Source organism: Massilia sp. 01N417, from assembly GCF_056399645.1.
Genome location: NZ_JBFTRS010000031.1, coordinates 1 through 57,094 on the forward strand (window position 1 = coordinate 1; position 57,094 = coordinate 57,094).

46 protein-coding genes and 1 tRNA gene (1 of these 47 cut by a window edge) are annotated in these 57,094 nt (G+C 65.3%); 19 read left to right on the forward strand and 28 right to left on the reverse strand.

From position 1 onward, the window contains the following. Nucleotides 1-167 (reverse strand): transposase (locus tag AC1DOQ_RS24745; RefSeq protein WP_477370511.1); only part of this gene is annotated, 167 nt, incomplete at its 3' end. Between the two features lie 151 nt (nt 168-318). Between AC1DOQ_RS24745 and AC1DOQ_RS24750 the strand changes: the two genes are divergently transcribed. Next, nucleotides 319-813, forward strand: coding sequence for a DUF3016 domain-containing protein (locus AC1DOQ_RS24750; RefSeq protein ID WP_477370332.1), 495 nt, complete (start codon nt 319-321; stop codon nt 811-813). Between the two features lie 40 nt (nt 814-853). Here the strand turns inward: AC1DOQ_RS24750 and AC1DOQ_RS24755 are convergent, their stop codons facing one another. The 9 genes from AC1DOQ_RS24755 to AC1DOQ_RS24795 form a co-directional block, all read right to left on the reverse strand. Further along, nucleotides 854-1,807, reverse strand: a complete 954-nt coding sequence (locus tag AC1DOQ_RS24755) for an IS1595 family transposase (RefSeq protein WP_477370335.1) — start codon at nt 1,805-1,807, stop codon at nt 854-856. Nucleotides 1,808-2,335: 528 nt separating this feature from the next. Further along, nucleotides 2,336-2,518, reverse strand: coding sequence for a hypothetical protein (locus tag AC1DOQ_RS24760; RefSeq protein ID WP_477370337.1), 183 nt, complete (start codon nt 2,516-2,518; stop codon nt 2,336-2,338). Nucleotides 2,519-2,959: 441 nt separating this feature from the next. Continuing rightward, nucleotides 2,960-5,428, reverse strand: a complete 2,469-nt coding sequence (locus AC1DOQ_RS24765) for a glycoside hydrolase family 31 protein (RefSeq protein ID WP_477370340.1) — start codon at nt 5,426-5,428, stop codon at nt 2,960-2,962. Nucleotides 5,429-5,570: 142 nt separating this feature from the next. Further along, nucleotides 5,571-5,978, reverse strand: a complete 408-nt coding sequence (locus tag AC1DOQ_RS24770) for a hypothetical protein (protein WP_477370343.1) — start codon at nt 5,976-5,978, stop codon at nt 5,571-5,573. 552 nt (nt 5,979-6,530) lie between these two features. Next, nucleotides 6,531-7,763, reverse strand: a complete 1,233-nt coding sequence (locus tag AC1DOQ_RS24775) for an argininosuccinate synthase (RefSeq protein WP_477370346.1) — start codon at nt 7,761-7,763, stop codon at nt 6,531-6,533. Nucleotides 7,764-7,879: 116 nt separating this feature from the next. Continuing rightward, a complete protein-coding gene (gene argF, locus AC1DOQ_RS24780) occupies nt 7,880-8,806 on the reverse strand; it encodes an ornithine carbamoyltransferase (protein WP_477370349.1) in 927 nt (308 codons plus the stop codon). Nucleotides 8,807-8,847: 41 nt separating this feature from the next. Beyond that, nucleotides 8,848-9,753, reverse strand: a complete 906-nt coding sequence (rsgA, locus tag AC1DOQ_RS24785; protein WP_477370352.1) for a ribosome small subunit-dependent GTPase A — start codon at nt 9,751-9,753, stop codon at nt 8,848-8,850. Nucleotides 9,754-9,761: 8 nt separating this feature from the next. After that, nucleotides 9,762-10,112, reverse strand: a complete 351-nt coding sequence (locus AC1DOQ_RS24790; protein WP_477370355.1) for a 4a-hydroxytetrahydrobiopterin dehydratase — start codon at nt 10,110-10,112, stop codon at nt 9,762-9,764. Beyond that, nucleotides 10,109-11,401, reverse strand: coding sequence for a M48 family metallopeptidase (locus AC1DOQ_RS24795; protein WP_477370358.1), 1,293 nt, complete (start codon nt 11,399-11,401; stop codon nt 10,109-10,111). The genes AC1DOQ_RS24790 and AC1DOQ_RS24795 overlap by 4 nt, the downstream gene beginning before the upstream one ends. A 93-nt stretch (nt 11,402-11,494) precedes the next feature. On the opposite strand from AC1DOQ_RS24795, the gene orn reads away from it, so the two are divergent. Beyond that, nucleotides 11,495-12,079, forward strand: coding sequence for an oligoribonuclease (gene orn / locus AC1DOQ_RS24800; protein WP_477370362.1), 585 nt, complete (start codon nt 11,495-11,497; stop codon nt 12,077-12,079). A 77-nt stretch (nt 12,080-12,156) separates the two neighbouring features. Continuing rightward, the gene (locus tag AC1DOQ_RS24805) at nt 12,157-14,625 is read left to right on the forward strand and encodes an ATP-binding protein (protein ID WP_477370365.1); all 2,469 of its coding nucleotides are present in this window, start codon (nt 12,157-12,159) and stop codon (nt 14,623-14,625) included. Between the two features lie 14 nt (nt 14,626-14,639). On the opposite strand, the gene AC1DOQ_RS24810 is transcribed toward AC1DOQ_RS24805, so the two are convergent. The 3 genes from AC1DOQ_RS24810 to AC1DOQ_RS24820 form a co-directional block, all read right to left on the reverse strand. Further along, a complete protein-coding gene (locus AC1DOQ_RS24810; RefSeq protein ID WP_477370368.1) occupies nt 14,640-15,593 on the reverse strand; it encodes an MBL fold metallo-hydrolase in 954 nt (317 codons plus the stop codon). Nucleotides 15,594-15,663: 70 nt separating this feature from the next. Further along, nucleotides 15,664-17,436: a chloride channel protein gene (locus AC1DOQ_RS24815; RefSeq protein ID WP_477370371.1), complete on the reverse strand. Its 1,773-nt coding sequence runs from the start codon at nt 17,434-17,436 to the stop codon at nt 15,664-15,666. An 8-nt stretch (nt 17,437-17,444) separates the two neighbouring features. Then, on the reverse strand, nt 17,445-17,789 hold the full coding sequence (locus tag AC1DOQ_RS24820; RefSeq protein WP_442121742.1) for a MarR family winged helix-turn-helix transcriptional regulator: 345 nt from the start codon (nt 17,787-17,789) through the stop codon (nt 17,445-17,447). A gap of 143 nt (nt 17,790-17,932) precedes the next feature. Here AC1DOQ_RS24820 and AC1DOQ_RS24825 point away from each other — a divergent pair, with 143 nt between their 5' ends. The 4 genes from AC1DOQ_RS24825 to AC1DOQ_RS24840 all read left to right on the forward strand — a co-directional run bounded on the left by AC1DOQ_RS24825 (nt 17,933) and on the right by AC1DOQ_RS24840 (nt 20,827). Then, complete coding sequence (locus AC1DOQ_RS24825) at nt 17,933-19,099, forward strand: HPP family protein (protein WP_477370374.1); 1,167 nt, start codon at nt 17,933-17,935, stop codon at nt 19,097-19,099. An 86-nt stretch (nt 19,100-19,185) separates the two neighbouring features. Then, nucleotides 19,186-19,878, forward strand: a complete 693-nt coding sequence (locus tag AC1DOQ_RS24830) for an RNA polymerase sigma factor (RefSeq protein WP_477370377.1) — start codon at nt 19,186-19,188, stop codon at nt 19,876-19,878. Between the two features lie 74 nt (nt 19,879-19,952). Then, complete coding sequence (locus AC1DOQ_RS24835) at nt 19,953-20,480, forward strand: DUF4142 domain-containing protein (RefSeq protein WP_477370380.1); 528 nt, start codon at nt 19,953-19,955, stop codon at nt 20,478-20,480. Continuing rightward, entirely contained in the window at nt 20,477-20,827 is a 351-nt protein-coding gene (locus AC1DOQ_RS24840) for a cupredoxin domain-containing protein (RefSeq protein ID WP_477370383.1), read from the forward strand. The genes AC1DOQ_RS24835 and AC1DOQ_RS24840 overlap by 4 nt, the downstream gene beginning before the upstream one ends. On the opposite strand, the gene AC1DOQ_RS24845 is transcribed toward AC1DOQ_RS24840, so the two are convergent. Then, on the reverse strand, nt 20,796-21,485 hold the full coding sequence (locus tag AC1DOQ_RS24845) for a UPF0149 family protein (protein ID WP_477370386.1): 690 nt from the start codon (nt 21,483-21,485) through the stop codon (nt 20,796-20,798). The two genes, AC1DOQ_RS24840 and AC1DOQ_RS24845, sit on opposite strands and share 32 nt — an antisense overlap. Nucleotides 21,486-21,884: 399 nt before the next feature. Between AC1DOQ_RS24845 and AC1DOQ_RS24850 the strand changes: the two genes are divergently transcribed. From AC1DOQ_RS24850 to AC1DOQ_RS24860, 3 genes are all read left to right on the forward strand, one after another. Then, nucleotides 21,885-22,877 carry a serine/threonine protein kinase gene (locus tag AC1DOQ_RS24850; protein WP_477370389.1) on the forward strand — a complete coding sequence of 331 codons (993 nt, stop codon included), beginning with the start codon at nt 21,885-21,887 and terminating at the stop codon, nt 22,875-22,877. Between the two features lie 106 nt (nt 22,878-22,983). Continuing rightward, nucleotides 22,984-25,302 carry a hypothetical protein gene (locus AC1DOQ_RS24855; protein ID WP_477370392.1) on the forward strand — a complete coding sequence of 773 codons (2,319 nt, stop codon included), beginning with the start codon at nt 22,984-22,986 and terminating at the stop codon, nt 25,300-25,302. 6 nt (nt 25,303-25,308) lie between these two features. Next, entirely contained in the window at nt 25,309-25,743 is a 435-nt protein-coding gene (locus AC1DOQ_RS24860; protein WP_477370395.1) for an AraC family transcriptional regulator, read from the forward strand. Here AC1DOQ_RS24860 and AC1DOQ_RS24865 read toward each other — a convergent pair. The 4 genes from AC1DOQ_RS24865 to AC1DOQ_RS24880 all read right to left on the reverse strand — a co-directional run bounded on the left by AC1DOQ_RS24865 (nt 25,727) and on the right by AC1DOQ_RS24880 (nt 28,902). Beyond that, nucleotides 25,727-26,677, reverse strand: a complete 951-nt coding sequence (locus AC1DOQ_RS24865; protein WP_477370399.1) for a CE1 family esterase — start codon at nt 26,675-26,677, stop codon at nt 25,727-25,729. The two genes, AC1DOQ_RS24860 and AC1DOQ_RS24865, sit on opposite strands and share 17 nt — an antisense overlap. A 68-nt stretch (nt 26,678-26,745) precedes the next feature. Beyond that, nucleotides 26,746-27,153: a hypothetical protein gene (locus tag AC1DOQ_RS24870; protein WP_477370402.1), complete on the reverse strand. Its 408-nt coding sequence runs from the start codon at nt 27,151-27,153 to the stop codon at nt 26,746-26,748. 106 nt (nt 27,154-27,259) lie between these two features. Beyond that, nucleotides 27,260-27,835: a TerD family protein gene (locus AC1DOQ_RS24875; protein ID WP_442121636.1), complete on the reverse strand. Its 576-nt coding sequence runs from the start codon at nt 27,833-27,835 to the stop codon at nt 27,260-27,262. Between the two features lie 29 nt (nt 27,836-27,864). After that, a complete protein-coding gene (locus AC1DOQ_RS24880) occupies nt 27,865-28,902 on the reverse strand; it encodes a DUF475 domain-containing protein (protein ID WP_477370404.1) in 1,038 nt (345 codons plus the stop codon). Between the two features lie 135 nt (nt 28,903-29,037). Here AC1DOQ_RS24880 and AC1DOQ_RS24885 point away from each other — a divergent pair, with 135 nt between their 5' ends. From AC1DOQ_RS24885 to AC1DOQ_RS24895, 3 genes are all read left to right on the forward strand, one after another. Then, nucleotides 29,038-29,463 (forward strand): divergent PAP2 family protein, encoded by a 426-nt coding sequence (locus AC1DOQ_RS24885; RefSeq protein ID WP_477370406.1) that lies wholly within the window; start codon nt 29,038-29,040, stop codon nt 29,461-29,463. Nucleotides 29,464-29,802: 339 nt separating this feature from the next. Continuing rightward, nucleotides 29,803-30,978 (forward strand): efflux RND transporter periplasmic adaptor subunit, encoded by a 1,176-nt coding sequence (locus AC1DOQ_RS24890; protein ID WP_477370409.1) that lies wholly within the window; start codon nt 29,803-29,805, stop codon nt 30,976-30,978. Nucleotides 30,979-30,990: 12 nt separating this feature from the next. After that, nucleotides 30,991-34,191, forward strand: a complete 3,201-nt coding sequence (locus AC1DOQ_RS24895) for an efflux RND transporter permease subunit (RefSeq protein ID WP_477370412.1) — start codon at nt 30,991-30,993, stop codon at nt 34,189-34,191. A gap of 165 nt (nt 34,192-34,356) precedes the next feature. Here the strand turns inward: AC1DOQ_RS24895 and AC1DOQ_RS24900 are convergent, their stop codons facing one another. The 4 genes from AC1DOQ_RS24900 to AC1DOQ_RS24915 form a co-directional block, all read right to left on the reverse strand. Continuing rightward, on the reverse strand, nt 34,357-34,761 hold the full coding sequence (locus AC1DOQ_RS24900) for a hypothetical protein (protein WP_477370415.1): 405 nt from the start codon (nt 34,759-34,761) through the stop codon (nt 34,357-34,359). A gap of 239 nt (nt 34,762-35,000) precedes the next feature. Further along, the gene (locus AC1DOQ_RS24905; protein ID WP_477370418.1) at nt 35,001-35,972 is read right to left on the reverse strand and encodes an NAD(P)H-hydrate dehydratase; all 972 of its coding nucleotides are present in this window, start codon (nt 35,970-35,972) and stop codon (nt 35,001-35,003) included. Nucleotides 35,973-35,985: 13 nt separating this feature from the next. Beyond that, on the reverse strand, nt 35,986-36,750 hold the full coding sequence (locus tag AC1DOQ_RS24910; RefSeq protein ID WP_477370421.1) for a histidine phosphatase family protein: 765 nt from the start codon (nt 36,748-36,750) through the stop codon (nt 35,986-35,988). Nucleotides 36,751-36,956: 206 nt separating this feature from the next. Continuing rightward, nucleotides 36,957-38,357: an L-cystine transporter gene (locus AC1DOQ_RS24915; protein ID WP_477370424.1), complete on the reverse strand. Its 1,401-nt coding sequence runs from the start codon at nt 38,355-38,357 to the stop codon at nt 36,957-36,959. A 180-nt stretch (nt 38,358-38,537) separates the two neighbouring features. On the opposite strand from AC1DOQ_RS24915, the gene AC1DOQ_RS24920 reads away from it, so the two are divergent. Next, nucleotides 38,538-44,282 (forward strand): alpha-2-macroglobulin family protein, encoded by a 5,745-nt coding sequence (locus AC1DOQ_RS24920; protein WP_477370427.1) that lies wholly within the window; start codon nt 38,538-38,540, stop codon nt 44,280-44,282. Continuing rightward, complete coding sequence (pbpC, locus tag AC1DOQ_RS24925; RefSeq protein WP_477370514.1) at nt 44,282-46,480, forward strand: penicillin-binding protein 1C; 2,199 nt, start codon at nt 44,282-44,284, stop codon at nt 46,478-46,480. Before AC1DOQ_RS24920 ends, pbpC begins: the two co-directional genes overlap by 1 nt. Here pbpC and AC1DOQ_RS24930 read toward each other — a convergent pair. Then, a complete protein-coding gene (locus AC1DOQ_RS24930) occupies nt 46,375-47,400 on the reverse strand; it encodes a 5'-nucleotidase (protein ID WP_477370430.1) in 1,026 nt (341 codons plus the stop codon). The two genes, pbpC and AC1DOQ_RS24930, sit on opposite strands and share 106 nt — an antisense overlap. Before the next feature lie 208 nt (nt 47,401-47,608). On the opposite strand from AC1DOQ_RS24930, the gene AC1DOQ_RS24935 reads away from it, so the two are divergent. From AC1DOQ_RS24935 to AC1DOQ_RS24950, 4 genes are all read left to right on the forward strand, one after another. Next, nucleotides 47,609-48,175 carry a lysozyme family protein gene (locus tag AC1DOQ_RS24935; protein ID WP_477370432.1) on the forward strand — a complete coding sequence of 189 codons (567 nt, stop codon included), beginning with the start codon at nt 47,609-47,611 and terminating at the stop codon, nt 48,173-48,175. Nucleotides 48,176-48,306: 131 nt separating this feature from the next. Continuing rightward, entirely contained in the window at nt 48,307-51,246 is a 2,940-nt protein-coding gene (locus tag AC1DOQ_RS24940) for a type VI secretion system Vgr family protein (protein ID WP_477370435.1), read from the forward strand. Nucleotides 51,247-51,261: 15 nt separating this feature from the next. Further along, nucleotides 51,262-52,977 (forward strand): esterase/lipase family protein, encoded by a 1,716-nt coding sequence (locus tag AC1DOQ_RS24945; RefSeq protein ID WP_477370438.1) that lies wholly within the window; start codon nt 51,262-51,264, stop codon nt 52,975-52,977. Further along, nucleotides 52,974-53,969, forward strand: coding sequence for a T6SS immunity protein Tli4 family protein (locus AC1DOQ_RS24950; protein ID WP_477370441.1), 996 nt, complete (start codon nt 52,974-52,976; stop codon nt 53,967-53,969). The genes AC1DOQ_RS24945 and AC1DOQ_RS24950 overlap by 4 nt, the downstream gene beginning before the upstream one ends. Nucleotides 53,970-54,052: 83 nt before the next feature. On the opposite strand, the gene AC1DOQ_RS24955 is transcribed toward AC1DOQ_RS24950, so the two are convergent. The 5 genes from AC1DOQ_RS24955 to tolA form a co-directional block, all read right to left on the reverse strand. Further along, nucleotides 54,053-54,128: transfer RNA gene (locus AC1DOQ_RS24955), tRNA-Lys, on the reverse strand. Between the two features lie 57 nt (nt 54,129-54,185). Continuing rightward, the gene (ybgF, locus tag AC1DOQ_RS24960; RefSeq protein WP_477370444.1) at nt 54,186-54,947 is read right to left on the reverse strand and encodes a tol-pal system protein YbgF; all 762 of its coding nucleotides are present in this window, start codon (nt 54,945-54,947) and stop codon (nt 54,186-54,188) included. Between the two features lie 86 nt (nt 54,948-55,033). Beyond that, a complete protein-coding gene (gene pal / locus AC1DOQ_RS24965) occupies nt 55,034-55,561 on the reverse strand; it encodes a peptidoglycan-associated lipoprotein Pal (RefSeq protein WP_477370447.1) in 528 nt (175 codons plus the stop codon). 25 nt (nt 55,562-55,586) lie between these two features. Continuing rightward, nucleotides 55,587-56,858, reverse strand: a complete 1,272-nt coding sequence (tolB, locus tag AC1DOQ_RS24970; protein WP_477370450.1) for a Tol-Pal system beta propeller repeat protein TolB — start codon at nt 56,856-56,858, stop codon at nt 55,587-55,589. Between the two features lie 32 nt (nt 56,859-56,890). Next, nucleotides 56,891-57,094 carry the end of a cell envelope integrity protein TolA gene (tolA, locus tag AC1DOQ_RS24975; RefSeq protein ID WP_477370453.1) on the reverse strand. 795 nt of this gene lie beyond the right edge of the window, so the window shows 204 of its 999 coding nt (coding positions 796-999); the start codon falls outside the window, past its right edge; the stop codon is at nt 56,891-56,893.

The window sequence follows — 57,094 nt, forward strand, 5'->3', positions numbered from 1 at the left end:
AACTGGCGTCGCCAGCGAAACACCATGTTCGTGTTCAGCCCGTGCTGCATCGCCAGCTGGGCTACCGACACCGACTCGTCGCACGCTTGCTGCGCCAGCTGTCGCTTGAACTCCAGCGGATAGTTCGTGCTGCGCCGACGCTTCTTTTGTTCTGCTTCACCCGCCAAGATAGTCCCCGCTAAAAAATAGTGGGGACTATGTTGAGTGGCGCGCTGGCAGGTGTCTACACGGTGCAGGGATGACGCTTACCTATTTGATATGATTTAGACAAAAGTTGCATGTATATTGGCTTGACCAATCACCAAACGAGGAGCGGCAATGAATTCCTGCATTCGTAAGTTGGTCCTGACTGCGGTCTGTATCGGCAGCTCGGGGGCGGCGCTGGCGGGTGGCGTCACCGTCCGTTACGTCCACCCCGAGCAATTTAGCGACATGCCGGTCCCAGTATCCGACCGCGAGCGCGCACTTGGTGAAATCAGCGCTCATTTCTCTAAGCTCGGCCAGGCGCTGCCCCCTTCCCAGGAACTGGCTGTCGAGGTGCTCGACATCGACCTGGCCGGCCATACGGTTCCGAATGGGCATGGAGAAGAGGTGCGCGTGCTCAACAAGCACGACTTGGCCCACATGCACTTACGCTATACGCTCAGCGAGCAGGGCAAGGTGATCCGCAGCGGCGACATGAACATCAGCGACTTTAAAGCGCCCGAGGAGCTGCTCTCGAAACGTCCCGCCAACAACCTTCCGCGCGAAAAGCTCATGATTGACCTCTGGTGGCACGCCAACATACAAGGAAATGAACTGACCCAGCGCTGACGGCTATCCGTTGCTGTCATTTTTTTTGGCGCTGTTCGCGCTAGGTGTTGAATCTGCCCAGCGCCGCTCTCAAAAAGGCATCCGCACTGGCGATCCGGCGCCCATCCAGTGCCCAGCGCCAGCCGAAGTAGTGGCCGAGGTAACGGCTGGCGACGCCGCGGAAAGGCAGCAGCCAGGCGCGCATCCGGCTGTGATACGCGTTGACGTTCTGGATGTGCAGCGCACCGCGCCTTCGTTCGCCGGCGCTCGCGTTGATGGCCTCATGTGAGATCCCGAGCTCCCGCGCGAATGCCGGATAGGCCGCATGGCTATCGGTCACCAGCAGCACGTCACGTTCAAGGCGCGGCCCCAGGTGTTGCAATAGCTGACGCTTGCTGACGCTTCCCTTCCCGGTCACGGCGTCGATGGTCCGGCCGCTGCGATCGCGTGCGACGAGGATGCACACCTGCTCGTTTGAGATCCCACGCTTTGTCGCCTTGCCGCCGCGCTTTCGTGGTGGACGAGTGAGATGTCGGGAACCCTTGTGCGATTCGAGCACATACATCTCGTCGGCTTCGGCGATACCGCTCAAGCGCTGCGGGCGGTCATCCTTGCTCAAGGCCAGGAAGCGGTGACGCCATCGAAAACTGGTCGCACTGGCCACGCCGATCTCGCGCGCCGCGCGGCGCACGCTGCGGGAGTCGAGCATGCAGCCAAGGTAGTCGAGCCAATGCCCTTTGTAGCGCAGCCGGGCCAGCGGCGTGCCGCTGAGCAGGTTGAAGGTGCGGCGGCAACTGCGGCAGCGGTAGCGCTGCAGTCCGTGCGCATGGCCGTGGCGATAGGGTTTGCTGGCCTGGCAGTGCGGGCAACAGAGCGGTGCGGCGGGCTGCTCGACGATCTCGAGTACGCGGTCGAGGCCGGCCGCCGATTGCAGTAGTGCCAGCAAGCGATCGCGTTGCCGCCGGGTCAGACTGGTGAGAAGTTGCAGGAACTGTTCGAACTGCCGTGCTTGCATGGAGCCTCCGTCAACGGTTCAGGTCGACATTGGACCGCAGGCTTACGGAAAAGATTCCACACTTGGCGCGAACAGCGCCTTTTTTTAATGCTCGCTTCGTGCGGGCATTTTCCTTTCTGTCTCTACTTTTTTAGGGTACTAACTAGAACTTCAGCTCCGCGGCCTGCGGCTCTTCGGTAACGTCAAACTGATCGAGGAAGTCAGGCCTCTGACGCATTCACTCTACAACCAAAGCGACGGCCTTGGACTGTCCATCAGACCGTTCGGAAGAGTCTGCTTCTGGCCGACTTCTGCCAGTAAGTGTACGGCGCTGTTCGCCCCGTTGCTGACTGTCAGGCTGACTTGTCGAACGTCTGCAATAAAGCCCGTACCCGGTAGCGGTGGTAGCTGCGATGATGCTCATAATCCAGCTAACGTGGTCTGATCGTTTCGCGGTCTCGATTTGACCGAATTGCGACATCACTGCAGGTTATACCAAGGCGATGACCTTCACTGTACGCGACGGCCATCGCCTGGCAGTCCGATTCATCAATAGCAGACAATCGACTTGCCTGTGGACGAAACTTCGCACTGGCCAGTAATGAGGCCCCATGCAACCGTAGCCACGTCGACTACTTTGTCCACTATTTTGTTGCCGCCAACAACAGCGGCCATTGCTTTCTGGTCCAGTTCTTCAACGACGGGCAGGTCTTTGATCGTAAGAGTAGTCATGGCAATTCTCCATCAGGGTTAAATATGGCTTGGGTCAGGTTTGCCTTGTCGGCGGTTTGTGAATCGTTCGGTTCACGTCTCCATCATTGCAATGACCATGCCAGGTGTGAGGCGCAGAGCGAGAAGGCGTTCCAAACCATTGAAAAGTATTGAATTTCGCCCCAATGTGTTCGCTCGTGACGAACACAATGCAGGCCTAAGTTCGTCACTACCCAACAGCTCCAGCGGCGTTACCTGATCGCTTGTTGCGAGAGATTCAAGGTCCACGAAGTCCACAGTTCACTACCAATCTCAAGCGGACCTTTGCACCGAATAGTCAACAGGCCTACGCTAGCAACCATGGGCTTTCGATAGGAGTACTTATTAGGTAGTCCATCAGTCGAGCAAGCGACCGAACCGCGCGTTCGGTCTCTGCCCGCCTGCTCCGGCCCGGACGCCGGCTTATCTGGAGGCACAGGCGGCCACCGTCACATCCTGACTGACTGGCGTTCGCGGCACGACGATCTGCGTTACCTGGTCGCCGTCGACATGGACCTCGGCGGGTTTGCCATTGATCGTAAAGCAGGATGAGGCCGGTATGCCATGCAGGGTGATCACGTACGAGCGCTGCGACGGTGCGCCCACGTAATCGCCATGCGCCGCGCCGATATGAATCGATGTGTCCGCATCCCGATAGCGGATCGCGGTTGTCGTTTGCTTGCCATGCATACGGTATTCTTCGGTGCTGTCGTCGTCCTCGACCAGGGTAGTGTCGCCGTCGGCGCCGCCATACACGTCGAGCATCAGCAGCGACTTGTCGGAAAATTGTGTGCTGAGCGCGAATTTCTGGCGAGTGATGACCGATCCCGCCTTCACGAACAGGGCGATCTGGTTCGCATCCGGCTTGATCTGCAGGATCGTACCGCCCTGCACCGCATGCTGCGGCCGCCAGTAATCGAACCATTTCCCCGGCGGCAGCCAGACATCCTGCACCTTATCGACGCTGGTGAATGGCGCGACCAGCAAGTCCGGCCCCCACATGTACTGCAAGTCGTATCGCCAAGCGTTCTCCTGGTTCGGATACTCAAGCAGCATAGCGCGCGCGATCGGGATGCCGGTGCTGGCCGCCTCGTGCGCCGCGGAGTAGGTGTAGGGCAGTAGTTCATAGCGCATGCGCGTGAAGGTGTGCGCTACCGCCTGTTCCTGCGCGCTGCGGTCCAGCGGCCAGCGCGACGGCCCCACGCCGTGTGGCTTCCAGATCGGCGCGAAGCTGCCGTAGGCCATTGCCCACTTTTCGTAAATCTCGGCGTCCGGGCCGATCTTCTTTTCCCAGTCGTAAAAACCGCCGGCGTCATGCCCCCAGAACGGGAAACCCGACAGGCCGGCCAGTTGCATGCCACGGATCTGGTTTTTCATTTCGTCGAAATTCGGCTTGATATCGCCGCTCCACAGCGTTGCATAGCGCTGTGCGCCAGCCGTCATGCCGCGCACCCAGACATACGGACGCTCCTTCAGACCGGCTTGATCCCAACCCTCCTCTACCAGCGCTTTTGCGATGAGGAAGAACCAGTAATTGCGCATCTCGGCCGAACTCAGGCCGTTGGCGAGAATCTGCTTTTCCGGCGCCAGGCCTTCTTCGTCGAATTCGTCGATCCACAGCGCATCGCCCGGATAGCCCAGGGCCGGATCCAGGGATTTCTTGTACATGATGTTCCAGAACCATTTGCGGAATTCGGAATTGCTCAGGTCCGGTGCGCTTTCGGAAAAGTCGACCTTGCCGGGATCGGGGAGATTGAAACTCTTCTTCCATCCTTCGCTGAACTGCGCGACGCAGCGGTTGAAGTCAATCGTCAGCACCAGGCCATTCGCCTGCAGCCAGCGCTGGTATTCGGCAGGATCGGGAAATCGGCCCTTGTCCCACTCGATATACGATTCGCAGCGCTTGCCGCCGCCGGCGCGCCAGCGATTGTCGTTGACTACATGATCGATCGGGAAACCGGCGGCGCGGTGCGCCATGATCTTCTGCTTCCACCAGTTTTCATCGGACGGCGTCGGCGAATCGTGGTCGTGGCTCTTGTCCGACAGGGCCAGGCCGAACATGGCCTTGACCGGCAGGCGCGGCTTGCCCGTCAGTTCGACGTAATGCGTCAACACATCTTTCGGATGCGGCCCGGCGATGAAGAAATAATCCATGCGGCCGTCGAAGCCCTGCGTGTTGATACCGAATTCGTAGCGCTTATCCTGTCCGAAGTTGAAAAAATTCTTGAACGTGCTGTTCAGGAAGACCCCATAGCCCTTGCTGGAAATGTAGAACGGGACCAATAACGGCGCCTGTTCGATCTGAACCGAGCCATAGTTGCGTGCAATCGCCTGGCCTTTGAGATCGACCGACTGCGCGCGGCCGAAATAGCTGTGCCCCAAAGCCGTAAAGTGTTCATGATCGTCGAATTCGAAGCTCTGGCTGATGACTTTGTCGTGCCATTGCGTCCCGCCGCGTTCCATCAGGACGGGACGGGACGCGCCGCCGGTGAAATAGCTGATCGCGAGTGTCTTCGGGTCGATATCGAGTTCGATGGCGCTAGGACCGTCAAGAGTCAGGACCAGCTTGCCGCCTCGGTGAGCAATACGGAAGCTGTCATCGTAGGCATGTGAGGCCACCATTTCGTAGTGATTGTCGTCGAAGTATTTTTCGCCGGCGCGGATGCTCTGAATCCGCACGACATTCTTTCCGTACGCGGTCACGCGGATCTGCTCGCCGTGCGCGCCGGTCACGACTACGGAATGCCTGGATTGCGACGCGACATCGGCCCGCGCCGCCCCCGCATGCGCAGGCGATGTCGCCAACAGTACCAGGCCTGCGGCAAAAGCGAGCTTGCGCGCGCGTGAAGCGCAGCGCTGCAGGTGCAAGGCGTTCATTTTCAATTCCATCATTCTTTCTTAACCTCGTTTTTATACATGAGCGATGCCCTTCAAGGGCGGCGGCTTTGCGCGCGGCCCCAGTACCCGCAACCCGCAGTTGGCGTCCAGAAGAGCTGCTGCCGGCCGATATCGGCCTGCCGTGACCGTCAGCATGTCATCCGAAGAAAACACTCAATTTAAGCGTGAACGCAACTGCAAATCCAAGGCCTGCCAATCCCCAGACAAGTGCGGCTACGACTTCAAAGGTATTGCGCAATTCAGGGTGGGGAATAGCCAGCACGGGTAGCAATAGCGCTCGTACGATGCAGATGGTTGCCATTACGGCCAGGGCTGAGCGCTGCAGAGGAGGACGCCGGTCCAACCAGAGGGCCGACGCGGCGTAGTAAGCACATGCGCCCATCAGGCCGGCAATGACGAGACAACTCGCAGGTGCAAGCAAGGTCCCGGACTTGTACGAAAATGTAAACCACGACAGGCCGGCAAATAAGGCGCCCACGTGAATGACAAGGCCTGACAGAGAGATGATGATAGCGAATATCACCAGGGCTCTTGCGATTTTCATGGTGTAGGTTCAGAGGTATTGGATCGGCTAAGGCAGGAGATGTCCCTCATGGCCGACCTCTGCTGCTATGCCAGCATACCATGTTGACAAGCCGCAAAAATTACAGACTGGCAAGGCGGGCTGAGTGCTTGTTAGCGTATGCAATAAAGACCGTGTTCCATGCTTCTTCATACGGGTACGTGATCAAGCCGAATGAGCAGGCCATGGCTTTCCAGATGACCAGGCGTTGTCAGCATCCTCCATCTCGTCAGTGAATGCCAACGACATGGCTAACGACGTGCTGAAAGGCGCGGCAGGCACCGACAGCGCACGCGGCGCGCCGGCCCATGGCGCTGGCGTGAACTGGTGAGGGCATGTTTCGGCGAATTTCCACTTCTGAAATCAGGACCGCCGCACGTAAAACCGTCATTCCCGCCGAGTTCTGCATGAACAGTCGAGACGCAAGCAAACCTGGATCTCCGCCTGCGCGGGGATGATATGCAAAAGGTGCAGGTCATGAAAAAAGCCGCTGACCCTTCCGGATCAGCGGCTTTCGCATTCAAACGCCAGAAATTACTGACCGCGCTTGGCGCGCGCCTTGGCCGCAATCCGCATGCGCAGCGCATTCAGCTTGATGAAGCCGCCGGCATCCGCCTGGTTGTAGGCGCCGCCGTCTTCGTCGAAGGTCGCGATGTTCATGTCGAACAGCGAATCGGTCTTCGAGTCGCGCGACACGACGATCACGTTGCCCTTGTAGAGCTTGACGCGGACCCAGCCGTTCACGCTTTGCTGGGTGTGGTCGATGAGGGTCTGCAGCGCGACGCGCTCCGGGGCCCACCAGTAGCCGTTATAGATCAGCGAAGCGTAGCGCGGCATCAGGTCGTCCTTCAGGTGCGCCACTTCGCGGTCCAGGGTGATCGATTCGATCGCGCGGTGGGCTTTCAGCATGATGGCGCCGCCCGGGGTTTCGTAGCAGCCGCGCGACTTCATGCCGACGTAGCGGTTCTCGACCAGGTCGAGCCGGCCGATGCCGTGCTTGCCACCCAGGCGATTCAGCTCGGTCAGCACCTGCGCCGGGGTCATCTTGACGCCGTTCAGGCCGACGATGTCGCCGTGCGCGTATTCGATGTCCAGGTATTCCGGCTGGTCGGGCGCCGCTTCCGGCGACACGGTCCAGCGCCACATCGATTCCTCGGCTTCCGCGCTCGGGTTTTCCAGGTGGCGGCCTTCGAAGGAGATGTGCAGCAGGTTGGCGTCCATCGAGTAGGGCGCGCCGCCGTTCTTGTGCTTCATGTCGATCTCGATGCCGGCGTCTTCCGCGTACTTCAGCAGCTTCTCGCGCGACAGCAGGTCCCATTCACGCCACGGGGCGATGATCTTGACGTCCGGCTTCAGCGCGTAGGCGCCCAGCTCGAAGCGCACCTGGTCGTTGCCCTTGCCGGTGGCGCCGTGCGAGATGGCGTCGGCGCCGGTTTCATTGGCGATCTCGATCAGGCGCTTGGCGATCAGCGGACGCGCGATCGAGGTGCCCAGCAGGTATTCGCCTTCGTAGACGGTGTTCGCGCGGAACATCGGGAACACGAAGTCGCGCACGAATTCTTCGCGCACGTCGTCGATGTAGATGTTTTCCGGCTTGATGCCGAACTTGATGGCCTTGGCGCGCGCCGGTTCCAGCTCTTCACCTTGTCCCAGGTCGGCGGTGAAGGTAACGATTTCGCAGTTGTAGTGATCCTGCAGCCATTTGAGGATGACCGAGGTATCGAGGCCGCCGGAGTAGGCGAGGACTACTTTTTTAATGTCGCTCATGGGAGTTCCAGTGATGTGAGGCGTGGAGGGATGTTGTGGTCAGCCGGCTCGGGCACCAGGCCCGCGCCGACGATCAGACTTCGTTGCGGTAAAAAATCAGGGTCGTGGTGGTCGGCTCATTTGTCTTCGATGCGGCCCAGCAGCAGGTACTCGATCAGCGCCTTCTGCACGTGCAGCCGGTTCTCGGCTTCGTCCCACACCACCGATTGCGGGCCGTCGATGACTTCGGCCGCCACTTCCTCCCCGCGGTGGGCGGGCAGGCAGTGCATGAACAGCGCGTCGGGTGCGGCGCGCGCCATCTTCGGGCCGTCCACCATGAAGCCGTCGAAGGCTTTCAGGCGTTCGGCGTTTTCCTTTTCGTAGCCCATGCTGGTCCACACGTCGGTGTTGACCAGGTGCGCGCCCTGGCAGGCATCCGAAGGGTTCTCGAAGAAGGTGTAGTTCTTCGTCTTGACGAGAGCCGGATCGATGTCGTAGCCCTTCGGGGTCGACACGTTCAGGTGGAAGCCGAATACCTCGGCCGCCTGCAGCCACGAATACAGCATGTTGTTGGCGTCGCCGATCCAGGCCACCGTCTTGCCGGTGATCGAACCGCGGTGCTCGAAGAAGGTGAACACGTCGGCCAGCACCTGGCAGGGGTGGTGCTCGTTGGTCAGGCCGTTGATGACCGGCACGCGCGAATTCGCGGCGAAGCGCTCGATGATGTCCTGGCCGAAGGTGCGCACCATGATGATGTCGCACATGCGGCTCATGACCTGGCCGGCGTCTTCCACCGGCTCGCCGCGGCCCAGCTGGCTGTCGCGCGTGTTCAGGTAGATCGCGGCGCCGCCCAGCTGGTGCATGCCGGCTTCGAAGGAGAGGCGGGTACGGGTCGAGCTCTTTTCGAACACCATCACCAGGGTGCGGTCGACCAGCGGGTGGTAGACCTCGTAGGCCTTGAACTTGCGCTTGATGACGGCCGCGCGCTCGATCACGTACTCGAACTCGTCGCGGGTGAAGTCGGAGAATTGCAGGAAGTGCTTGATGGGAGTCTGGACAGCCATGTTAGGTCGGGAATGCGGGGGATCTTCTGAATTATATTCCATCAATACAAGGTCTGTTCAGACTCATGTAGTAATTGCGCATACAGCTCGTGGCGGATCTTCGCGATCTTGCCTTCTCCGACCGCGCCCAGGATGGCGCATTGCGGCTCGGCCAGGTGGCGGCAATTGTAGTATTTGCAACCACCCAGGAAGGGCTTGAACTCGACGAAGGCGCGCTCCAGCATGCCTTCGGTCAGGTGATACAGGCCGAATTCCTGGAAGCCGGGCGAATCGATGATGTTGCCGCCGGCGTCGCCGGGCAGGCGGTACAGCCGGGTAAAGGTCGTGGTGTGCTTGCCGGTGTCCAGCGCTTCGGAGATCTCGCGCACCGCGATGTCCGCGTCCGGCACCAGCAGGTTGATCATCGAGGACTTGCCCATGCCGGACTGGCCGATGAAGATCGAGGACTCCCCCAGCAGCAGCGGCATCAGGGTCGCCACGGTGCCTTCCGGATCGGCCTTGGCCGAGACCTCGTGCAGCGGGTAGCCGAGCTTGGCGTACAGCGCGGCGCGTTCGCGGGCGCGCGGCAGCAGCTCTTCGACGTCGACCTTGTTGAGGATGAGGTGGGCCTCGACGCCGGCCGCCTCGCAGGCCACCAGGGCGCGCGAGACCAGGTCGTCGGCGAAGCTCGGTTCGGTGGCGACGACGATGAAGAGGCGCGTGATGTTCGCCGCCAGCAGCTTCGACTTGTACTGGTCGGAGCGGTAGAGCAGGGTGCTGCGCTCGGCGATCTTCTCGATCACGGCCTGGTCGTTCGAGGTGCGCTTCAGGTGCACGATGTCGCCGACCGCGACGTTGGTCTTCTTGCCGCGCGTGACGCACTGGAGGAATTCTCCGTCGACGTCGGCCAGGTAATGGCGGCCGTGGGCCGCGACGATGGTGCCGGTCAATTCAGCGCTTTTGCTCATTCCTTTGCTCATGCGCCGGCCCGTCCCGCGTACAGCGCGTCGGCTTTCGCAGCGCAGATGAAGTCGTTCTCGCTGAGGCGGTGGCCGGCGGAGTGCGTGGTCCAGGAAGCCGTGCAGCGGCGGTAGCCGACCTGCAAGTCCGGGTGGTGGTCTTCGCGATGCACCATGAAGGCCAGCGCGTTCACGAATTCGATGGTCTCGTGGTAGTCGCGGAACAGGAACTCGCGCACCAGGCGGTTGGCGTCGACATGCCAGCCGGGCACTTGCGCAAGCAAAGCGGCAGCGGCGGCATCGTCCAGCGCCGCGGCGCCGTGGGTGCAGTGGCGTTCATGCAGGGGCAGGGCCTTGTTCATGTTCATGCCGGCTCCATGCCGGCCGTACCGGAAAGCGCGCCCGCTTCGTGCAGGTGACGGATGCGGATCGAGGCCGGCGGGTGCGAATCGTAGAAGGCCGAGTGCAGCGGGTCCGGCGTCAGGGTCGAGGCATTGTCCTCGTACATCTTGACGAGGGCCGAGACCAGGTCGCGCGCATCGCTGTGGCTGGCGGCGAAGGCATCCGCCTCGAACTCGTGCTTGCGCGAGGTGATCGAGGTCAGCGGCGCGAAGGGGAAGGTGAACACCGGCAGCACCAGCATGAACAGCAGCAGCGCCATCGCATCGTTGTTCTGGCCCAGCAGCGGAGTGACGCCCAGGCCGGTGTAGAACCACACCTGGGTCTTCAGCCAGCCCAGCAGGGCCAGGAACACCAGGGACAGCGCGAACGCGACCACGATGCGCTTGACGATGTGCTTGAGCTTGAAGTGCCCCAGTTCGTGGGCCAGCACGGCTTCGATCTCGGCGGGCGCGAGGCGCTCCAGCAGGGTGTCGAAGAAGACGATGCGCTTGTTGGCGCCGAAGCCGGAAAAGTAGGCATTGCCGTGGCTTGACCTCTTGCTGCCGTCCATCACGAACAAGCCTTTCGATGCGAAGCCGACGCGCGCCATCAGGCCTTCGATGCGGCTTTTCAGGCTGTCGTCGGCGAGCGGCGTGAACTTGTTGAACAGCGGCGCGATGACGGTCGGGTAGATCACCATCATCAAGAGCTGGAAGCCGCTGAACACCAGCCAGGCGTACAGCCACCACAGGGGACCGGTGCGCTCCATCAGGAACAGCACCACCCACAGCAGCGGCAGGCCGATCACGGCGCCGACCAGCGTGCTCTTGACCATGTCCGCCAGCCACAGCTTGAGCGTCATCTTGTTGAAGCCGAAGCGCTGCTCCAGCACGAACTGGAACCAGTACGTGAACGGCAGGTCGAGCAGGCCGGCGATGGCGGCGTAGGCGACGACCAGGCCGATCTGGTGCGCCATGCCGGGGCCCAGCAGGTGCAGCAGCGCGATCGACAGTGCCTGCAGCCCGCCCAGCAAGGTGAAACCGATCAGCACCAGGCCGCTCCAGACCGCGTGGATCAGGCCGAAGCGGGTCTTGGCGACCGTGTAGTCGGCAGCCTTGCGGTGGGCGTGCAGGGGGATGCGGTCGGCAAATTCGGCCGGCACCTGATCACGGTGACGCAGGACGTGGCGGACGTGCCGGCTGGCCAGCCAGTACCGCAACACCAGGGTCAGCATGAAAAAAATGACGAACAAAACCGAAAACGCGAATGAAAGCATCGTGTGCCTGTGAGAAAATCCTACATTTCGGGGGCCGAGCACGGTTTTACGCCTGTGCTCTCACCCCGACTGACTATAGCCAAAGAACAGATTATGTCACAAGCCAACGAAACCCAAACCCCGACCCTTACCCCGCGCCCGAACGACATGAACCTCGTCTGGCTCGACATGGAAATGACCGGCCTCGATCCGGACAGCGACCGCATCATCGAAGTCGCGGTGGTCGTCACCGACGCCGAGCTGAACATCCTGGCCGAAGGCCCGGTCTTCGCCATTCACCAGAGCGACGAAACGCTCGACAAGATGGACAACTGGAACAAGGGGACCCACGGCAAGTCGGGCCTGATCGATCGCGTGAAAGCCTCGACCGTGAACGAAGCCCAGGCCGAAGAGCAGCTGATCGCCTTCCTGAAGCAGTGGGTGCCGGCCAACAAGTCGCCGATGTGCGGCAACTCGATCTGCCAGGATCGCCGCTTCATGGCGCGCGGCATGCCGAAGCTGGAAGCCTTCTTCCACTACCGCAACCTGGACGTCTCGACCCTGAAGGAACTGTGCCGCCGCTGGAAGCCGGAACTGGCATCGGGTTTCAAGAAGGCGCAGAAGCATACCGCGCTGGCTGACATCGTCGAGTCGATCGAAGAACTGCGCTACTATCGCGAGCACTTCATTAAGCTGTAAGTTGTAAAGTGCCCGCGCGGCACGACACAATGTTGAAATGGTGAATCGTCTCGCCATGGAATAGGGAATAATCGATCATGGCTGACATTCTGCGCATTACCGCCGGGCTGGGCGACAGCGAGACCCGGCGCCTGCTCGGCGCGCACGACTGGCAATCGTCGCCGCTCGGCCCGCCGGATTCCTGGCCGCCCGAACTGGCCACGGCCGTGTCGATGGTGCTCAGCTCGACCTTCCCGATGTTCCTGGGCTGGGGACCGGAGCTGGTCTTCCTCTACAACGACGCCTACGCCCGGATTCTTGGGGACAAACACCCGTCCGCCTTCGGTGCCCGGTTCCAGCGTGTCTGGTGGGAGCTGTGGGCCGACGTCGGTCCGATCGCGGAACGGGCCATGGCCGGCCAGTCCTCGTATTTCGAAGACATGCCGCTCGCCATGGAGCGCAAGGGCTATACCGAGCAGACCTGTTTCACCTTCTCGTATTCGCCCCTGCACGACGGCGAGGGCAGGGTGATGGGCCTGTTCTGCACCTGCATCGAAACCACTGCCCGCGTCGAAGCCGAACGCCGCGCCGCCTTCGAGCTGGCGCTGGCCGACGCGCTGCGCCCGACCACCTCCGGCGAGGAGGCGATCGCCACCGCCAGCGCCCTGCTGGGCAAGGAACTGGGCGTGGAGCGCGTGATGTACGGCGAAGTCGACGACGAGCGCAACACCTTCTACGTGCCGCGCGACTGGAAGCGTCACGGCACGTCCAGCTTGTCCGGCAATACCTTCGCGATCGAAGCCTTCGGCGAGGACGTGGCCAGGGCCGGGCGCGCCGGCGACGTCATCGCCATCACCGACGTGCGCATCGATCCGCGCACCGCCGCCCACCAGCAGGCCTACCTGATGGCCATGGGCGTGACCGCCAGCCTGCTGGTGCCGCTGGTGAAGTCGGGCCGCCTGGTGTCCTTCCTGGCGCTGGGTCACGAGCATCCGCACCGCTGGAGCGAGGCCGAGATCGCGCTGGCGCGCAGCATGTCGGAGCGCCTGTGGACCGCGGTCGACCTGGCGCGCGCCCACGAAGCCCTGCGGGCGGAGCGCGACCGCAGCCAGGTCATCCTCGATTCGATCGCCGAGGGTTTTGGCCTGCTCTCATCCGACTGGACCGTCCTCGAGATGAATGCCGAGGGGCTGCGCCTCGGCAGCCGCAGCGCCGAGCAGGTGATCGGGCGCAATCACTGGGAGATCTGGCCCGAATCCGTGGACAGCGAACTTGGACGCATGTATGGCCGGGCCATGTCCGAGCGGCTTGCCGGTAGTGTCGAATACCTGCATCGCTTGCCCGATGGGGTGGTGCGCACCTACGAGGTGAGGGCTTACCCCACCAGCAACGGCGGCCTCGTCAGCTTCTTCCTCGACATCAGCGAGCGCAAGCAGGCCGAGGAAAAGCTGCGCGCGGCCGACCAGCGCAAGGACGAATTCCTGGCCATGCTGGCGCACGAGCTGCGCAATCCGCTGGCGCCGATCAGCGCCGCCGCGGACCTGCTGAGGATCGGCCGCCTCGACGAGAACCGGGTGCGCCAGAGCAGCGCCATCATCGGGCGCCAGGTGAAGCACATGACCAGCCTGGTGGACGACCTGCTGGACGTCTCGCGCGTCACGCGCGGGCTGGTGACCCTGGCGCGGGCGCCGGTGGCGGCGCGCACCATCGTCGATGAAGCGATCGAACAGGTGCGCCCGCTGTTCGAGGCCCGCCGCCAGGCCCTGTCGGTGCGGCTCGACGATCCCGAGGCCACGGTCCTCGGCGACAAGGCGCGCCTGGTGCAGGTGCTGGCCAACCTGCTCAACAACGCGGCCAAGTACACGCCGGAAGAGCGCCGTATCGACATCGAGGCCCGGACCCGCGGCGAACACCTCGAGCTGGTGGTGCGCGACGAGGGCATCGGCATGGAGCCGGAACTGGGCGACCGCGTGTTCGAGCTGTTCGCCCAGGGCCAGCGCTCGGCCGACCGCTCGCAGGGCGGACTGGGGCTGGGCCTGGCGCTGGTCAAGCACCTGGTCGAGCTGCATGGCGGTAGCGTCGAATGCGCGAGCGCCGGAACGGGCCGGGGCAGCAGCTTCATCGTGACCCTGCCGCTGATGCAGTCCGCCGCGCACGGCGAGGAGCCGGGTGCCGCGGGCGCGCCGCCGCTGCAGGGACAGCTGCTGCGCCTGCTGGTGGTGGACGACAACGTCGACGCCGCGGCCACCCTGGCGATGCTGCTGGAAGCCTGCGGCTACGAAGTGATGGTGGAGAACGATTCGCTGCGCGCCCTCGAGCGCGCGTGGCGGGAGTGTCCGGAGGTGGCCCTGCTGGACATCGGCTTGCCGGAAATGGACGGCAACGAGCTGGCGCGCCGCCTGCGGGCCGATCCGCGCACCCGCTCGATGCTGCTGGTGGCGGTCACCGGCTACGGCCAGGAGCAGGACCGCCGCGCCGCCCTCGAAGCCGGCTTCGACCACCACATGGTCAAGCCGGTCGATCTCGACAAGCTGGCGGCGATCCTGGCCGGCGTGGCCGGCGCCTGATCAGCGCATCTGCCTCATCGCATCTGTGTATAGTTGACCGGGATCCAGCGGTAGCCCTTGCCCTGGGTCTGCAGGTAGCCGATGCCCGGGAATTGCAGGTGGGCGCCGCCGATCAGGTAGCCCTTTTTCGCGGCATCGTCGAACACCTTCCTGCGCGCGGCGTAGGCCGTCTTCTCGTCGCTGTCGAAGGCGACCGTCACTTGCGGATTGTCCATCTGCACGGCCGCCACGTGGATCAGGTCGCCGATCAGCACCAGCTTCTGGCCGCGGCTCTCGACCACATAGGTGGTGTGGCCCGGGGTGTGGCCGTGTTCCGCCAGCGCCGAGACGCCCGGCACCAGCTGGCCGTCGGCTTCGATCGCCTTGAACTTGCCGGCCTTGACGTAGGGGTTCAGCGAGGCCATCGCGCCCTGGTAGTCGGCCTTCTCGTCGGCCGGGGCCTTGTCCATGTTCGCCTGGCTCAGCCAGCGGTCGGCATCCGGCTTGCCGGCGCGGACCACGGCGTTCGGGAAGTTGCGCTGGCCGTCATGGGACAGGCCGCCGACGTGGTCGCCGTGCAGGTGGGTGATGTAGATCTCGTCGATCTGTTCCGGCTGGTAGCCGGCGGCCTTCAGGTTCTGCAGGAACTTGCCTACGGTCGGGCCGAACAGGGCGCCGGCGCCAGTGTCGACCAGCACCAGCTTGCTGCCGGTATTGATCAGGAAGGCATTGTCCGAGGTTTCCAGCGGCAATTTCAGGTGGTTCTTTTCCAGCGCGGCGCGGGTCAGTTCCGGCTTCTGGTGCAGGATCTGGTCGACCGGCAAGTCGAAGGTGCCGTCGTTGATCGGGGTGACTTCGATGTCGCCGACCATCATGCGGTAGTAGCCGGGGGCCGGGGTCTTGACCATCGGCGCGGCGGCGTGGGCGGCGGCCACGAGGGCGGCGGCGGCGGCGATGGCGGACAGGGCGTGCTTGAGCGGTTTCATCATGTTCTTGTTCCCAAGAGAGATAGGCAATGGCGCGGTTTGCGTATTGCCTATCGTACATGATTGCTCTACGTTATGCTTGCCGCCGCGACAAGGGATGGCGTCGCAGCACACGGCGCTCGTGCTCTTCGGCGTGCAGGCCGGCGGTTGCCTTGATCAGGTCGCTGCGGCTGACGATGCCCAGCAGCCGCGGCTCGCCGGCGCTGGCCACCACCGGCAGGCGTTCGATGCCGTGCACCGCCAGGCGGGTGGCGACGATGCGGCAGGTCTCGCCGGCCAGCGCCACCGGTGGGCGGTTGATCCCGAAGAGCTGGCCCACCTGGGTATCAGGCGCCTGGCCGTCCAGCGCGTCGCGGTCCAGCATGCCGACCAGCAGGCCGGCGCGGGTGACCGGGAAGCCGCGGTGCTTCTGGCCGGGGCCGAAGTGGGAGGCCAGCACCTCGGCCACCGTAGCGCCGGCGTCGACGCTCTGGACCTGGCCGGTCATGACTTCGGCCACGCTGTGGCGCTCGAGCGGGTCGATGCCGTATTCGCGGTAGATGTGGTGGCCGCGGCGGGCGATTTTCTCGGTCAGGATCGAACGGCCCATGGTCAGCACCGTGAAGCCGTAGGCGCCGGCGGCGGCGGCCAGCAGCGGCAGCAGGGCATTCGAATCGTGGGTCAGCTCGAAGGCGAACACCACCGCCATCACCGGCGCGCGCATCATGCCGCCCAGGGTGGCGGCCATGAAGACCAGCGGCCACAGGGCGGGTTCCGCGCCCGGCAGCCAGGGCGAGAGCAGGGAACCGAGGCCGGCGCCCAGCATCAGCAGCGGGGCCAGCACGCCGCCCGAGGTGCCGGAGGCCAGCGCGATCAGCCAGATCAGGAACTTGACGGCCAGCAGGGCCAGGACCGCGCCCAGCGCCAGGTGGTTGTGCAGCAGGTCGCCGATCACGTCATAGCCCACGCCCAGGGCGCGCGGCTGGAAGTAACCGCCGATGCCGACCGCGAGGGCGCCCAGCGCCGGCCACCACATCCAGTGGATCGGCAGTCGATGGAACCAGTCCTCGACCTTGTACAGCATGGTCGACATGGTCCACGACAGCGCCCCGCACAGGACGCCGGCCGCCACGCAGGACAGCAGGGCGATCGGCGCCACCGGCATGGTCTGCAGCGGGAACAGCGGACCCGCTGCCATCGCCAGCGGGCGCAGGAAGCCGGCCACCGCGCAGGCCACCGCCACCGGCAGCAGGCTGCGCGGACGCAGTTCGAACAGCAGCAGCTCGACCGCCATCAGCACCGCCGCCACCGGGGTGCCGAACACCGCCGTCATGCCGGACACGGCGCCGGCCACCAGTAGCGACTTGCGCTCGCCGCCGGTCAGGTGGAAGTGCTGGGCGATCAGCGAGCCGATCGCGCCGCCCGTCATGATGATCGGACCTTCGGCGCCGAACGGGCCGCCGCTGCCGATCGCGATGCCGGAGGCCAGCGGCTTCAGCACCGCTACCTTGGGCGACATCGCGCTGTCCTTGAACAGGATCGCCTCGATCGCTTCGGGGATGCCGTGACCGCGGATCTGCTCGGTGCCGTAGCGCGCGATCAGGCCGATCACGATACCGCCGATGACCGGCACGGCGACGACCCAGGCGCCCAGGCCGTGGTTGGCCGGCGAGAGCTCGGCCAGCGAGAAGCGCTGGTAGAAGAACAGGTCGGTGAAGAAGCGGATCAGGAGCAGCAGCACGTGTGCGGCAAGCACGGCGAGGGCGCCGATGACGGCGGCGATCGCCGCGATCAGCAGCAGGCGCAGGTCGCCGGAAAAGTCGCGGCGGTCGGGCAAATGGTCGGGCAAATGAGGGTGGGCGGACATCTGGGGACTCAATCGAGGTTGGGAATCGTGAACACGCCTTGCAGGGCGCGCAGTTCGGCGCGGTGGATCTCGGCCAGGCGCGTCAGGATGGCTTCGCCGTGCGGCAGCAGGTGGACTTCGACGCGGCGGCGGTCGTCGGCATTCGCGCGCCGTTCGACCAGGCCGCCGGCTTCGCAGCGCGAGACCAGGGCCACCACCCCGTGCGGCTTGGCCTGCAGGCGCTCGGCCAGCTCGCCGACGGTCGCCCATTCGCGTCCCTTGAAGCCCTTGATGTGCAGGAGCAGCAGGTATTGCAGGGGCGTGATGCCCTCGGCCTGGACGGCGTTTTCCGAAAAGTGCTCGTAGCGCCGCATCTGGTAGCGGAATTCGGAGAGTGCGGCGAAGTCGGACTTGGCAAGCGGGGAGGGCGGTGCTTTTGCTTTCACTGATGGGGTCGTGGCAAGGAAGAGCCAAATAATATATCATATTGTGATGTTTTTTTCGTAGAAGTTTTATCTTGGACCAGACTTTGCAATGGATGCGTGCCTTCGTGCCGCAACGTAATTCCGTACCGCGTCCCGAAAGGATGCGTTCGGTGGCAGGTGCCCTGATCGGCCTGCTCCTCACCGCCGGGCTCAGCATGCAACTGCTCGGCACGGCCACCCTGCCGGCGGCCCTGGTGGCGCCGATGGGCGCCTCGGCCGTGCTGCTGTTCTGCGTGCCGGCCAGCCCGCTGGCCCAGCCGTGGTCCGTCATCGGCGGCAATACCATCTCGGCCTTGGTCGGCATCGCCTGCGCCAAGGCGATCGGCAATCCGCTGCTGGCGGCGCCGCTGGCGGGTTCGCTGGCGATCCTCGTGATGTTCCTGCTGCGCTGCCTGCACCCGCCCAGCGGCGCGGTGGCGCTGACCACGGTGCTGGGCGGCCCGGCCGTGCACGCGGCCGGCTTCGGCTTCGCCTTCGTGCCGGTGTGCCTGAACTCGACCCTGATCGTGCTGGTCGCGCTGGTCTTCAACAACCTGACCGGGCGCCGCTATCCGCACACCCAGCAGTCGATGCTGAACAACGTCCACGCGACCCGCGACCCGGTGCCGACCGCGCGCCTCGGCTTCACGAAGGAGGACCTGGACGCCGCGCTGGCGCGCTACGGCCAGGTGCTCGACATCAGCCGCGACGACCTCGAAGAGATCCTGCTCGAGACCGAAGTCCAGGCCTACGGCCGCCGTTTCGGCGTCGTCACCTGCGGCGCGATCATGTCGAAGGATGCGGTGACGGTCCGCCCCGGGATGCCACTGGCCGACGCCTGGCGCCTGCTGCGCCAGCACGGCCTGCACGCGCTGCCGGTGCTGGACAAGGCGCAGCGCGTGGTCGGCATGGTCGGCCAGAACGATTTCCTGCACCACGCGGGCCTGGACGATTACCAGACCCTGGGCGAACGCCTGCGCGGCCTGTTCGACCACCTGCTGGGCATGCGCAGCCGGCCGGGCAAGGTGGTCGAGATCATGCACCGCCAGGTGAAGACGGTGAGCATCGACGACCCGATCGCCGAGCTGGTGCCCCTGATGACCAACCGGGGCCTGCACCACATTCCGGTGGTGGATGGACGCGGCGTATTTGCCGGCATCGTCAGCCAGTCGGATATGCTGGCGGCAATGTACGAAAGCCGCCTGAGCGCCCCGGCCTGAACCCGGCAGTTTTTCGCGGGAACGTTCGGGGCGCGGCGTGCATCCAATCGGCATCACGCAACCGGCATCACGCCAGGGAGAACGCCATGCTGCAGCCTGCAGTCGACGATGATTCGGACGCCGCCCTCCGGCAGCGTGTGGTGGATGGGGAGCAGGCCGCCTTCGCGCGCCTGATGCGGCGCCATAACCGGCGGCTCTACCGGGTGGCGCGCAGCATCCTGCGCGACGATGCCGAGGCCGAGGATGCGCTGCAGGAAGCCTACATCCAGGCTTACCGCGGCTTGCCGGACTTCCGCGGCGAGTCCGCGCTCGCCACCTGGCTGACCCGCATCGTGATGAACGCCGCCCTGATGCGCCGCCGCAGCGTGGGGCGGATGGCCGAGGTCATCGAACTGGGCGCCGAGCCGGCCATGGACGCGTTCTGCGCCACGCGCGAGGCGGGCGAAGCCGGACAGCCGGAACAGCCCGAACAGGCCGCGCTGCGTTCCCAGGCCAGGGGCCTGATCGAAGCCAAGATCGATGCCTTGCCGAAAGCCTTCCGCACCGTGTTCGTGCTGCGCGCGGTCGAGGAACTCAGCGTCGAGGAAACCGGACAGCTGCTCGGCATTCCCGAGGCCACCGTGCGCAGCCGCTACTTCCGCGCCCGGGCCATGCTGCGCGAGGCGCTGGCGCGGGAGCTCGACTTCGCGCTCGACGATGCCTTCGGCTTCGACGGCGAACGCTGCGACCGTATCGTCGCCAACGTCATGCGCCGGCTGGAAGAGGATACGGCGGGCTGAAGATGCCGGGAACGCGGCGCGGGTTTGCTGCATCGAATGGCATGTTCCACTTCCTAAAACCAATGGAGACTGCCATGACCATCAAGAAGCCCCTCGCCACCGTCCTGTGCGCACTGCTGGCCGCTGCCCCGCTCGGCGCCGTCCACGCCGCCAATCCCAACGATGCACAGATCGCCGCCATCGTGGTGGCCGCCAACACGGTCGACATCGACGCCGGCAAGCTGGCCGAAGCGAAGACCAGGAACAAGGACGTGCGCGCCTTTGCCCAGCGGATGGTGGCCGACCATTCGGGCGTCAACAAGCAGGCGGTGGCGCTGGTCAAGAAACTGCACGTGACGCCGGAAGCGAACGACACCAGCAAGTCCCTGACCCAGGGCGGCGACACCACGCGCGACCGCCTCAAAGGCCTGTCCGGCCACGACTTCGACAAGGCCTATGTCGACAACGAGGTGAGCTACCACGAGACGGTGCTCGATGCCCTCGACAAGACCCTGATCCCGAGCGCGTCCAACGCCGAGCTGAAGGCGCTGCTGGTCAAGGTGCGGCCGGCTTTCGTGGCCCACCTGGAGCACGCGAAGCACATCCAGGCGGAACTGAAATGAAATCGGTGGCGGTGGCGCTGGGCCTGATGGCCTGGACTGCGGCCGCCGTCGCGGCCGATCATCGTGTGGTCATCGAAGGCATGGCCTTCACGCCGAAGGTGGTGGCCGTGAAGCCCGGCGACACCATCACCTGGGTGAACAAGGACATCTTCGTCCACAACGTCACCGCGGCCGCCGCCGGCATCAGGTCGGGCGACCTGAAGCCGGGGCAGAGCTGGCGCCACACGGTGCGCCGGGGAGCGTCCTTCGACTACCTCTGCAGCCTGCACCCCGTGATGACGGGGCAGGTGCAGATCGAAGCAGGAGGGAAGCCGCTCAGGCCTGCTCGGCCCCGCAGCACTTCTTGAACTTCTTGCCGCTGCCGCAGGGGCAGTCGTCGTTGCGGCCGACCTTCGGCTCCTCGCGGCGCACGGTCTCGACGGCGGCCTTGCGGCGCGGCAGCCAGTAGCGGTGGATGCCGGGCAGGTTGGCTTCGATGTCCAGGGCCAGCTTGTGGGCCAGGCGCGGATCTTCGACCTCGGCCAGCTCGCTTTCCTCGATCTCGTCGGCGCCCAGCAGGTAGATCGGGCGCATCAGCGGACCGGCTTCCGAGTCCCAGATCTCGTCCCAGGAGCCGGGACGCAGGTCCATGCCTTCCCAGAAGCCCCAGCACCAGGCTTCGGCGTCGATCAGCGTTTCGCCGTCGACTTCGTGCTCGACGTAGAGCGGCTCGAATTCCTTGGGCGCGACCTCGAAGGTGATCAGCACTTCGTTCATGAAGCGCATGATCAGGTTGACGATGCGCTGCTCTTCCTTCGGGTTTTTCCACTTGGGCGCGGCGCCTTCCTCGCCCCACACGCGCGGCAGCCACTCGGCCGGCATGATGGATTCCGGGCCGATCGCGATCGCGGTCAGGTAGCCGTGCAGGGTATCCATCGTCATCGCGCCTTCCGGGCTGCGGTCGGACAGCAGGAAGTTGTCGAGATCGTCGAATTCTTTGTCGGTGAGGGGTTGTTCGAGTTGCATGTGTGGTCCAGGGTGATTCTGTTTCGTCGAAGGCGCCAGTGTAACGCCTGCGGCCGCGGACCGGCGGAAAAAAGCGCCGGACAGCTGCTCATGCCGTCCGGCGCAAACGGAAAACCAGCCCCATGTTGCCCGGTATTGTCGAGCTCAGGCTTAATGCCCGCTTAGCCCTTGCTCGCTGCTTCGCGGCGCAGGCCTGCTTCAACGCATCCGGCACCCAGGGCTCCATGACAACCTGCCTCGTCCCGGGGCGCGGTGCGTCCACACACCTTGCGAGCATCATCGATCATAAAATCGGTAAATTTTCATGCAATTCGATTCTTCGCAGAAAAGATTGGCCTTGGCGAGGGGAGTTGGGGCATGAATTCGGCAAAATCGGCCTGCCGGCCTTACAATGGCCGCATGGAATATACATCGGAAACTCACCCCTTCTCGCGGCTCGATCCGCTGATGGTGCTGGATGCGGTCGAGAGCGTCGGCCTGTGCGGCGACGGCCGCCTGCTGGCCCTGAACAGCTACGAAAACCGGGTCTATCGCGTCGGACTGGAAGAGGGCCAGCCGGTGGTGGTCAAGTTCTACCGGCCGGAGCGCTGGAGCGATGCCGCCATCCTCGAGGAGCACGCTTTTACCGAGGAACTCGCCGAACAGGAAGTGCCGGTGGTGCCGGCGTCGGTGCTGGACGGGCGCACGCTGCACCACTTCGGCGGCTTCCGCTTTGCCGTCTTCCCCAGCCGCGGCGGCCGCGCGCCCGAGCTGTCCGATCCCAAGGTGCTGGAATGGATCGGCCGCTTCATCGGCCGCATCCACGCGGTCGGGTCGCGCAAGCCCTTCATGGAGCGGCCGGCGCTGAATCTCGACACCTTCGGACGCGAACCGCGCGCCTGGCTGATTGGACACGGCTTCATTCCGGACGAGCTGCTGACCGCCTACGCCAGCGTGATCGACCAGGCGCTGGACGGCGTCGCGCGCTGCTTCGACCGCGCCGGCGACGTCGCGACGGTCCGCCTGCACGGCGATTGCCACGCCGGCAACGTGCTGTGGACGGCCGACGGACCCCATTTCGTCGACTTCGACGACAGCCGCATGGGCCCGCCCGTGCAGGACCTGTGGATGCTGCTGTCGGGCGAGCGCCAGGAGATGGTGGGCCAGCTCGCCGACGTGCTGGCCGGCTACGAGGACTTCTGCGAATTCGACCCGCGCCAGCTCTACCTGGTCGAGGCATTGAGGACCCTGCGCCTGATCCATTATTCGGCCTGGCTGGCGATGCGCTGGGACGACCCGGCCTTTCCCGCCGCCTTCCCCTGGTTCAATACCCAGCGTTATTGGCAGGACCGCATCCTCGAGTTGCGCGAGCAGGTCGCCCTGATGGACGAGCCGCCCCTGTGGCCGGTGTGATTTGTTGAATTGACGGGCAATCGCGCTTCAGTTCGGCGTGACAGGTTTTCCAGCCATGACGCATAATCACGCCGAGCCCCAGTCCGCCCGCACCGATGAGCCGCCCATGACCGATCACCCCGACCACCACGACGACGCCGATTTCACGATCGACCTGATGCCCGCATCCCAGGAGCACGCCGCGCCCGGCGTCGAGCCGCAGCGCGAACAGCTCGAGAAGCGCGCCATCCAGGAAGGCATCGCGCGGGTCGAGGCCGAGGCCAAGGCGGCGGTGGCGGCCGAGAACCGCGCCCACGCCGAAGCCCGCGCCAGGAGCCTGGCCGAGGAGCGCGCCGCGATCGACGCCGAAGCCGCCGCCGCCGCGCTGGCGAATGTCCAGGCATCGGAAGAGGCGATCGAGGCCAACCGCGACCGCATCGACACCCTGCGCGCCGCCGCCAGGGCCGCCGCCGAGCGCCTGGACGCGATGCGCCAGGAAACCGCCGAGCTGCGCGCCCGCGTCGAAGCCGACACCCGGATCCGCCTCGACGCCGAGTCGCGTGCGCGGGCCCAGGAAGAGGCGCGCCGGCGCGCCGAGGAACAGGCCCGCGCCGATGCCGAGATCGCCGAGCGCGTGGCCCGCCAGGCGGAAGAACTGGCGCAGCAGTCCGAACAGGCGCGCCTGCAGGCCGCCGAGCGGGTCGCCGCCGTGCACGCGGCGCGCGAAGAAGTCAGCCACAGCGCCAGCGCCGATGCGCGGGTCGCGATCCTGGCGCGCGAACGCGAGCGTGCCGAGAGAGCCGCACGCCAGACCGCGGAAAAGCTGGCTGAAGCCGAGGCCGAGGCGCTCGAACTGGCCCTGCAGCGCGAGCGCGCCGACCAGGTCGCGCTGGCGTCCAGCTTCGCGCGCGCCGCCGCCGAGGCGAGGGCGCTGGAAGAAGCGCGCGCCCTGGCCCACATCGAACAGGAGCGCGAGGCGATCGCCCAGGCCCAGGCCGAGTACGAGCGCACCGCCGCGCAGTCGCTGCGCATGCGCCTGCAGACCGAGAAGGAATTGCGCGACGCCGCCGTGCACCGCGAGCGCATGGAAGAGATGGCGCAGGCCGCGCTGGCGGCGCGCCGCGACGCCGAAAGCCGCATCCTGGCCGCCACCGAGGCGCGCATCGACGCCGACCGCAAGCTGCGCGAGACGGCGCTCGAGCGCGCCCAGGCCGAGGAAGACGAAGCGGCCCAGGCCCAGGCGCGCCTGGATGCCGAGCGCGCGGCCGCCGAACAGGCGCGCCTGCGGGCCGAGGCAGACCGCCGGGCGGCCGAGGCCGCCGCACTGGACGCCGAACAGGAGGAACGCGAACGCGCGCTGGCCGAGGAACGCGCGGCGGCATCGCTTGCCGCGGCCGAGGCGCGGGCGGCGGAAAACGCCGCCGAGCAGGCCCGCCTGGCGCATGAAGCCGAACAGGCCGCGCTGCAGCGCGAAGCGGCCCGCCTGGCCGAGCGCCGCGCCCAGGAAGCCGAGACCCTGGCCGGCGCCGAGCGCGAACGCCAGCGGGTCGAGGAAGCGGCGCTGGCCGCCCTGCACGAACGCCAGGAAGCCGAGCGCGCACTGGAAGCCGCCGCCCAGGCGCGCATCGCCGCCGAACAGGAAGAGGCGGCGCTGCTGCGCGTCCAGCTCGAGGCCGAGCAGCGCGCGCTGGCAGCCCAGCACGCGGCCGTGGAAGCCCAGCGCCAGGCGACATTCCATGCCGAACAGCAGGCCGTGCACGAGGAAGCGGCCGCCGCCGCGCAGCAGCAGCGGATGGCGCGCGCCGCCGAGCTGGCGCGGGCCCAGGCCGAACGCGCCGAACACGAAGCCCGCCAGCAGGCCATGGCCGACGAACTGCTGGCCGCCGAGCAGGCGGGGGCCGACGCCGCCCGCGAAGCCCTGCTGCTGCTGGAACAGAAGCTGTCCGCCCAGCGCCAGCAGGCCGCCGCCGACGCCCGCGCCAACGAGGCCGCCGCGGCCCGCCTGGCGTCCGAGCACGCGGCCGTGCTTGCCGCCGAAGCGCGCGCCAAGGCCGAGGAAGAACGCGCCCAACTGGCGCAGACCCGCGAGCTCGCCGAGCAGGCCGCCGCGCGCGCCGCGATGGACAAGCGCGACGCCCAGCGCGCGCTGCTGGAACACGCCCAGCAGGCCGCCGAGATGCAGCGCAAGTCGCTGCAGGCAACCCAGGAAATGCTTGACGCCAAGCGCCGCCTGGTGGAGCTGGAGTCAAGGCGCCAGGAAGAGCAGGTGGCGGAACTGGGCGCGCTGCGCGAACAGATCGACGCCCGCCAGGCCGAGGCCAAGCAGCGCGCCGAATCGGCCGACCTGGCGCGCGAAGTGCTGGGGCGCTTCTCGCAACTGCCGTCGGCCCAGCAGGCGGCGGCGCGGCTGGCCGAGGCGGTTGCCAAGCAGCGCGGCGAAAACTGACGTAGGGTGGGCGCGGCCGGCGTAGGCACACCGTACGGCCCGGAGATCGGCCGCTTCTGGGGCGAGGTCGTCACGCCCTGGCTGGAGCGCCAGGGCCTGCTGGGCGAGCCGACCTATGGCATCGCCCTCGACGATCCCGCCACCACCCCGCCGCAGGACTGCCGCTACGATGCCGGCGTCGAGGTCGGCGAGGATTACGCCGCCCCGGCCGGTACGAGGCTCACGCTGCTGCCGGGCGGGACCTATGCGGTGGCGCGGTTCGCCGGCCAGGCCTGGGAGATCCCGGCGGCCTGGCAGACCCTGTTCCACGAATGGCTGCCGGCCAGCGGCTACACCTGCGATGCCCGGCCCTGCATGGAATACTACCCGCGCAACTGGCGCATGGAGGCCGACGGCAGCTTCGCCTGTGAGCTGAGGATGCCGGTCAGCGGGGGCCGTTGACCCGTTTGTCCTTGAAGAAGTTCCAGGCCTCTTCGGCGGTGTCGACGTCGTGGTTCATATTGCCGACGATCTTGCGCAGGATCCACGGCAGTTCCTCGACCTTGGACGACCCCGTGTGGCCGCCGCCGTCGATGCGCATGAACTGGATCTGCACGCGCGCCGGATCGTTGCCCCAGACATAGCGCGTGGCCGAGGTCGGGTCGGACGATTGCAGGTGGGGCATGCGGAAGCTGAGCGGCGTCTCCGGCAGGCCGGCCAGGCGGCGCCACACGGCCAGCGATTCCTCGGCGCTGATGCCGCTGCCGCGGTCGCGCAGCAGCCAGTGGCCGACCCGGCCGCCATTGTAGGGCGCGATCTCGTCGGCGGTGCCGTGCGAGGCGAACACCGAGATCGGATGCGACGGCGCCCGGCAGCGCGTCTGCATCGCCATCAGGGCGCTCTGCACGCCGATCGCCGCCAGCCGCGGCGCCAGTTCGATGCCGAGACGGTAGGCCATGCCGCCGCCGTTCGAGCTGCCGTACACGTAGATGCGCTCGGGATCGGCGCCGAGCTCGTTGACCGCGGTGTCGATCAGGGCGGCGATGAAGGCGACGTCGTCGCTGGTGGCGTTGCTGGCGGCATCGAGGCGGCAATCGTTCCAGGCCTGCTTGCCGTCGCTGCCCTTGATGCCGTCCGGCGCGATCAGCATCACGCGCTCGCGTTCGGCGAGGCGGATCCAGTCCTGGGAGCGATAGGTGCCGAAGGAAGCGAGGCCGACCATGAAGGCGGCCGAGGCGCCATGGCCGTGCAGCAGGATGACGGTGGGGCGGTTGGCGCGTGCCAGCCGGTCGGGTTCGACCACGAGGTAATGGCGCCGTCCCTCGGGACGCAGCAGCGAGTAGTCGACGATGGTGGACGCCTGCGCCGCGGCCATCGCCGCCCATGCCAGCGCCATTCCCCCAGCCCAGCCTCTCATAGATATGAGAAAGCTTCGGAAAGTGGCCCTGTGATATTTTTTTCGTATCACTTGCCGGGATTCGGCGACACCGGATTTTCACCGCCGACGGCGGCTTTTTCGACGAAATAACTGGTCTCGCCGAAGCAGCTGGTCGGCAGGCCGACGTGCTGGGCATAGCTGAGCTGGACGCGCTGGCCCATGGCTGCCTGCAGCTGCTTGACCACGTTTTCGTCGCGCACGGTGAAGGCGAAGCGTTCGGGGATGGCGCCCGGCATGCTGGACAGCAGGATCTCGCCCTCCCAGGTCTTGCACAGCCAGCCCTTGCGCGACAGTTTTTGCAGGTAGCCGGCGCGTTCACCTTCGGAATACGACCAGTGCAGCACGATCGCCATGTAGAGCGCGAACAGCACGATGGCCGCAACGACGGCGGAGGCGAGGAGGACGCTGGCGCGGCGCGGGAAGGTGGATGGCATGGTCGTGAGGGTGAGTGAATCCGGCGCCCATTCTGACGATGAGCGCGCGAATTGTCAAAAGCTCATGGCCGGCGGGCGTGCCGGACGGTGTTCCGGACCTTCGAGCTCAGACGTTGACGCCGAAGGAGCGCGCCAGCGGACCCAGGCCGCCGTTATAGCCCTGGCCGACAGCGCGGAACTTCCATTCGCTGCCGTAGCGGTAGAGCTCGCCGAAGATCATCGCGGTCTCGGTCGAGCTGTCTTCCGACAGGTCGTAGCGCGCGATCTCGCGTTCGCCCTCGGCGTTCAGGCAGCGGATGAAGGCGCGCCCCACCTGGCCGAAGTTCTGGCGGCGCTGGTCGGCTTCGTGGATGGTCACGGAGAAGGCGATCTTTTCGATCTCCGGCGGTACCCGGGTGAGGTCGACCAGCAGGCGCTCGTCGTCGCCTTCGCCCTGGCCGGTGCGGTTGTCGCCGGTATGCTTGACCGAACCGTCGGTGGATTGCAGGTTGTTGTAGAAGATGAAGTCGGCATCGCCGCGCACCTTGCCGTCGCCGCGCAGCAGGAAGGCGCTGCCGTCGAGGTCGAAGGTGGCGCCGTCGCTGGCGCGCGGATCCCAGCCCAGGCCGATGATGACTTTCTTGAGGGTCGGGTCTTCCTTGGACAGGTTGACGTTGCCGCCTTTTTGCAGACTGATCGCCATATGGTTTTCCTTTCGTTTCGGGGTTGAGTTCAAGCGGATCCGAGTTCCTCGCGCCGCTTGTAGCGGATCGAGGACCACAGCGAGACCAGGATGAAGGCGATGCCGGACAGTCCGGTGAACCATTCCGGAATCTCGTATTCGACGCTGGCGAACATGATCAGGGCCAGGATGCCGATCGCGTAGTGGGCGCCGTGCTCGAGGTAGACGAATTCGTCCAGCGTGCCCTTGTGCACCAGGAACACGGTGAGCGAACGCACGAACATCGCGCCGATGGCCAGGCCCAGCATGATGATGACGACGTCGTTGGTGATGGCGAAGGCGCCGATCACGCCGTCGAAGCTGAACGAGGCATCCAGCACCTCGAGGTAGAGGAAGCCGCCGATGCTGCCCTGCGAGATCATCTTGCCCACCGACGGGTCCGATTCCTCCTCTTCGAGCAGACCGCTGAACCAGTTCACGCCCACGTAGACGATGACGCCGACCACGCCGGCGATCAGCACCGGCAGCTTGGCTGGCTGGGGCATCAGGCTCATGCAGCCGAACACGGCCAGCAGGGTCAGCAGGACGGCCAGGCCTTCGCTGCCGAACTGGCCGACTTTTTCTTCGACCCAGCCCAGCCAGTGGAGTTCCTTTTCCTCGTCGAACAGGAAGTTGAGGAAGACCAGCAGCAGGAAGGCGCCGCCGAAGGCCGCCACCTCGGCGTGCTGGGCGGTCAGGATGCGCGCGTATTCGTCGGGTGTCCTGGTCGCCATGTGCCAGACGTCGAGCAGGCCGAGGCCGGTGGCCACCGAGACGATCAGCAGCGGGAACAGCAGGCGCATGCCGAACACGGCCACCAGGATGCCGATCGTCAGGAACAGTTTTTGCCAGAATGCGTTCCAGTTGCGCAGCACGGAGGCATTCACCACCGCGTTGTCGAAGGACAGCGAGACTTCAAGCACGCCCAGCACCGCCGCGATCCACAAGGCCTGCAGCAGGCCGCCGGCGCCGCCGTGGCTGTAGCCCCACCAGGCGGCCAGCGCCAGCAGGACGACCGTCACCACGAAAGACAGCTTGAAATATTGCATCGAGTTCCCCTTGTATACTGCGTTGTCTGATAAACCACACTGGACAGGATATTACAAGTTTCTCACTGTGGCAGGCGCATGGCTTCTGCGATAATGTTGCCCGACATTATTTTTGTACTCACCTTCGGAACTCACATGGATTTCACTTACCTGCTGACCCCGCTGTTGACCTGGCTGGTGGTCGGACCGATCAAATTCCTGATCAATAGCGCGCGCCAGCGGCGCTGGGCCTTCAACCTGGTCGGCAACGGCGGCTTCCCGAGCAACCACAGCGCCACCGTGACCAGCATGGCGACCCTGATCGCCCTGCGCGAGGGCATCGGCCACCCGGCCTTCGGCGTGGCCGTGACCCTGTGCTTCATCGTGATGATCGACGCCAACAGCCTGCGCCAGCACGTCGGCCGCCAGGCCGCCGCCATCAACCGCCTGGCCGCAGGGGCAGGCGACGGCGGACACCGCACGCTGCGCGAGCGCATGGGACATACCCTGGTCGAGATCGGGGGCGGGATCCTTACCGGGGTGTTGATGGGGAATCTGGTTTATCACCTGTTTGTGAAATAAAAGACAAACATTAACTTGGGTCCCCGCCTGCGCGGGGACGACGTGTCATAACCGCTGGACCTAAGACCGTCATTCCCGCGAAGGCGGGAATCCAAGTCCGTCGCGTACCACCAAGCCCCCATCCGCCCGACTGTCCGCACCCTGTCCGTCCACTGTCCACTTCCGGACGCATTTCATCCTTGCCAACTGCAGTTCGTCGCACGAATACGCAGTTCATCCCACGAAAACCACGCTCTGCCGATCCTCGATTGACGGCCCAAACCGCCTCACGGATACTGCGCGCTGGTTTTTCATATTCTTATATTTACAGCGTACGAGTCCACCCGGGAGATCCACGAAATGCTGCGCAAAACCCTACTCGTCCTTGCCATCGCCTCGGCGCTCGCCGCCTGCGGTAAAGGTCCCAAGGAACCCGCCAAACCGGAAACCGCGACTGCGCAGGCCGATGCCAAGAAGGATGGCAAGGCCGTGCAGCTGCTGGTGTCGCCGGAAGATGTGCTGACGGTGCAGAGCAATGCGCTCGCTTCGGGACCCGTGATCACCGGCTCGATCCAGCCGGAACGCAAGGCCGACCTGCGCGCCGAAGTCTCGGCCGTCGTGCTGCAGGTGCTGAAGGAAAACGGCGAGCCGGTCAAGCGCGGCGACGTGCTGGTCAAGCTCGACGAGACTTCGATCCGCGACACCCTGATGTCGGCCGAGGCCTCGGCGCGCGCGGCCGACCAGGCTTTCGAGCAGTCGACCCGGGCACTGGACCGCCTGAAGACCCTGCGCGCCTCCGGCATGACCTCGGCCCAGGCCCTGGACGATGCCGAAGTGCGTCGCAATACCGCCCAGAGCGAAGTCTCGGCCGCGCGTGCGCGCGTGGCGACGGCGCGCCAGCAGGTCGGCCGCACGGTGGTCCGCGCCCCCTTCGACGGCATCGTGTCCGACCGCAAGGTGTCGGCCGGCGACACCGCCGCCATCGGCAAGGAACTGCTGAAGGTCATCGACCCGACCTCGATGCGCTTCGAAGGCCGCGTCTCGGCCGACAAGATCGCCGCCGTGAAGGTCGGCCAGCCGGTCATGTTCCACGTCAACGGCTATGGCGAGCAACAGTTCAGCGGCATCGTCAAGCGCATCGACCCGGCCGCCAACGACGTCACCCGCCAGGTCGAGGTGCTGGTCGGCTTCAACGGCGGCAAGCAGCCGAGCGTGGCCGGCCTGTACGCCGAAGGCCGCGTCGACGCCGAAGTGAGCGACGCCCTGACCCTGCCGGAATCGGCGATGGTCAAGGCCGGCGACAAGACCTATGCCTGGAAGCTCAAGGGCAATGCCCTGGCCAGGGCCGACCTGACGGTGGGCGCGCGCGATCCGCGCACCGGCAATTTCGAGATCAAGGGCGGCCTGGCGGCCGGCGATGCCGTGCTGCGCCACCCGAACGCCAGCCTGAAGGACGGCCAGAAGATCGAGCTGGCGGCCGCCAGGGCGCAGGCGCTTGCCAGCGCCGGCAACGGCCAGGCCCAAGGGAAACAATAAGGATAAGCCTCCATGTTCCTTTCCAATTTCAGCGTCAAGAAGCCGGTCGCCACGATCGTGCTCATCATCGCGATGATGGCCATGGGCCTGTACGCCCTGTCCAAGCTGCGCGTGAACAACGAGCCGGACGTGCAGATCCCGATCCTGGTCGTGACCGTCCCGTATCCGGGCGCGTCGCCCGAGACCAGCGAACGCGAGATCGTCAACCGCCTCGAGAAGCAGATGCAGGCCGTCAGCGGCGTGACCGAAGCGCGCGCCTATGCCAACGAGGGCAGCGCCACCATCGTGCTGCAATTCGACTTCAAGCGTAACCTGATCGAGGCGGCGGACGACGTCCGCAACGCGATCGCCGCGGTGCGCTACAAGCTGCCGATCGAGATGCGCGAGCCGGTGCTGCGCCGGGTCGATCCCTCGGCCCAGCCGATCATGAACCTGTCGCTGACGTCGACCACCCAGAGCCATGCCGAACTGTCGCGCCTGGCCGAGGACGTGCTGGCCGACCGCTTCCGCGGCATCGACGGCGTGGCCGACGTGCAGGTCGGCGGTTCGCTCAAGCGCGAGCTGTCGGTGCTGCTGCACGCGCAAAAACTGCGTGAATTCAATGTTTCGGTGACGGATGTCACCAATGCGCTGGGGCGCCAGAACACCAACGCGCCGGTCGGCAAGGTGCGCGGTCCGCTGGACGAGAAAGGCATCCGCCTGGTCGGCCGCATCGACCGTCCCGAAGACTTCTCGCAGGTCGTGGTCAAGCGCAACGGCGATACCGTGGTGCGCCTGAACCAGGTGGCCGACATCAAGGACGGCTTCGCCGACGTCGACACCCTGTCGGTCCGCAGCGGCAAGCCGGACGTCGGCATCTACATCGTGCGCTCCCGCGAAGCGTCCACCGTGACCATCGCCAAGAAGGTCAACGCGATGATCGAAGAGGTGCAGAAGGAGCTGCCGCCCGGCACCAAGCTGGACGTGACCTGGGACGGCGGCAAGTCGGCCCAGGACAGCCTGAACAACGTGATCGAGTCGCTGGTGTTCGGCGCCGTGCTGACCATCTTCGTGGTGTACGCCTTCCTGAACTCGTGGCGCTCGACCCTGATCACCGCGCTGTCGCTGCCGACCTCGGTGCTGGCGGCCTTCATCGCGGTCTGGCTGTGCGGCTTCACGCTCAACTTCATGACCCTGCTCGGACTGTCGCTGGCGATCGGCGTGCTGATCGACGATGCGATCGTGGTGCGGGAAAACATTGTGCGGCACATGGAGAACGGCGAGGACCGCCGTACCGCGGCCCTGAACGGCACCGCCGAGATCGGCATGGCCGTGGCCTCGACCACCTTCTCGATCATGGCCGTGTTCATTCCGGTCGCCTTCATGGGCGGCATCGCCGGCGAATGGTTCCGTCCCTTCGCCCTCACCGTGACCTGCTCGGTTGCCGTGTCGCTGCTGATCTCGTTCACCCTGGATCCGATGATGTCGGCCTTCTGGGGCGACCCGCCGGGCCACCACCATGCGCCGAAGCGCGGCCTGGAAAAATACCTGGCGAAATTCAATACCTGGTTCGACCACCAGGCCGACCGCTACGGCAACGTCATCGCCTGGGCCCTGCATCACCGCCGCTCGATGGCCGTGATCGCGCTGCTGTCGCTGGCGGCCGCCATCGGCCTGCACATGTGGAAGGGCGGCGTGGCCTTCCAGCCCAAGATGGACCAGGGCCAGATCAAGATCGAAGTCCGCACCCCGGCCTCGTCGTCGGTCGAATATGCCCGCCTGAAGATGGAGGAGGCGGCCGCGATCGCCCGCACCCTGCCGGAAGCCAAGGACACCAACAGCTCGATCAACGTGAACGGCGGCTCGATCTATGTCGACATCGGCAAGCGCCGCGAACGCAAGCGCACCGCCTCCGAGGTCGCGACCGCCCTGCGCGAGAAGATCAGCCGCCTGGTGGGCGCCGAGTATGTCGTGATGGACGACCTGTCCGGCAACGGCAAGCCGGTGTCGCTCGACTTCACCGGTCCCGACTCGCGCAAGCTGATGGAACTGACCTCGCGCTACATGGAGAAGCTGCGCCAGGTGCCGGGTGCGGTCGACGTCACCCTGTCCCAGCAGGATCCGAAGGACGAGCTGCAGATCGAGATGGACCGCGGCCTGGCCAACTCGATGGGCATCTCGGTGGGCGACGCCGCCAGCGCGCTGCGCGTGGCCTTCGCCGGCATCGAGGTCGGCGACTGGGTCGACCCGACCGGCCAGAGCCGCGACGTGGCGGTGCGCCTGCACCCGAGCGACCGCGTCGGTACCGACAACATCGAGCGCCTGCCGATCCCGGTGGCCGGCACCAACATGATGGTGCCGCTCGACCAGATCGCGAAGATCACGATGGGCAAGGGCCCGGCCTCGATCTCGCACCGCGACGGCAAACGCGTGGTCACCGTCACCGCCAACGCCCAGGGCCGCTCGAACGGCGAAGTGATGCAGGATGCGATGAAGCTGGCCAAGACGATGGACTTCCCGCCGGGCTACGGCCTGGCGGTGGGCGGCCAGAGCAAGATCATGAACGAGGTGTTCACCAACCTGGGCATCGGCCTGATCTCCGGCATCGGCCTGATGTACCTGATCCTGGTGATGCAATTCGGCTCCTTCACCGCGCCGCTGGGCGTGATGATGTCGCTGCCGCTGTCGCTGATCGGCGTGGTGCTGGCGCTGATCCTGACCGGCGGCACCCTGAACATGATGAGCTTCATCGGCATCATCATGCTGATGGGCCTGGTGGCCAAGAACGCGATCCTGCTGCTGGATGCGGCGCGTTCCCGCGAAGCCGAAGGCATGGACCGCGAAGAAGCCCTGATGGCTGCCGGCCGCGCCCGCCTGCGTCCGATCCTGATGACCACCTTCGCGCTGATCGCCGGCATGCTGCCGGTGGCGCTGGCCCTGGGCGACTCGGGCGAGTTCTACCAGCCGCTGGCGATCTCGATCATCGGCGGCACCATCACCTCGACGATGCTGACCCTGCTGGTCGTGCCGACCTTCTACGACAGCATCGAGATTGCCCGCGACCGCATGTCCGCCAAGTTCCACCGCCGCGTGGTGCGCTTCACGGCGCTGCCGGCCTTCGTGATGACCTTCGTCGAAGCGATCCTGACCATCGTGCTGGTGCGCTTCGTGTTCCGCATGATCGTCAAGGCGGGACGCTTCGCGACCGGCCGCCGCGGTCCGGTGACTGCCTGATCCGCTGCGCCGGTTCGCCGGCGCAAGTGTCCTGCTTCAATGCAAAAGGCCTGCTCGCGCAGGCCTTTTTTTCGTCGTGTCCGGCGGACGGCAGGTACTGGCGCCGCCTTGCCTCCACCGCTTGCCGGCCGCTCAGTAGCTGATGAGTGGCTGCTCAGTGGCTGATCAGTGGCCGCTGGTGCCGGTGCCGGTCGTGCCGGTGCCGGAGGTGCCGGTGCCCGTGGTGCCCGTGCCGGTTGCGCCGGTGCCGGTGCCGGTTCCGGTGCTGTCGACCGGCGGCGTGGTGCCGGTACCGGTGGTGCCGGTGCCGGTTGCGCCAGTGCCGGTATCGCCCATGGTGCCGGTGGCGCCGGTGGTGCCGGTGCCGGAGGTGCCGGTGCTGCCTGCGCCGGTGGTGCCCGCTGCGCCGGTACTACCGGTGCCGCTGGTACCCGAGGTGCTGCTCGGCGCGGTGGCCGACGTGTCGCCGGTACCGGTCGTGCTGGTGGTGTCGTTTTTCTTGCAAGCCGCCAGGCTTGCCATCAGGGCTGCGGCAAACAGAATCTTCGATGCGTTGCTAAGAGCTTTCATTTGTTTTACTCCTCGTTCACGTCTACTTTTTTGCCGCCGTCTCCAGGGTGAGGCGCTGGAGGATCGACGACGCCATTTTGGTTTCCAGCAGAACTTTTCATCCCGTCAGGGAACCATCAGGGAACCGACGCAAGACGCGGCCCCTTGTGGTGTACGAATTCGACTCCGGCTTCCCCGCATGGTTCTGCCGATGCGCCGAATTGCACACTTCTTTCAGATAAGAGCCGAACCATCAGCGTTCAACCCTTCCCCCCGGCGAAACTGCCGGATGGCCGTGATGCCGCGTCGGCAGCATCGCCGGCGGCTTGTTCGAGCAGCGCGGGGACTTCGTCCGCCAGTTCCCGCGCCAGATAACCGAGCCTGCCGAGGCGCGCCGCGAGGCGGTCGCCGGCGCGCGCATGCAGGACCACGCCCCAGCCCGCCGCCTGGGCGAGCTCGGCGCCGCGCGCCGCCAGTCCGGCGATGATGCCGGCCAGGACGTCGCCCGAGCCCGAGGTGCCGAGCCCGGCGTTGCCGCCTTCGTGCTGCCAGCGCTCGCCCTGCGGCGTGGCGATCACCGTACGCGCACCCTTCAGCGTGACCACCGCGTTCCAGCGCAGCGCCATCTCCAGGGCCAGCCGGTCGTCGCCGTCGGCGATTCTTTCCTTCGGGATGCCGGTCAGGTGCGCCATCTCGCCCGCATGCGGCGTCACCAGCACGGGAACGTCGAAGCGGAAAGGCGGGTTGACGCCGTGCGGCGGATGCAGGATCGCGCCCATCGCCTCGGCGTCGAGGATGACGCTGGTTTCCGTGCCTTGCAGGCGCGGCAGCAGGGCGTGTACCAGGCGCGCGGTGGCGGCCTCGTCCTGCATGCCGGGACCGATCAGGATGGCGTTGATGCGGTCGGCCAGCGGATCGAGGGCGGCCACGGCTTCGACCGTGAAGCCGCCGGCTTCGTTCTCGGCCAGGCCCAGCACCCGGGATTCGGGAATCGCCAGCGCGACCAGCTGGGCCACGCTGTTGCCGGTGGCGACCGTCAGCTTGCCGGCGCCGGCGCGCAGGGCGGCGACGGCGGCAAGGATGACGGCGCCCGGCATCTCGCGCGAGCCGCCGAGGATCAGCACGTGGCCGCGCTCCTCCTTGTCGGCATCCGAAGACGGGATCGGCAGCGGCCAGCTGCGCAGCAAGGTTGGATCGAGGTCGCGCGGCCGGGCATGGGTATGCAGCGTCATGGTGGAGGTCGCCTCAAGCCTTGGCCGCCGCCGGCACATCCTTGCCGGTGGTGACAGGGGTTCCGGTGGCTTCGAGCGGCGCGACAAAATTGACCAGCCGCACGGCGAGCTTGCCGCGCTTGCCCAGCGACGGGTCGAAGGAATAGGAGGTGACCGAGCAGTTCGGCACGTCGCCGGCGCGGTCCTGTTCGAGGATGGCGGCTTCGTCCATGCGTTCCAGCAGATAGCGGAAGCAGTTGACGATGACCTGGTGGCCGACGATCAGCACGCGCTCGCGGCAGTATTCGCGGGTGAGGGTGTCGAGCACGCTGCGCAGGCGCAGGATGACGTCGCACCAGCTCTCGCCGCCGGGCGGACGGAAATAGAACTTGCCGACGTGGCGGCGCTGTTCGTACAGGTCGGGATATTGCTCCTTGATGCCGAGCACGGTCAGGCGGTCGAGGATGCCGAATTCCTTTTCGCGCAGGCGTTCGTCGGCGTGCACCGCGAGCAGTTCGTCGCGGTTCAGGCGCTGCATCAGGAGGGCGGCCGTCTGCACCGCGCGCACATAGGGCGAGTGCAGCACGACGTTGGGCTGCTGGTGCGGGGGCAGGGCCGCGAACCAGGCGCCCAGCGCTTCCGACTGGCGCCGGCCGAGCGCGGAGAGCGGCACGTCGACATCGCGCTCGGCGATATCGATATGCAGTCCGGCCGCGGCTTCGGCGGCATCGCGTGCGACGTTGCCCGCGCTCTGTCCGTGCCTGACCAGCCAGATTTCCTGAGGCCACTTTTGGTCCATCACCAACCTATTTGTGATTTTGACATGTGGGCATCATAGACGGATTCGTCGGCACCTTCGCGCACGATTCCGCCCGAAAACGTCGCGTGCAAAGGCCTGTCGACAGCAGGTTTACTGTCGACAAGTGCGCGCCAGGAAAACGTTCTTGCTTCAGGAAAGCCGGGATGGCGCGCGCCGGCGGCCGGCCGGCGCGCGCGGGAGGCGGGTCAGGCGACCTGTTCGTCGCCGTCGAGGTTGACCGCGGCGTCGCTGTTGAAGACGCGCATGTCGGTCTGGCCGAGCACGCGGCTGGCCAGGGTGCCGGCCGTGATGGAGCCGCTCACGTTGAGGGCGGTGCGGCCCATGTCGATCAGCGGCTCGATCGAAATCAAGAGGCCGGCCAGCGCCACCGGCAGGTTCATCGCCGACAGCACGATCAGGGCGGCGAAGGTGGCGCCGCCGCCGACCCCGGCCACGCCCACCGAGCCGATGGTGACGATGCCGATCAGCGGCAGCAGGAAGCCGCTCGTGAACGGGTCGATGCCGACGGTCGGCGCGATCATCACCGCCAGCATGGCCGGGTAGATGCCGGCGCAGCCGTTCTGGCCCATCATCGAGCCGAAGGAGGCGGCGAAGTTGGCGATGCCCTCGGGCGTGCCGAGGCGCGCGGTCTGGGTCTGCACGCTCATCGGGATGCTGCCGGCCGAGGTGCGCGAGGTGAAGGCGAAGGCCAGCACCGGGAAGATCTTCTTCACGTAGCGCACCGGGTTCAGGCCGACACCGCTGACGATCAACAGATGCACGCAGAACATCAGGATCAGCGCGCTGTACGAGGCCATCACGAAGCCGATCAGGTTGAGGATGTCCTGCAGGCTGGAGCTGGCCAGCACCTGGGTGATCAGGGCGAACACGCCGAACGGCGTCAGGCGCAGCACCAGGGTCACCATGCGCATCACGATCACGTGGGCGACGTGCACGAAGTGGCTGAAGGACTCGAACACGTCCGGCTTCTTGCCGGCGATGCCGGTGCTTGATACGCCGATGAAGATCGAGAACAGCACCACGGCGATGGTCGAGGTCTTGCGCGCGCCGGTCATGTCGAGGAAGGGATTCTCCGGCAGGAAGGAGAGGATGGTGTTCGGCACCGACAGCTGCTGGGCGGTGGCCAGCTTGCCTTCGAGGTAAGCGCCGCGCGCGACTTCGGCCGCGCTCGAAGTCAGGCCGACCGCGGACAGGCCGAACAGCTTGGCCATCAGGATGCCGATGCCGGCGGCGATGGCGGTGGTGATCATCAGGGTGCCGATCGTCAGCGCGCTGATCTTGCCGAGCGAGGAGGCGTCGCGCAGCTTCAGGATGGCCTGGATGATGGAGACCATGATCAGCGGGATGATGATCATCTGCAGCAGCTTGACGTAGCCGGTACCGAGCACGTCGAGCCAGGCATCGGTATCGGCGATGACCGGTGAACCGAGCCCGTACACGGCCTGGAAGCCCGCGCCCAGCACGATGCCGAGGCCGAGGCCGGTGAACACCCGCTTGGTGAAGGAGACATGGCGCTGCTGCATGAAGAACAGCAGGGCGCAGACGGCGAGGGCAATGGCCAGGTTCAGGATCAATTGGATGTGCATGGTGGTTCCGGTGGGTGCCTGTCGTCGTATATGCGTACAGGAAATATAACAGACGCATTTTATAGGCATTCATGCATAGCGTGCATAGGCTGTCTTTTTTACGGTTGTAAATGTTGTTGACAGTGTTAGCCTTTATGGCAAGATCGGCTGGCTTCGGACTGGAGGAAAGAGATGCGCGGCATGAGCTTGCTGAGGGGGCTGTACCTGGGGTTGCTGTGCTGGTGGCCTGCCACCGCCGCGCTGGCGCAGACGGCGCCGCCCGGCATCGAGATGTTTTCGCCGGAAGGGACGGTCAGCCAGGTGCGCCAGGTCACGGCGCGCTTTTCCGTTCCCATGGTGCCCTTCGGCGACTTGCGCGCGGCGGCGCCTTTCGAAGTCGACTGTCCGGTGCCCGGCAAGGGACGCTGGGTCGACGACCGCACCTGGGCCTACGACTTCGAACGCGACCTGCCCGGCGCCGTGCGCTGCCGCTTCCAGCTGCGCGCCGACCTGCGCGACCTGGCAGGGCAGGCGCTGGCGGGCCGGCGCGAATTCGTACTCGCCACCGGCGGGCCGGCCGTCCTGCAAGCCATCCCCTACGACGGCAGCAGCGCGATCGACGAGCACCAGGCCTTCGTGCTGGCGCTGTCGGCCCCGGCCGCGGCGCCGTCCGTCACCGGCCACGCCTGGTGCCAGGCCGACGGCATCGCCGAGAAGATCGGCGTACGCATCCTGGGCGGCGAGGCGCGCGAACAGGCGCTGCTGGCGAGCCGCTGGATGGTCCAGAACACCCTGCGCGGCGATGGTGATGCCGATGGTGGACAGGAGCGCGGCAAGCCCTATACGCCGGCCCGGCTGCGCGCCGACGAACGCGCGGGCAAGCTCGATCGCCTGCTGGTGCTGCAATGCCAGCGCACCCTGCCGGCCGATACCAAGGTGGCCCTGGTCTGGGGCAAGGGGATCGCCGCCGCCAACGGCGCCGCCACCAGCGCCGACCACATGCTGGCCTACCAGACCCGGCCCGACTTCAGCGCCAGGCTGCGCTGCGATCGGGTCAGCGCGCGCGCCCAGTGCATTCCCTTCCTGCCGATGCGCCTGGAGTTCAGCGCGCCGATCGCCGTGGCCGATGCGCGCGGCATCTACCTGGAAGAGGCGAACGGCAAGCGCCATCCGGCCGTCCTCGGCAAGGACCAAGAGCGCGGCGGCACGGTCAACATGGTCAGCCTGCCCGGGCCCTTTCCGGAGCAGGCGCGCCTGAGCCTGCGCATCCCCGACAGCCTGAAGGACGATGCCGGCCGGCCGCTGGTGAACCGTGGGCGCTTTCCGCTGCCGGTCCGCACCGGCGACGCGCCGCCGCTGGTGAAGTTCGCGGCGCCCTTCGGCATCCTCGAAGCGAAAGGGGACCGCATGCTGCCGGTCACGGTGCGCAATGTCGAGCCGACGCTGGCGGGCAAGCTGCACGGCAGCGGCGCCACCCTGCAGCTGAAGGGCGGCCGCGAGCAGGACGTCATTGCCTGGCTGCGCAAGCTGTCCCGGCCGGGCGCCGGCTGGACGCCGGACCAGCCCTCCGGCAAGCAGCTCGAGACCTCGGTGTTCGCCGGGGCCCGGCCGGATAGCCTGCAGCGCTTCACCCTGCCCAAGCCGAATGGACGGCGTGCCTTCGAGGTCATCGGCATCCCGCTGCGCGAGCCCGGCTTTTATGTGGTGGAGCTGGAAAGCCCACGCCTGGGTACGGCCCTGAATCCGAAAGGGCGCACGGCCTGGGTACGCAGCAGCGCCCTGGTCACGAACATGGCGGCCCACTTCAAGCTGGGCGCGCAATCCTCGCTGGTGTGGGTGACCTCGCTCGACAAGGGCAGGCCGGTGGCCGGCGCCAGCGTCGAGGTGCGCGATTGCGCGGCGCGCCTGCTGTGGAGCGGAACCAGCGATGCGCAGGGCATCGCCCGCATCCGCAAGGAGCTGCCGGCATCGCGCTGCAAGGGCATGGACGGCTACTTCGTCAGCGCGCGCAGCGGCGAGGACTTCACCTTCACGCTGTCGGACTGGCACGAGGGCATCGAGAACTGGCGCTTCAACCTGCCCACCGGCAGCCGCTTCGAAGACAGCCGCATCGCCGCCACCGTCTTCGACCGCAGCCTGCTGCGCGCCGGCGAGACCGTGCACATGAAGCACTTCCTGCGCCGCCACACGAGCGCCGGCTTCGCCATGGTCAAGGCGAATGACAGGCCGCCGGCTTCGAACCAGGACTGGCGCACCCAGGAACTCGGCGTCGACAAGGCCGCGCGCCCGGTCCGCGGCTTCATCGTCCACCAGGGCAGCGGCGAGAAGACCGGATTCGCGCTCGACTGGGATGCCGGCGGCGCCGCCCAGGGCGAGTGGAAGATCCCGCAGGACGCCAAGCTGGGCGTGTACGAAGTGCTGGTGGGCGGCCAGGTGTCGGGTTCCTTTCGCGTCGAGCAGTTTCGCGTACCGACCATGAAGGCCGTGCTGAAAGCGCCGGCCCAGGCCCAGGTGGCGCCGCAGGCCGTCACCTTCGATGCCCAGGTGAGTTACCTGTCCGGCGGTCCGGCGGCCCAGGCTCCGGTCAAGCTGCGCAGCGTGGTGCAGGATACCAGCGTGCAGTTCCCGGGCTACGAGGAATTCAGCCTTGGTGCCGGCGACGTCAAGGAAGGCGTGGTGGCGATGGGCGGCGGCGGCGAGGACGAGGAGGACGCCGGCAGCGAGGAGGGAGACAGGCAGCTCGAAGCCGCGCGCACCCAGTCGCTGGCCCTGGACCGTGCCGGCGGCGCCCGCATCGCGGTGGACAGGCTGCCGCCGCTCGACAAGCCGAAAAGCCTGCTGGCCGAGCTGTCCTTCCAGGACCCGAACGGCGAGACCTCGACGGTGGCGGCGCGGGTGCCGCTGTGGCCCTCGGCCTACGTGGTCGGCATTCGGCCGAACGGCTGGATGCAGACCAGGGATGCGGTCAAGTTCCAGGCCGTGGTGCTGGACGCCGCCGGCAAGCCGGTGCCCGGCGTGGCGGTGGGCGTCGACTTCTTCGTGCGCCGGACCACCTCGCACCGCCGGCGCCTGGTCGGCGGCTTCTACGCCTATGAGCACAGCAGCGAGATCAAGCGCCTGGGCGAGGCCTGCGGCGGCACGACCGATGCGCAGGGCCTGCTGGCCTGCGAGGTGCGCGCGCCGGCCGAGGGCGACCTGATCCTGCGCGCCCGCGCCACTGACGCCCAGGGACGGGTGGCGGCGAGCCGGCACGAGATCAGGATCGGCGGCGCCGAGGAACAATGGTTTGCCGCCGGCGACCATGACCGCATCGACCTGCTGCCCTCGAAGAAGCGCTACGAACCCGGCGAGACCGCGGCCCTGCAGGTACGCAGCCCCTTCCGCAAGGCCAGCGTGCTGGTGACGGTGGAGCGCGAAGGCATCCTCGACGCCTATGTGCGCCAGCTGTCCGGGCGCGACCAGTCGGTCAGCATCCCGGTCAAGGACAGTTATGCGCCGAACGTCTTCGTGTCGGCCCTGGTGGTGCGCGGAAGAGTGGGCGGCGTGCAGCCCACCGCCCTGGTCGATCTCGGCAAGCCGGCCTACAAGCTCGGTTACGCGCCGCTGCGCGTCGGCTGGGCGGCGCACGAGCTGAAGGTGAAGGTGACGCCGGAGCGCAGCGTCTACAAGGTGCGCGAGCAGGCGACGGTGACGCTGAAGGTCGAGGCGCCCGGCGGCGGCAGGCTGCCCGCCGGGACCGAGGTGGCGCTGGCGGCGGTCGATGCCGGCCTGCTGGAGCTGATGCCGAACCCCAGCTGGAACCTGCTCGAGACCATGATGCGCGAGCGGAACCTGCAGGTCGAAACGGCGACCGCGCAGATGCAGGTGATCGGCAAGCGCCACTTCGGCCGCAAGGCCTTCCCGCACGGCGGCGGCGGCGGGCGCAGCGCGACCCGCGAACTGTTCGAGACCCTGCTGCTGTGGAAGGGCAAGGTGGTGGTCGACGCCAACGGTGAAGCGAGCGTGCAGGTGCCGCTCAACGACACCCTGGGCAGCTTCCGCATCGTCGCCGTGGCCAGCGGCGGGGCGGGCCTGTTCGGCACCGGCTCGGCCGACATCCGCACCACCCAGGACCTGATGCTGCTGTCCGGTCTTCCGGTGAGCGTGCGCGAGGGCGACAGCTTCCGTGCCGGCTTCACGGTGCGCAATGCCTCGCAGCGCGAGCTGACCGTGCGCCTGGGGGCGAGCGTGAGCGCGGATGCGGGCAAGGGCCAGTCGCTGGCGCCCCTGAGCGTGAGCTTGGCGCCGGGCGAGGCGCGCGAGCTGGGCTGGAACTGGAGCGTGCCGGCCGGCGCCAAGGTCCTGCAGTGGGAGGTCGACGCCAGCGGCGGGGAAGGAGCGCAGGACCGCATCCGCATCCGCCAGCAGGTGGGCGTGGCGGTGCCGGTGCGCACCCTGCAGGCGACCCTGCTCCAGCTCGATGGCGGCGAGAAGATCCTGCCGGTGCAGCGACCGGCGGATGCGCTGCCGGGACGCGGCGGCATCGAGACCATGCTGAGCGCGCGCCTGGGCGGCGACCTGCCGGGCGTGCGCGACTACATGCGCGCCTATCCCTACACCTGCTTCGAGCAGCGCACCTCGCGCTCGGTGGCGCTGCGCGACAAGGCCATGTGGGAAGCCACGGTGGCGACCTTGCCGGCCCACCTGGATGCGGATGGCCTGGTCAAGTATTTCGCGCCGATGAACGAGGGCAGCGACATCCTGACGGCCTATGTGCTGTCCCTGACCGCCGAAGCCGGCTACGCGATTCCCGAAGACCTGAAGCAGCGCATGGAAGCGGGACTCGGCGCCTTCGTCGACGGCAGGATCGGCCGTCCACCCTACCTGGCCAGCGGCGAACTCACGGTGCGCAAGCTGGCCGCGCTGGAGGCGTTGTCGAGGAGCGGGCTGGTGAAGCCGGCGATGCTGGAATCGATCACGCTCGAACCGAACCAGTGGCCGACCTCCGCCGTGCTGGACTGGTACCAGGTGCTCACCCGCACCCGCGACCTGCCGCAGCGCGAGCAGCAGCTCGCGCAGGCGCGCCAGGTGCTGCGCGCGCGCCTGAACCTGCAGGGCACGACCCTCGGTTTCTCGACCGAGCGGCGCGACGACTGGTGGTGGCTGATGGCCTCCGCCGACGCCAACGCCAACCGCCTGCTGCTGGCCGCCACCGGCGACCCGTTCTGGCAGGCCGACATCGGCCGCCTGGCGCGCGGCGCGCTGGGCCGCCAGAAGCAGGGACGCTGGAACACCACCACCGCCAACGCCTGGGGCGCGGTGGCGCTGGATGCTTTCTCGCGCAAGTACGAGGCCGAGCCGGTGAGCGGCATGGCGCAGCTGACGCTGGGCGCCGCGTCCTGGACCGGCACGGTGCCGTCGACGGTGCTGCAGGCCTGGCCGGAAGGGCAGGCGGCCCTGAAGCTGCGCCAGCTCGGCAGCGGCAAGCCATGGGCGACCGTGCGCAGCCTGGCCGCGGTGCCGCTCGAGGCGCCGCTGTCCTCGGGCTACCGGATCGTGCGCAGCGTCACGCCAGTGGAACAGAAGACCAGGGGCCAGTGGTCGCGCGGCGACGTCTACCGCGTGCGCATCGACGTCGAGGCCCAGGCCGACATGACCTGGGTGGTGGTCGACGATCCGATCCCGGCCGGCGCCAGCATCCTCGGCACGGGACTCGGCCGCGACAGCCAGATTGCCACCTCCGGCGAGCGCTTCCGCGGCTGGAACTTTCCGGCCTTCCAGGAACGCACCCAGGCCGCCTTCCGTTCCTACTACGAGTTCGTCCCCAAGGGCAGCTTCAGCGTCGAGTACACGGTGCGCCTGAATAACGAGGGCCGCTTCGCGATGCCGGTGACGCGGGTCGAGGCCCTGTACAACCCGGAGATGTTCGGCGAACTGCCGAATGCCGGGGTAGTGGTGGGGCCGTGATGCGTGCCTTGCTGCTGGCCCTGGCGATCGCCGTACCGGCTGCGGCCGCGGTGCCGACGCCGGAACAGGTGAAGGCCGCCTGGAAGCCCTCGGACGCCCAGCTGCTGGACCGCCACGGCGAGCCGCTGGAAAGCGTACGCATCGACATGGCGGCGCGGCGCCAGCCCTGGGTGGCGCTGGCCGACATCTCGCCCAGCCTGGGCCGCGCGGTGATGCAGGCCGAGGACCAGCGCTTCATGGAGCACGGCGGCATCGACTTCAAGGCGGTCGGCCAGGCGGCCTGGGACAACCTGTTGCGGGTCGGGCGCGGCGGCCCATCGCGCCTGCGCGGGGCTTCCACCATCACGATGCAGCTGGCCGGCCTGCTCGACCCGGGACTGGCGGCCCGCGCGGCCGGCCGCAGCTGGAGCCAGAAGTGGGACCAGGCCCTTGCCGCGCGCGAGCTGGAGGCCGGCTGGAGCAAGCAGCAGATCCTGGAGGCCTACCTGAACCTGGCCAGTTTTCGCGGCGAGCTGCAGGGCGCCGGCGCGGCCTCGCGCGGCCTGTTCGGCAAGGCGCCCTCCAGCCTGGACACCGGCGAATCGGCGATCCTGGCCAGCCTGCTGCGCGCGCCGGGCGCCCCCGGCCGCGAAGTCGCGCGCCGCGCCTGCGCGCTAGCGGCGGAACTGAAGGCGGCGTCGAGCTGCGCCACCATCGAGTGGCAGGTCGAGGTGGCCCTGAGCCGCCCGGGCGCGGCCTTCCAGCAGCCGCCGGCCCAGGTCGCGCGCCAGCTGCTGGACGGCAGCGGCCGGCGCGCGGTCCGCAGCACCCTGGATGCGAAGCTGCAGCGCTTCGCCGCCGCGACCTTGCGCCGCCACCTGGCCGAACTGGCGGAGCGCAACGTCGGCGACGGCGCCGTGCTCGTGCTGGACAACGCCAGTGGCGAGATCCTCGCCTATGTCGCCAACGCGGGCAGCAAGGAGGTCGACGGCGTGGCCGCCCTGCGCCAGGCCGGGTCGACCCTGAAACCCTTTCTGTACGAGCTGGCGATCGAACGCGGCGTGCTGCATGCAGCGTCGCTGCTGGACGATACCCCGGTCGACATCCCGACCGTCGGCGGCCTTTACGTACCGCAGAACTACGACCGCCGCTACCACGAGGTGGCGAGCGTGCGCACCAGCCTGGCCGGCTCGCTGAACATCCCGGCGGTGCGCACCCTGATGCTGACGGGACTGGAACGCTTCCATGAACGGCTGCGTGAAGTCGGCATCGCCAGCCTGACGGAGGCGGCCGATTTCTACGGCTATTCGCTGGCGCTGGGCTCCGCCGACGTCAGCCTGCTCGACCTCGGCAACGCCTACCGCACGCTCGCCAACGGCGGCCTGCAGGGCAGCGTCACGCTCAAGGCCCGTGCACCGGAGAAGAAGCGCCGCGTGCTGGACGAGCGGGGCGCCTTCATCGTCGCCGACATCCTGTCCGACCGCGGCGCGCGCAGCGTCACCTTCGGCCTGCGCAACGAGCTGGCCACCAGCTTCTGGAGCGCGGTGAAGACCGGCACCAGCAAGGACATGCGCGACAACTGGTGCGTGGGTTTCACCGACCGCTACACGGTCGGGGTCTGGGTCGGCAATTTCGACGGCAGCCCGATGTGGGACGTGTCCGGCGTCTCCGGCGCGGCGCCGGTGTGGCGCGATGTGATGGACTACCTGCACCGCGACCGGCCGGGCCGCGCCCCGGCGCCGCCGTCGGGCGTGGTGCGCCAGACCGTCGCCTTCACGCCGGCGGTGGAAGCGCCGCGCAGCGAGTGGTTCGTGCGCGGTACCGAGACCGCATCGGTGGAGCTGCTGGCGCCCTCGCAGCGCCAGCCGAAGATCGTGTATCCGGCCGATTCCAGCCTGATCGCGCTCGACCCCGACATCCCCGAACGTCTGCAGCGGGTGCATTTCGAGGCCCAGGGCGAGGGCGGACTGGGCTGGGTACTGGACGGTAAGGAAGTGAGCGCGGCCGAGCTGGAAGCCGGCTGGGCGCCGGTGCCGGGCAAGCATGAACTGAAGCTGGTGGGGCGGGACGGGCGCACCTTGTCGAGCGCCCGTTTCGAGGTGCGCGGCGGTGCTCAGCTGGTCTCGAGCTTCTCGACCAGCAGCGGCGGCTCGTCGGCCAGCTCAGTAGAGTCGAACGGCGCGGCCAGCGGCGAAAACAGCGGCGAGTCCGAGCGGTAGGGTACGCGGCCGGACGGCACGTGCTTGGCGGCGGGATCGAGGTGCAGGTCCTGGTCGTCGAAGAAGATGTGGGCGCGGAAGGCCTTCACCACTTTCGACTTCGGCACGCCGCCCAGGAAGAAGATCTCGTTCACGTAGACCCCCCAGTGGCGCAAGGTATTGATGACCCGCATCTCGGCCGGCGCGCTGCGCGCGGTGACGATGGCGATGCGCACCGGGGATGCATCCGCGCCGAAGGGCAGGCGCTCCTGCAGCTTGGCCAGCTTGCGCAGCAGGATCGCATACGGCCCATCGTTCATCGGCTCGTTCTGCTTTTCGTCCTCGACCGTGTGGAAGCGGCCCAGGCCTTCGGTCTTGTAGACCAGCTCACTGGAATCGTCGAACAGCACGGCGTCGCCGTCGAAGGCGATCCGCACCTGGTCCTCGAGCGGCGCCTCGCTGGCGTGCGGCGGCGGCTTGAGCACGGCGGCGGCGCAGGCCTGGGCATCGATGATGCGCTGGGCGTCTTCGACATTCGTGGTCAGGAACAGGTCGACCGCGAAGGCGTCCAGGTAATCGACCACCGACTGCCCGCCGGTGAAGGCGTGGCGCGAGATCGGCAGTCCGCGCGAGCGGATGTTGTTGAAGACCCGGACCCCGGTCTCGGGACTGTTGCGCGACATGACCACCACCTCGACCAGTGGCCGCGATTCGGACTGCGCGAAGCGGTTCAGGCCGAGCAGGGCGCGCACCAGCGGCATGCCGGTGCCGTCGCGCAGCGGTTCGTTCTCGCGTTCCAGCATGTAGGCGCGGTATTCCTCGAGCGCGCTCTGGGGATTTTTCGCGTGTTTGGCTTTGTAGACGGCATCCGCTTCGGCCAGGTCGAACAGGGCGGTGGCGGAAATGCCGACGACGAGGGTGTCTGAAAGGTCGAGGGGCATGGCGGCTGAATGGTTGAGTGGCGATACCGATCGATCTTACCCGACACCACGGTTCCTTTGGGAAACGAATCGATGAGAATCTCCGGCTCGGTTGAGGTCGAGCAATGGACGATGGCTCGTACCCCCATTGCATGTGGCTGAGCAAACGCAAGCCGGGTCGGTCCCGTTGGCGTGACGATGGGACTGCCGGTCATGCAAGGAGACGGACATGGACAAGCAGGCAGTGCCGGAAGTGGAGCGGGGCTCGTCCGCGGGCAATGGCGACGTCCCGTCGCAGGAAGCGCTGCTGGCGCGGCTGCGCGCGATCCGGGCGCTGGTCGAAGCGAACAACGAGTCCAGCCTCGGCACCGACATGATCGTCTCCCAGATCTACATGGAATCCCGCTTCGACCAGGCCGCCCAGGCCAGGGGCAGCAGCGCGCGTGGCCTGATGCAGCTGCTGAAGGTGGCGAACCGCGAACTGTACCGGCTCGACAACCTGCGCAAGCCGCCGGGCGAGCGCCGCCCCGAGGCCGAGCTGTACCGGGAGGCGGACGCCTTCCACGCCAGCCCGGCCTTCATCGACGAGGCGAGCAATATCCGCGCCGGCACGCGCTACCTGCAGGCCCTGATCGACAGGGCGCGCCGGGAGGGAAAGGCCGACCCGATTGCGGAAGCCTACAAGGATTATCGGGGTGTCAGGAACGGGATCTATTTCCGGAAGATCCGGCTTGCTGCGGAAAAGTTGAAGGTGGATCCGGAGGGGATCGAGGCGCTGCGGGCGCTCGAGAGCTAACGCTTTACGCGGCGCGGGTGCATGTTACGTACGATGCTCACGCTGCGTCAGGCTATGAGCTTGCGCAAGAAATTGCTCCTTATCTACTGTATCTTGGCAACGCCAATCAGTCGATAGGAGCGTGTGCGGTCATGATCAAGGCCCTGACGGAACAGCTCGGCACCGCGCTGGCGGCATTCTCGGGCACGACCCGGCTGCTCGAGCTGAGCATCGACGGGGCCGCAGACGTCTTGCTGGTCGAAGCCTTCGCAGCCGAGGACGCGATCGACGACGTCGGCGTGCGCGACGTGATCGCCCTGTCGACCAGTGCGCATCTCGGCCCGGCCTCCATGCTCGGCCACTCCGCCAGCCTGGCGCTGAGCCTGGCCGACGGCAGCCGCACCAGCTTCACCGGCGAGATCAGCGAAGCCGCGATGCTGGGCAGCGACGGCGGCTTCGCCCGCTACCGCATCCGCATCTCGCCCTGGCTGTGGCGCCTCGGCCAGGTCCGCAACAGCCGCGTGTGGCAAGACAAATCCGTCATCGAGATCGTCGACGACGTGTTCGAAGCCTGGCTGCCGCTGGCGAAGTGGCGCTGGAGCGAGGACACCAGTGCCTTCATCGCCGACGTCAGCCCGCGCAGCTACTGCTGCCAGTACCGCGAGTCCGATCTCGATTTCCTGCGCAGACTGCTGGCCGAGGAGGGCCTGAGCTGGCGCCTGGATGATACCGAGCTGGTGATCTTCGCGGACAGTACCCAGCCCTGCGCGGTCCCCGAAGACCCCAGCAGCGCACAGGATGGCGTCATCCGCTTCCATGGCGCCGGCGCCGTCGAGACATCGGATACGGTGCAGGCACTGGAATCGCGGCGGTGCCTGCACGCGTCCCTGGTCACGGTGCTGAGCAGCGATTACAAGGCCGGGCAGAGCGTCACCGGCAGCGCGCCTTCGTTTGTCCGCTACGGGCGCAGCCTGCCGGAGCTCGAAGCCTATGAGGTGCCGGGCCAGTACGCCTACGCCGACCGCGCCCAGGCCCGTCGCGACGCCGACCTGCGCATGCAGGCGCGGGAAGCGCGCGGACAGCTGTGGCGGGGCCGCTCGACGGTCCGCACGCTGCGCGCCGGCGCCAGGATGACGGTGGCCGGTGCGCCGCGCCGTGAGCTCGGCAAGGCGGCGGCGTTCACGGTCTTGCGTGTGTGGAGTGTCGGGGTCAACAACTTGCCGCCGCCGGCCACGCAGGCGCTGGCAGAGCTGTTCGGACCGATTCCCGCGCTGCTGGAAGAGCTCACGGGCACGCGGCTGTCCGGCGACCAGGTGCTGGTGGTCGAACGCGCCGTCAAGTCCGGCTATGGCAACCAGTTCACGGCGATCCCGGCCGAACTGCCGTGGCGCCCGCGCTTACTGATCGACGACGATCCTGCGCTTCGTAAGCCGACCGCCTTCGGTGCCCAGAGCGCCACTGTGGTCGGCGCGGACGGCGGCGACAGCCCGAGCGGCGCCGATGAACTGTACTGCGACCGCCTGGGCCGCGTGCGCATCCGCTTTCATTGGCAGGAAAGTGGGCAAATGAGTGGAGAGGCGTCCTGCTGGGTGCGCGTCGCCCAGCGTTCGGCTGGCGGCGGCATGGGCAGCCAGTTCCTGCCGCGCATCGGCCAGGAAGTGCTGGTGCAGTTCATCGAGAACGATATCGACCGGCCGATCGTCGTCGGCGCACTGTACAACGGGCGAGGCGAGGGCGGAATCGTGCCGACGCCGGGTGGGCAGGTGACCTCCGACAGCGGCACCTCGTGCTTTGCCGCCGCCCATGACCGCCGTGCCTCGGGGCAGGGGAACCTGGCAGGTGGACACAGTCCCGTGTGGCATGGCGCATCGGCCGACAGCGGCGGCCACCGCAACGCCGGCGCGCAGTGGGGCGTGCGCAGCAAGGAGTTCGGCGGCCATGGCTACAACCAGCTGCTGTTCGACGATACCGACGCCCAGGGCCGCCTCCAGCTCAGGTGCACCTACGCTGCTTCGGAACTGAATCTGGGGCATCTGATCCACGTTGCCGACAACTACCGGGGCAGCTTCCGGGGCCTGGGTGCCGAGCTGCGCACCGACCATTACGGCGCCGTGCGCGCGGGCAGCGGCTTGCTGGTCTCCAGCTACGAGATCGCGCATGCCGCTGCCGTCCGCGATCCTGCGGGCGAAAACGCCGCAGGCGCTGGCTTGCTCCAGGAGGCCGTTTCACTGGTCGAATCGTTCAGTACGGCTGCGTCGACGCATCTGACCGTCGGGCTGGCGGCGCATCTTGGCGCCGCCAGCGCCAACGCGAGCGTGCTGGACGAGAAGGCGCCGCCATTGAAGGCCATGCATGCATCGGTATCGGCGATGGCCGACCTCGCCGGCGCCGGCGAAAAGCTGCCACACATGGCCGATCCGATCATCGCCGTATCTGCCAGGGATGGTTTCGGGGCGAATGCCGGACAGAGTCTGCAACTGGCCAATGGCGAGACCGTCACAGTGATGAGTGGGCTGGATACGCAGTTCGTCACTGGCGGGCAAATGCGGGTGCATAGCGGCCAGGCGATCGGCGTGCTGGGTGGTGCAGTAAAGGCCGGAGAGGGCGGGCTTGGCCTGCAAATGCTTGCGGCGAAAGAGGCAATCGATGTTCAGGCGCAGGGCGATGAACTTCGCGTGCAGGCGCGGGATGAAGTCAATGTGATCAGTGCCAATGCGCATATCGACTGGGCGGCGCCCAAGCGGATCAGTTTGTCGACGGCGGGTGGGGCGAATATCACGATCGAGGGTGGAAATATTACCGTGCAGTGTCCGGGGAAGATTGCGGTGCATGCGGGGATGAAGAGCTTCGCAGGTCCGGCAATGATTGGTTCCGATTTGCCCAGGCTTCCACGCGGGACTCTTCAATTTGATGAAAAATTTCAGCTTACCGATCCCGCCGGCGACCCACTGGCAAACGTTAGATATTCAATTTCGAAAGAAGACGGTGGAATTATTGAAGGAGTTACAGATGCCGAAGGGATGATCCCGTTGCAGCAAGCTTTTGCGCCCGAGAAATTAATAATAACTGTATTGAGCCGCATCGTTAAATAATCTGAGAGGTGCTAAATGGAATATGTTTCAAAGCAAAATCAACGTTTCGCGGAGCTAAAAGGCGGAGGGAATAAAAAGCTCCAAGCCGAGTGGCGGCTCACAGATTCGAAACTTGTTGATCCAGTAAGGTTGTCGCTGCCTCCTTCACGTGCAATACCGATAATTTTTGTGCCAGGCATAATGGGGTCGAATCTTTGTGATATGCGAAACCAACCAGTGTGGCTCTTGAATAGTGTCGGTAACGTGCCAGCCGGACTCGCATGGGATTGGGCAACGAGGAAAGCCGGAGCCCGGCAAATAGTGCTTCATCCAGGAAGAACTAAAGTATATCGAGGAGGAGGCGTTCCAAAAGATAAGGATGGGAATAGAGGCGTGAAGCAGGAGTATATTAGAAAGGGATGGGGGGAGATTTCAGAAGCAAGCTATCATAAATTCTTGCTGTGGTTGGAACGTAAAATGAATGGCGAGCGCAATCCTGCAGCTTGGGATGATTTCTCAATAGAGTCTGGAGCGACTTTGACCTCCGGTCAAAAAATTATACGGACATTGCCTGCCGGATTGTCGGTGAAAATGAGAGATATGCCTTCATTTGCGGAGGGAGTTCATGCAGTTGAATCGATAAAGACTGATGAGCTTCTTAAACGATCCAAGTTTAGCTTCCCAATATACGCCTTCGGCTACAATTGGTTGGCATCTAATAGTATTGCTGCGGAGCAGTTAAAGGATCGCATCGAAAAAATTATAGTAGAAAATAATATTGGTGCGGTCAAATGTAACCAATTTATTCTGATCACACACTCAATGGGAGGCTTGGTGGCGCGAGCTTGTAGTCAGCTTACGGGTATGGCGCAAAAAATAATTGGAATCGTGCACGGCGTGATGCCAGCTACAGGTGCAGCAGTCGCCTATAGACGCTGTAAAGTGGGAATGAGAGACGAGGACTTAATTGCAGGGCTTGTTATAGGATCCAGCGGGAGAGAAGTTACTGCTGTCTTCGCACAATCACCTGGCGCCTTGCAGTTACTTCCATCGGAAAATTACGGAGCCAATTGGTTACAGGTTCTTGATTCTGCAGGCAAGCCTTTAATGTCTTTACCTTCTGCCGATCCTTATGAAGAGATCTATCTGAAGAAAGGGCAATGGTGGAGCTTGATTAGAGAAGAGTGGCTCAGTCCTGATGAAGGAATGCCGATTAGTTGGCAGAACTTCTCAAAAAACATTCTTGCCGCAAGGGAGTTTCACAGAATGCTCTCAACGCATTACCATCATAACACTTACGTTTTTTACGGCGGTGGCGATAAAAAATCTAGCTTTTCAAAAGTGATATGGAAGTTAAAGGCTGGAATCGCCCCCTCAAGCTCTGCCTCCATCCCATCCTCTTTGGATGTTCTGAATTTGCGTAATCATGATGTTAGAACCGATGGATCGAACAAACTCTACGTTGGTGGAGCACCTGTTCTTAGAACCACTGGTCGAGGTGATGCTTCAGTTGCTCTAATTTCGGAGACAAGTTGCTGGGAAATCCATTGCGGCCCCCACGATAGTGCGGGAGATGGAACTGTGCCAGCGAAATCCGGGAAAGCTCCACGGGAGGATGGAGGGAGAAGTATATTGCAGCAATTTGAGTTGCCAAAGATTTCGCATGAGCCTGCTTATCGAGATTACCCGTTAGCTCAGCAGATTACCTATTACGCACTTACTAAGCTGGCAGCCATGGCTGATCTTTCATGAGAGAGATTATTTTGGGGTTGATTTTAATTCTTGTATTAGATGGCTGCAAGACCGAAAAAGATGAGGTGGTAAATATGCTAAAGCATGAGGCCATGATCATGCATTGTGTAGGTAGACATCTAATTTCAATGCCTCAAAAATTTCAAGAGTCACCGATTACGACTGGAACATTTCGAGCCGCCGGGCTGAGGTCGCATGATCCGGCATTTGAGGTGATTGTTCGCGCAGGCAATTTCACGCAACAAAAATTTATTTCTGAGATCCAAAATCGTCGGGTGGAGATGACGCGGGGAGGTAATGATAGAGTTAATGTTTTACGCTTGGACAAACAGTTATCTGATCGGGTAGCCTTACTGCGTCTTCAAGAAATTGAAGATGCATATGTAAGTGAAATAAATTTACTGCTTAAAGGAATTATGGTGACCGTAAGATTGGATTCTTACCAAAATCAATACTTACAAGCAGAAGAAAGTCTTATTAAATTTACGACGAGGATTAAAGCAAGTCAAGATGGGCGCAGTGAAGGGTTTTGCTTAGGCGCCGTTGATATTGTAGGGAATTTCGAAGCGGAACGCGGCAGGTTTTGGTTTCGAGACAACCAAGGAGCAGATTTTGAAGTTGACGTTGATACCTACGCAGTTGATGAAGAGACTACTCTAATTGAACGGACGTCGCGCCCCGATTCCCTCTTAGCCGTATTCGATGTGAAGCATAAAGTGTTGAGGGCTCGAGAGCGCCTGGTTGCAGGTATGCAGGCCCAAGAATGGTTAGGGTGGGCAAGGCTTAGCGATGACTCAGATGAGAGAACGCTGAAGTTTGCGTTGGAGACTATGCGTTCAAAACCGAGTCGAGTGAAGCCGAGCATCAGTATTACTTTTAACACCGCAAAATCTCTAGATGATGGAACGCCAACGAAAACGCTGATTTCCGATGAGGAAGCGTTGCAACTTTGGGACGCGGTTGTTGAGTCTATTCGCTCGACTGGAACATAACGAATAAGCTTTGCAGCTTTGAAGCGAAAAACAAAAAGGCGCCACGATCACTCGTAACGCCTTCATTGCTTACTACTGAATTCTGGTAGGCCGTGCTGGGCTCGAACCAGCGACCAACGGATTAAAAGTCCGCTGCTCTACCAACTGAGCTAACGACCCGAAAGAAGCAAGATTATAGGTTCAATCAGCCGGGCTGTCAAACGCTCATGAGCGGACTCATTTCAGCGCGGCCAGGCGGTCCTTGGCGGTTGCCGCGGCGGCCGTGTCCGGGAACTTCGAGACTAGCTGCTGCAGTACCTTCTTGGCGTTCTTCTTGTCCTTCAGTTCGATGTAGTTGCTGGCGATGTTCAGCATCGCGTCGGGCGCCTTCGGGCTGGTGCCGTAGTTCGAGACGACTGCTTCCTGGGCCGCGATCGCGTTCTTGTAGTCGCGCTGGGCGTAGTAGGCGTTGCCGAGCCAGTACTGGGCGTTGGCGGCGTAGGCCGAGTCCGGGAAACGGCGTACGAAATCCTGCAGCGCGGCGGCGGCGGACTTGTAGTCGCCGGACTTGAACAGCTCCATCGCGGTGTCGTAGGATTTCTTTTCGGACGGCAGCACTTCGGCGGTCTGGCCGTCGATGGTTTCCTGGCGCGGCTCGAGCTTCTTGATGCGGGCGTCGAGGTCGGCGTACAGGTCCCGCTGGTTCTTCTGCGAGGTGGCGATCTGGTTTGCCAGCACTTCGAGCTGGCCGCGCAGGCGGGCGATTTCCTGCATCGTTTCCTCTTGATGGTTCAGCATCTCGAGGGTCGCGGTCTTGTCCGATTTGGTGTCGATGCGCGCGTTGACGTCGCGTGCCAGGGCGTCGACCTTGGCGCGCAGGTCGAGGATGGCGCGGCGCGCTTCATCGTCGTCGAGCAGGCCGGCGCTCGCGTGCAGGGGCAGCCAGGCGGCAAAGGCGAGGGCGATGGCCGCAAGGCGGGACTGGGACGGTTTGATCATTTATCTGACTCTTCCTAAGCATTACGGGGCGGGATGCAGTCTGCACCGCATCCCGCCCCGCTGTCAATCAGCCGAGTATGTCCGGATTATTGATAGACGATGTCGGCGCGGCGGTTTTCAGCCCAAGCCGCTTCGTTGCTGCCGGTTGCTTTCGGCTTTTCCTTGCCCAGCGAGACGGCTTCCATCTGGCTGTCGGACACGCCCAGGGCGCCCATTGCCTTGCGCACGGCTTCGGCACGCTTCTGGCCCAGGGCCAGGTTGTACTCGGTGCCGCCGCGCTCGTCGGTGTTACCCTGGATCAGCACTTTACGCTGCTTGTTCTTGGTCAGGTAAGCCGAGTGGTTCTCGACGACCGGCTTGCCGTCGTCGCGCACTGCGTAGCTGTCGAAGTCGAAGTAGACGCTACGGTTGGCCAGAACGCCTTTCGGGTCGTTCAGCGGATCCACGGTGCCGGTCTCGACCGGACGGACGTCACGGCTGGTGTCGGCCGGCGGCGCTGCCTGGGCGACCGGGGTCTTTTCGACCACCGGGGTTTCTTGCAGTTTGGTCGACGAGCAGGCCGACAGCAGGGCGGCGGCCGAAACGATGAAGGCTACAGTTTTTACGTTGCGCATGGGTTTTCTCCTGGTCAAAAAATATTTACTTCATGAAGGGGCCCCAGCTGGGCTCCTTGATGTTTCCCGCCTGAGTCGACAGTCGCTGCTTTACACGTCCGTCGACGGACACCACGGCCAGCGAGGCTCGCCCGCCGCCCTTGTTGGCATACATGATGTATTTGCCGTTTGGCGAAAAACTCGGTTCAGTGGCCCCATCGGCCAAGCGCTGTTCCTGGCCGCTTGCCAGGTCCATCGCATACAAGGAGAAAACCCCATCGCGTTGGGAAATCCACGCCAGCGTCTTGCCGTCCGGGGATACACGAGGGCTGATGTTATAGCTTCCATTGAACGTGACGCGGGAGGCCTGGCCACCGTTCACGCTCATTTTGTAAATCTGCGGACCGCCGCTGCGGTCGCTGACGAAATACACGCTCTGGCCGTCGGCCGAGAACTGCGGCTCGGTGTCGATGCCATTGCTGGTGGTCAGGCGGTGCATGCCGCTGCCGTCGGCGTTCACGATGAACACCTGGGTATTGCCGGTCTTCGACAGGGCGAGGGCCAATTTGGTGCCGTCGGGCGACCAGGACGGCGCCGAATTGCTGCCCTTTTCGTTGGCGATGATGGCGCGCTGGCCGGTCACCAGGTTCTGCACGTAGATGATCGGCTTCTGCTTTTCGAAAGAAACGTAAGCGACCTTGGTGCCGTCCGGCGACCAGGCCGGCGAGATGATCGCTTCGCGGCCGAAGGCGGCAACCTGTTCGTTTTCGCCGTCGGCATCCGCCACCACCAGCTCGTAGCTGTGGTTGCCGTTGCCGCGGTTCACCTTCACGTAGGAGATACGGGTCGAGAAGATGCCGCGCACGCCGGTCAGCTTTTCATAGATGTCGTCGGCGATGCGGTGGGCTTCCAGGCGGGTGTTGCGCGCACCGACGGCGTCCGACAGTTGCGACAGCTGGGTTTGCTTGACGGTGTCGAGCAGCTTGTAGCGGACCTGCAGGCGGCCGTCCGCCAGGCGGCTGACGGAGCCAACCACCAGCGCATCGGCGCCGCTGGCCTTGAAAGCGCCGAGGTCGATGCTGGCGGTGTCGGAGATGGCCTGGCGCGCATCGATCACCTTGAACACGCCGCTGCGTTCGAGGTCGGCGCGGATGATGGCGGATACCTGTTCCGGCGCCACGGATTCGTCGGCGAAGGCCGCGACCGCGACCGGGATCTGGGTGCCGCTCACGCCGGCAATTTCGACGCGCACCTGGGCGTGCGCGGCCACGCCCATCAACAGGGTGGCCGAAAATAGCAGGGAATGTAATTTCTTCATAAATGTCTCAGCTAAGGTTTGAGTCGAGCGGGTCAGTTCATTTCCTTCAGTTTGAAACCGACCTGAACAGAACGCTCTACCGTACCATCTTTCTTCTTCGGTAGCGGTGACGATTTGTTAATACCGCGCTCCACGGCTTCGTCGAAAGCCGGGATGCCGCTGCTCTTGGTCTTGCGAACCGACAGGATTTCACCGGTCGGCAATTGCTCCACCTGGAAAACGACTTCCGGATTACC

What these genes read in the sequence shown, in the direction of transcription:
- AC1DOQ_RS24905 (WP_477370418.1), bottom strand. Translation starts at nt 35,972, where the DNA reads ATGACGCTGCATACCCATGCCCGGCCGCGCGACCTCGATCCAACCTTG.
- AC1DOQ_RS24855 (WP_477370392.1), top strand. Translation starts at nt 22,984, where the DNA reads ATGACCGATCACCCCGACCACCACGACGACGCCGATTTCACGATCGAC.
- AC1DOQ_RS24915 (WP_477370424.1), bottom strand. Translation starts at nt 38,357, where the DNA reads ATGCACATCCAATTGATCCTGAACCTGGCCATTGCCCTCGCCGTCTGC.
- AC1DOQ_RS24865 (WP_477370399.1), bottom strand. Translation starts at nt 26,677, where the DNA reads ATGGCGCTGGCATGGGCGGCGATGGCCGCGGCGCAGGCGTCCACCATC.
- tolB (WP_477370450.1), bottom strand. Translation starts at nt 56,858, where the DNA reads ATGAAGAAATTACATTCCCTGCTATTTTCGGCCACCCTGTTGATGGGC.
- AC1DOQ_RS24820 (WP_442121742.1), bottom strand. Translation starts at nt 17,789, where the DNA reads ATGCGGCGCTACGAGCACTTTTCGGAAAACGCCGTCCAGGCCGAGGGC.
- AC1DOQ_RS24870 (WP_477370402.1), bottom strand. Translation starts at nt 27,153, where the DNA reads ATGCCATCCACCTTCCCGCGCCGCGCCAGCGTCCTCCTCGCCTCCGCC.
- AC1DOQ_RS24830 (WP_477370377.1), top strand. Translation starts at nt 19,186, where the DNA reads ATGCTGCAGCCTGCAGTCGACGATGATTCGGACGCCGCCCTCCGGCAG.
- AC1DOQ_RS24880 (WP_477370404.1), bottom strand. Translation starts at nt 28,902, where the DNA reads ATGCAATATTTCAAGCTGTCTTTCGTGGTGACGGTCGTCCTGCTGGCG.
- AC1DOQ_RS24950 (WP_477370441.1), top strand. Translation starts at nt 52,974, where the DNA reads ATGAGAGAGATTATTTTGGGGTTGATTTTAATTCTTGTATTAGATGGC.
- AC1DOQ_RS24795 (WP_477370358.1), bottom strand. Translation starts at nt 11,401, where the DNA reads ATGCTTTCATTCGCGTTTTCGGTTTTGTTCGTCATTTTTTTCATGCTG.
- AC1DOQ_RS24845 (WP_477370386.1), bottom strand. Translation starts at nt 21,485, where the DNA reads ATGCAACTCGAACAACCCCTCACCGACAAAGAATTCGACGATCTCGAC.
- AC1DOQ_RS24815 (WP_477370371.1), bottom strand. Translation starts at nt 17,436, where the DNA reads ATGTCCGCCCACCCTCATTTGCCCGACCATTTGCCCGACCGCCGCGAC.
- orn (WP_477370362.1), top strand. Translation starts at nt 11,495, where the DNA reads ATGTCACAAGCCAACGAAACCCAAACCCCGACCCTTACCCCGCGCCCG.
- AC1DOQ_RS24755 (WP_477370335.1), bottom strand. Translation starts at nt 1,807, where the DNA reads ATGCAAGCACGGCAGTTCGAACAGTTCCTGCAACTTCTCACCAGTCTG.
- AC1DOQ_RS24930 (WP_477370430.1), bottom strand. Translation starts at nt 47,400, where the DNA reads ATGCCCCTCGACCTTTCAGACACCCTCGTCGTCGGCATTTCCGCCACC.
- AC1DOQ_RS24940 (WP_477370435.1), top strand. Translation starts at nt 48,307, where the DNA reads ATGATCAAGGCCCTGACGGAACAGCTCGGCACCGCGCTGGCGGCATTC.
- AC1DOQ_RS24875 (WP_442121636.1), bottom strand. Translation starts at nt 27,835, where the DNA reads ATGGCGATCAGTCTGCAAAAAGGCGGCAACGTCAACCTGTCCAAGGAA.
- AC1DOQ_RS24840 (WP_477370383.1), top strand. Translation starts at nt 20,477, where the DNA reads ATGAAATCGGTGGCGGTGGCGCTGGGCCTGATGGCCTGGACTGCGGCC.
- AC1DOQ_RS24835 (WP_477370380.1), top strand. Translation starts at nt 19,953, where the DNA reads ATGACCATCAAGAAGCCCCTCGCCACCGTCCTGTGCGCACTGCTGGCC.
- AC1DOQ_RS24805 (WP_477370365.1), top strand. Translation starts at nt 12,157, where the DNA reads ATGGCTGACATTCTGCGCATTACCGCCGGGCTGGGCGACAGCGAGACC.
- rsgA (WP_477370352.1), bottom strand. Translation starts at nt 9,753, where the DNA reads ATGAGCAAAAGCGCTGAATTGACCGGCACCATCGTCGCGGCCCACGGC.
- ybgF (WP_477370444.1), bottom strand. Translation starts at nt 54,947, where the DNA reads ATGATCAAACCGTCCCAGTCCCGCCTTGCGGCCATCGCCCTCGCCTTT.
- pal (WP_477370447.1), bottom strand. Translation starts at nt 55,561, where the DNA reads ATGCGCAACGTAAAAACTGTAGCCTTCATCGTTTCGGCCGCCGCCCTG.
- argF (WP_477370349.1), bottom strand. Translation starts at nt 8,806, where the DNA reads ATGGCTGTCCAGACTCCCATCAAGCACTTCCTGCAATTCTCCGACTTC.
- AC1DOQ_RS24890 (WP_477370409.1), top strand. Translation starts at nt 29,803, where the DNA reads ATGCTGCGCAAAACCCTACTCGTCCTTGCCATCGCCTCGGCGCTCGCC.
- AC1DOQ_RS24850 (WP_477370389.1), top strand. Translation starts at nt 21,885, where the DNA reads ATGGAATATACATCGGAAACTCACCCCTTCTCGCGGCTCGATCCGCTG.
- AC1DOQ_RS24790 (WP_477370355.1), bottom strand. Translation starts at nt 10,112, where the DNA reads ATGAACATGAACAAGGCCCTGCCCCTGCATGAACGCCACTGCACCCAC.
- AC1DOQ_RS24750 (WP_477370332.1), top strand. Translation starts at nt 319, where the DNA reads ATGAATTCCTGCATTCGTAAGTTGGTCCTGACTGCGGTCTGTATCGGC.
- AC1DOQ_RS24895 (WP_477370412.1), top strand. Translation starts at nt 30,991, where the DNA reads ATGTTCCTTTCCAATTTCAGCGTCAAGAAGCCGGTCGCCACGATCGTG.
- AC1DOQ_RS24920 (WP_477370427.1), top strand. Translation starts at nt 38,538, where the DNA reads ATGAGCTTGCTGAGGGGGCTGTACCTGGGGTTGCTGTGCTGGTGGCCT.
- AC1DOQ_RS24775 (WP_477370346.1), bottom strand. Translation starts at nt 7,763, where the DNA reads ATGAGCGACATTAAAAAAGTAGTCCTCGCCTACTCCGGCGGCCTCGAT.
- AC1DOQ_RS24900 (WP_477370415.1), bottom strand. Translation starts at nt 34,761, where the DNA reads ATGAAAGCTCTTAGCAACGCATCGAAGATTCTGTTTGCCGCAGCCCTG.
- AC1DOQ_RS24760 (WP_477370337.1), bottom strand. Translation starts at nt 2,518, where the DNA reads ATGACTACTCTTACGATCAAAGACCTGCCCGTCGTTGAAGAACTGGAC.
- pbpC (WP_477370514.1), top strand. Translation starts at nt 44,282, where the DNA reads ATGCGTGCCTTGCTGCTGGCCCTGGCGATCGCCGTACCGGCTGCGGCC.
- AC1DOQ_RS24935 (WP_477370432.1), top strand. Translation starts at nt 47,609, where the DNA reads ATGGACAAGCAGGCAGTGCCGGAAGTGGAGCGGGGCTCGTCCGCGGGC.
- AC1DOQ_RS24910 (WP_477370421.1), bottom strand. Translation starts at nt 36,750, where the DNA reads ATGGACCAAAAGTGGCCTCAGGAAATCTGGCTGGTCAGGCACGGACAG.
- AC1DOQ_RS24945 (WP_477370438.1), top strand. Translation starts at nt 51,262, where the DNA reads ATGGAATATGTTTCAAAGCAAAATCAACGTTTCGCGGAGCTAAAAGGC.
- AC1DOQ_RS24885 (WP_477370406.1), top strand. Translation starts at nt 29,038, where the DNA reads ATGGATTTCACTTACCTGCTGACCCCGCTGTTGACCTGGCTGGTGGTC.
- AC1DOQ_RS24770 (WP_477370343.1), bottom strand. Translation starts at nt 5,978, where the DNA reads ATGAAAATCGCAAGAGCCCTGGTGATATTCGCTATCATCATCTCTCTG.
- AC1DOQ_RS24810 (WP_477370368.1), bottom strand. Translation starts at nt 15,593, where the DNA reads ATGATGAAACCGCTCAAGCACGCCCTGTCCGCCATCGCCGCCGCCGCC.
- AC1DOQ_RS24765 (WP_477370340.1), bottom strand. Translation starts at nt 5,428, where the DNA reads ATGATGGAATTGAAAATGAACGCCTTGCACCTGCAGCGCTGCGCTTCA.